The organism is Leclercia sp. EC_58 (genome assembly GCF_019584355.1).
Classification (GTDB): domain Bacteria; phylum Pseudomonadota; class Gammaproteobacteria; order Enterobacterales; family Enterobacteriaceae; genus Enterobacter.
On sequence record NZ_VDAM01000001.1, the window covers coordinates 2,475,325 to 2,519,779 of the forward strand.

The window sequence follows — 44,455 nt, forward strand, 5'->3', positions numbered from 1 at the left end:
GGCGCTTTCAACAGCACCAGCACCTCTTTGCCCTCATCCAGACCCAGCCGCTTGCCGCTCTGGGCCGTAATGGCGACTTTCAGGCGGGTGGTGCCGTCGGCGAGCAAAATATCGACATGCTGCTGCACCTGGTCATCATCGCGGGCGGTGACGGTGCCAAACCACTGGTTACGGGCGCTGGTTTGCAAAGAGAAACGCGAGATGGCGCCGAGCAGGCTGTCCAGCGGCAGGGCGTCATCATCGCTTAAGACATCGAAGGCCTTTTGCTGAATCTGCGCCAGCAGGTCATAGAGCTGGATCAGCCGCTGCCCGTAGCGCGTCAGGATGGCACCGCCGCCGCCTTTGCCGCCGGTGGCGCGATCGACCAGGGTCTGTTCGCTCAGCGTGTTCATCTCGTTGATGGCATCCCACGCGCTTTTATAGCTAATGCCGGCGTTTTTTGCCCCCTGGCTGATGGAGCCGGTTTGCTCAATTTGCTTGAGCAGGGCAATGCGGCGGGGATCGGCGAACAGTTTTTGCGAAAGACGTAGGGTGAGGAGAATTTCGGCCTGCATAACAATGTCCTGGCAAAAGGAGTATTGTGACGTAATTCGTTACCGGCGCAAACTGTACCGCACAAAAGGGGATGTAATTCTCGCTTTTCCGGTTAGAATAAGGCAATTCACATTGTCTGGAGAAAGCCATGTTAGAGTTGCTGAAAAGTCTGGTATTCGCCGTGATCATGGTACCAGTGGTGATGGCTATCATCCTCGGTGCCATCTACGGCCTGGGTGAGGTGTTCAACATCTTTTCCAATGTCGGCCACAGAAAACAGCCGAAAAAACAGCATTAATTTCCTTTAAAAACGCCCGGTTCCGCCGGGCGTTTTGCTCTCAAGTTTCCCCCTTCCTCGCCGATACTATTTTCAGTACAAAATTGATCTACTCCCCGATCGGTACGATTTAACGCTGGGCAAACCTGACGGTTATCGTTATATTTCGATTTATATAACGATCTCTGCAGGAGCTTTAAATGAAACGTACATGGTCAGGATTTGTTACCGGCGTGACGCTGACACTCACGCTGGCCGGCCAGGCGCTGGCAGACGAAGGCAAGATCACCGTCTTTGCCGCTGCATCACTGACGAACGCAATGCAGGATATTGCCGCGGTGTATAAAAAAGAGAAAAACGTCGACGTGGTGTCGTCATTTGCTTCTTCGTCCACCCTGGCGCGACAGATTGAAGCAGGCGCGCCTGCCGATCTCTTTATCTCGGCCGATCAAAAGTGGATGGATTACGCCGTCGATAAAAAAGCGGTTGATGCAGCGAGCCGTGTCACCCTGCTCGGCAACAGCCTGGTTGTGGTGGCGCCTAAAGCCAGCACTCAGGGCGAGGTGAGTATCAACAAGGAGACAAACTGGACCAGCCTGCTGAAAGGGGGGCGTCTGGCGGTGGGCGATCCGGAACACGTTCCGGCAGGCATTTACGCCAAAGAGGCGCTGCAAAAACTGGGTGCCTGGGAGACGCTGGCACCTGAACTGGCACCGGCAGAAGATGTGCGCGGCGCGCTGGCGCTGGTGGCGCGCAATGAAGCGCCGCTTGGGATCGTCTACGGTTCCGATGCGGTTGCTGAAAAAGGGGTGAAAGTGGTGGGTACGTTCCCTGAAGACTCGCATAAGAAAGTGGAATATCCTGTGGCCATCATTGATGGACATAAAAACGCAACCGTCAGCGCCTTTTACGATTATCTGAAGGGGCCGCAGGCGTCTGCCATCTTTAAACGTTACGGATTTACGACGCACGAATGATATTGACCGATCCCGAATGGCAGGCCGTGCTGCTGAGCCTGAAAGTCTCTTCCCTCGCGGTTGCATTGAGTTTGCCCTTTGGGGTCTTTTTCGCCTGGTTACTGGTTCGCTGTCAGTTTCCGGGCAAAGCGCTCCTCGACAGTATTTTGCACCTGCCTCTGGTGCTGCCGCCAGTGGTGGTGGGGTATCTGCTGCTGATTGCCATGGGGCGGCGCGGTTTTATCGGCGAACGCCTGTATGAGTGGTTTGGCATTAGCTTTGCCTTCAGCTGGCGCGGTGCCGTGCTGGCGGCGGCGGTGATGTCATTCCCGCTGATGGTACGGGCGATCCGCCTGGCGCTTGAAGGAGTCGATCTTAAACTTGAACAGGCGGCCCGTACCCTCGGTGCCGGGCGCTGGCGCGTCTTTTTCACCATTACGCTTCCCCTGACGCTGCCGGGCATTATTGTCGGCACGGTGCTGGCGTTTGCCCGCTCGCTGGGGGAGTTTGGCGCCACCATCACTTTTGTTTCCAACATTCCGGGCGAAACACGCACCATCCCGTCGGCCATGTATACCCTGATCCAGACCCCGGGTGGCGAGGGGGCTGCGGCACGGTTGTGCCTGATCTCCATTGTGCTGGCGCTGGTGTCGCTGCTGGTGTCGGAGTGGCTGGCGCGCATCAGCCGTGAACGGATGGGGAAATAATCATGCTGGAACTCAATTTTACCCAGACGCTGGGCGATCACTGCCTGACTCTCAACGAAACCCTGCCTGCCAGCGGCATTACCGCCATTTTTGGCGTCTCCGGCGCGGGCAAAACGTCGCTAATCAACGCGATAAGCGGGCTAACGCGACCTCAGACGGGGCGGATCGTACTCAACGATCGGGTGCTGAACGATGTCGAAAAGCGTATTTTTCTCGCGCCAGAAAAGCGCCGGATTGGTTATGTCTTCCAGGACGCCAGGCTGTTTCCCCATTACAAAGTGCTGGGCAACCTGCGTTACGGCATGGCGAAAAGCATGGCCGGGCAGTTCGATAAGCTGGTGGCTTTGCTGGGCATTGAGCACCTGCTTGACCGGCTGCCGTCGTCGCTTTCGGGCGGGGAAAAGCAACGCGTGGCGATAGGCCGGGCGCTGCTCACCGCCCCGGAACTGCTGCTGCTGGACGAACCCCTGGCCTCCCTCGATATCCCGCGCAAGCGCGAGCTGCTGCCTTATCTGCAGCGCCTGGCCCGCGAAATCAACATCCCAATGCTCTATGTGAGTCATTCGCTGGATGAGATCCTGCATCTGGCCGATAAGGTGCTGGTGCTGGAAAATGGCAGCGTGAAAGCGTTCGGTAATCTGGAAGAGGTGTGGGGGAGCAGCGTAATGCATCCCTGGCTGCCGCAGGAGCAGCAGAGCAGTATTCTGAAGGTGAGCGTGCTGGAACACCATCCGCACTATGCCATGACCGCCCTGGCTATCGGGGATCAGCATGTCTGGGTCAACAAGCTGGATAAACCGCTGCAAACCAACCTGCGCATTCGCATTCAGGCGTCCGATGTCTCGCTGGTACTCCAGCCGCCGCTACAGAGCAGCATCCGTAATATTCTGCGCGCCAAAGTCGCCCAGTGTTACGACGACAACGGCCAGGTGGAGGTGCAGCTGGAGATTGGCAGCCGCACGCTCTGGGCCCGCATCAGCCCGTGGGCCAGGGATGAACTGGGGATCAAACCTGGCCTCTGGCTTTACGCGCAGATCAAGAGCGTCTCCATCACCACCTGATCACAGCAGACGGGTATAGATAAATTCGGCGATGCTGTTGGTGGTGTTATCGCCGATCACCACGTTCGCGCGCGCTTTGACGGCATCGTCCGCATTCCCCATCGCCACCCCGGTGCCAGCCGCTTCCAGCATGCTGATGTCATTGTAGTTATCGCCAAAGGCAATGACGTCTTTCATAGAGCCGCCGATGGATTCCACATACTCCGTCAGGCGTTTCCCCTTGCTGTTGCCTTTACGGGCGATATCCACCTGATCGTGCCATGACCATTCGCACTCCAGCCCCAGCGTCTGCTCGACCTGTGAGGCAAAGTCGTTAAGTTTGCCTGTGTCCTCACCGGTCAGGGCAAATTTCCAGATCGCGTTGACCTCACGTGCGGCCTGGGCGAGGGACGGCACCTGCGTGAACACCGGGCGCTGCGCTTCCGGCAGCGCCTGCGCCCAGTTGCTGGTGCGAATCACGTGGCCGGTAGGACGCTCGTACAGCATCGCGTCGTCAACATACATCAGGCCGTGAATGGCATGTTCATCAAGCAGATCGATCAGCTGCAGCGCCTGCGGAACCGGTAAAGGATCGGCTTGCAGAACCTTTTTTGCTTGATAATCATACAAATAGGTTCCATTACAACAAATTGCAGGTGTATCTAACGCCAGTGCCTGATAAAAAGGATGAATAGCAACGTGATGCCGACCCGTAACGATGAGGAGTTGATATCCTACCTCCTGGGCACGCTTCAGTGCTTCAAGCGAAGAGGGGAGCAGGGTTTTTTGCGGCGTTAACAGCGTACCGTCTAAATCCAGTGCAATCACACGCGAGGTCATTTGATATTCCGGGTTAATGTTGAAAGGAGGGGATGCGCAGATGGTACACCGAGCAACTAACGCTGCAAAATTCCTGGTTAAAATTCAGCATTCACCGTTAAAAACGACTATCCTGGTACATTACTTTTACGCGCAGTGAGGAAAGGAGCATTCATGAAACAAACCGTTTATACCGCCAGTCCTGAAAGCCAGCAGATCCATGTCTGGCGTCTGAATCCCGAAGGTTCGCTCACCCTGGTTCAGGTTGTCGATGTTCCCGGCCAGGTTCAGCCGATGGTAATCAGCCCGGATAAACGTTTCCTGTATGTGGGTGTTCGCCCGGAGTTCCGCGTGCTCGCGTACCGTATCTCGCCTGAAGATGGCGCTCTGACATACACGGCCGAAGCCGCGCTGCCGGGCAGCCCGACGCATATCTCCACCGATCTGCAGGGACGCTTCATTTTTAGCGGCTCCTACAATGCCGGCTGCGTCAGCGTAACCCGTCTGGATGACGGTATTCCTGGTGAAACCGTTGAGGTGGTTGAAGGGCTGGAAGGGTGCCACTCGGCGAACATCTCCCCGGATAACCGCACCCTGTGGGTACCGGCGCTGAAGCAGGATCGTATCTGCCTGTTTACGCTGGGCGATGACGGCAAGCTGACCGCGCAGAACCCGGCGGAAGTGACTACCGTTGAAGGGGCCGGTCCGCGTCATATGGCCTTCCATCCGAATCAGCAGTACGCCTATGTGGTGAATGAGCTGAACTGCTCGGTAGACGTCTGGGCCCTGCGCGATCCGCACGGTAAGATTGAGTGTGTGCAAACCCTGGACATGATGCCGTCTGATTTCACCGATACCCGTTGGGGGGCAGATATCCATATCACGCCTGATGGCCGTCACCTCTATACCTGCGACCGTACCTCCAGCCTGATCACCGTGTTCAGTGTTTCGGAAGATGGTAGCGTGCTGGCTATCGAAGGCTTCCAGCCAACCGAAACGCAGCCGCGCGGCTTTAACGTCGATCACAGCGGTAAATTCCTGATTGCGGCGGGGCAAAAATCGCACCATATCGCGCTGTATGAGATTCAGGGCGAGCAGGGGCTGCTGGAAGAGAAGGGACGTTATGCCGTCGGCCAGGGGCCAATGTGGGTGGTGGTGAACGCGCACTAAAACGGATGAAACAAAAAAACCTCGCGAATGCGAGGTTTTTTTATGCCCGGTGGTAGCCGGGCGAGCACATCGGAAATACCAACCACGCTATATTAATCCCGACCTTGCCCTATGTAAAATCAAGTCACACCGGCAAGAGAGAGTGGTGCGACATAATTATTTTTATATTATTGAAATTAAATAACATTCCGTTAAACCTAAACGAATTCCTAAACGACATAAAACTGTTTTTATATCCAGTTGTCAGCGACTACAATGTTGCCGTTGGGCCGATATGGGCAGTTCCGCAACTCAGGTTTCTTTCAAGTCCTGGCTGGCGGGTGGTGCCGTCAGTGCCTTAACTGTGGAGCATATCGGAAATACCAACGCCCACTGGCGACAGGCAGCGGAAAGGTAAGTCAGTGGAAGTGCTCCTGACCCAAGGAGTGGCGTATGAGCATGATGGGATGGATAATTCTGTTCCTGCAACTCATGGTTGCAGTTCTGCAACTGCTGGATGCGTATCTTAAAACCGGTGCCTGATGCATTCAGCCGCAGCAAAAAGGGGGAGTTGCTCCCCCTTTTTGCTAAACGTTTACTGCTTCGGCTCTGCGATCACTTTACTTCCCACGCCGCGGTTGTTGTATTCCCACATGCGGTTGAAGTTAGCGTCGTTGAGGTTACGCTGCACGTTGCCTTTCTCATCTACTGCACCGGTGTTACCCGCATACGGACGCTGAGAGATGGCGGCGTTGCCCCACGGTTTAGCCATATTAAAGCCTTCGTTGATCACGCTGTCGCGGATCACCACCTGACCGTTAGTGGCGGAATCGACATCCAGGGAGCGGCCAAGCTGCGCCACGCCGTCGCCCATCGCGGTAAAGCGGCTGTTCACTGCCAGGAAGCCGTAGAACAGATTGGACTGCGTCGCAGGGGCGAAGACGTAGCCTTCCTGCTGGGTACGGGTGTTCATGACGCGGAAATCGGTGTTATCAAACACCACGGCACCGCGACCCGAAACCATATCCACATCCCCTTCAATGTAGCTGTTGGTCACCAGCGTACGGGTGATGCGGTTGTTTTTCAGGGTGTTGTCAACGCCGCTGTTAGTGACGAAGAAGGTGTTCTGGCGACCCAGAATGTTCACCTTGTCGATTTGGACCCGATCGCCATCGCTGCGCAGGGCCACCGCCTGGTGGTTACCGGCATCCACGCTGTCACCCAGATTGTTTTCAATGGTCAGGTTCTGCAGTTGCAGGCCGTTGTTCTGCGACCAGAAGACCGCGGAACACATCAGGCCAACGGTGGCGCTGTGCTTGCTCTGGCAACGGTCGAACATATACCAGGCCGGTTTGCCCGGCATGTATTTACCACCCGGGTTAACCAGACGACGCCAGGTTGCAGTGTCGATCTCGGAGTCGATCGCCAGACCAATTTTGACATCAATTGGTTTTTCACCCGTACCGTAGAGCGTCACGCTCCCCGGCGCAGCAGGCACATAGACGGTACCTTCGTATTCGCCCGGTAAAATGGCGATGTACTGACGGGAGCTGCTGTGCTTAGCGATGGCAGCATCGACTGCCGCCTGGATAGAGGTGTGCGTCACGCCCTGGGTTCCCGCCGGGCCAACCACAAAGTTCGGCTGCTCAGGCAGGCGGATGGCATAAGGACTCCACGGCGCCGCGTTCGGATCCATGGCCGTAAAGTAGCGAGCCTGCTGGAAGTTTTTCGCTTCGTCAGCGGAAAGGATCGGACGGGAAGCCGTGCCCGGCGCAGCCTGCTCTGATGGCAGTTGATCCGGCGGGGTAGAGCTGCACGCCGATAACGTCACGCCAAATGCGAGTGCCAGCGCCAGACGAGAAATCCTGGAAATGTTCAAGGGAAGCTCCTGCAAAACATATCAATAGGGGGACAACTGAAATAGCCTGCTTTTTTATACTAAGTTGAGCGAAACGGGAAGAATAAAAGGCAAAAAGTTGCTTTTTCTTCCCGTGGTTAGCGGGGAAGTTGTCACAAATAAATAACAATCTCGGTAAAGGCGATTGACAGGGCGACAGGAATGAAAATAAATGTCTATACAACCCATGACAAGCGGAAGCCCGATGCTGCAACTTCATCCTGATGATCTGATCTGGCGTAACCTGCGCCTCGCGACGCTGGATCCCGACCACAACACTCCCTATGGCCTGCTGGAAAACCGGGCATTGATTGTGCGCGGTGAGACCATCCTGGCCATCGTGCCGGAATCTGACCTGCCGGAGGAGCTGCCCAATACCATTGATTTACAGGGGCGGCTGGTGACGCCGGGCCTGATCGACTGCCATACGCATCTGGTGTTTGGCGGCGACCGCGCCGCCGAGTGGGAGCAGCGACTCAACGGGGTCTCTTATCAGACCATCAGCGCCCAGGGCGGCGGGATTAACGCCACGGTCACTGCCACCCGGGAGAGCACGCCTGAGCAGCTCGAACAGCTTGCGCAGCAGCGCTTGCAGCGCTTAATGCGCGAGGGTGTCACCACCCTTGAGATAAAGTCGGGTTACGGCCTGGATGACGAATCCGAAGAGAAGATGCTGCGCGTGGCCCGGCGTCTTGCGCAGACCAACCCGGTGGAGATCAGCCCGACGCTGCTGGCGGCGCACGCCGTGCCGAAGGCGTATCGCCACGATCCGGATGCCTACATCGACCATGTTTGTCAGCACATGTTACCTGCGCTGTGGGAAAAAGGGCTCTTCGAAGCTGTGGATGTGTTCTGCGAAAATGTCGGGTTTACGCCCGAACAGAGCGAGCGAGTGTTCAAGGCGGCGCAGACGCTGGGCATCCCCATTAAAGGCCACGTTGAGCAGCTCTCCAGTCTCGGCGGTACTGCGCTGGTCAGCCGCTATCGCGGGCTCTCCGCCGATCATATTGAATATCTCGACGAGGCTGGTGTCGACGCGATGGCGCAGAGTGGCACCGTGGCGGTCTTACTCCCCGGCGCATTTTACTTTTTACAGGAGCGACAGCGCCCGCCGGTTGCGCTGTTACGCCAGCGAGGGATACCGATGGCGGTCGCCACCGACTACAACCCGGGCACCAGTCCGTTCGCCAGCCTGCACCTGGCGATGAACATGGCCTGCGTCCAGTTTGGCTTAACCCCGGAAGAGGCGTGGGCAGGTGTCACCCGGCATGCCGCGAAGGCGCTGGGCCGCGGTGAGACCCACGGCCAGTTGAAGGCGGGGTTTGTCGCCGATCTGGCCATCTGGGATGCGAAAAACCCGGTGGAGATGGTCTATGAGCCGGGTCGTAACCCGCTTTATCGGCGCGTATTCAGAGGAAAAACAGTATGAGCCTGTGGCAGCCGGTTTCACCGGACGTCTGGCAAGGACGTGACGACAGCAGCGAGGCCAGCAACGCGCTGCGCCTGTTCCAGACCGTACAACTTAGCGATACGCCAACGCCGACCGGTGACGGTATCGCCCTGATTGGCTTCGCCTGCGACGAAGGGGTCAGACGCAATCAGGGACGCCCCGGCGCCGCACAGGCGCCGGATGTGTTACGCCGGGCGCTGGCGAACATGGCGAGCCACCAGGGGCATGATCGGCTGATGGATATGGGTAACATTGGCGTAGAGGGCAATGCGCTGGAGGCGGCCCAGCAGGCGCTGAGCGAGACGGTCACCGCCTGCCAGCAGACGGGCATGCGCACTTTAGTTTTTGGCGGCGGACACGAAACCGCCTGGGCCCATGGTCGCGGCGTGCTGGATGCCTTTCCCGGCGAGCGGGTGGCGATCGTCAACCTCGATGCCCATCTCGATCTACGAAACGCCAGTCAGGCGACATCCGGCACGCCGTTCCGCCAGCTGGCCCGGTACTGCGCCGCGCAGCAGCGTGAGTTTCACTATGCCTGTCTGGGCGTCAGCCGGGCGGCCAATACCCAGGCGCTGTGGGATGAGGCTGCGCGCCTGAACGTTACGCTGGTGGAGGATCTCGAGTTCCGGCAGCAGGCGCTGAACGCGCTCACAACGCTTCTTGAACAGGCAGACCGTGTCTACCTGACTATCGATCTCGACGTGATGCCTGCCGGGGAGATGCCCGCCGTGTCGGCCCCCGCCGCGCTGGGGGTTCCCGCCCGGGATCTGCTCCCGGTCATCGAGCGGATCTGTCGCAGCGGCAAACTGCAGGCGGCCGATCTGGTGGAACTGAGCCCCGGCTTCGATCGCGACGGTCAGGGGGCGAAGCTCGCCGCACGGCTGGCGTGGCAAATCGCTCACTGGTGGGCATAAAGCTTGTATATACTCGATTTTTTATGACGGCTTAAGGAATTGCTATGTTCTCTCGCGCCCCGCAGCAGCAGGCCAGTGCGCCAGCCCCTTTCTATGAAAAGGTCAAGCAGGCGATCAGCCATCAGATCGCCACCGGCGTCTGGCGTCCCCACGATCGTATCCCGTCCGAGGCGGAGCTGGTGGCCCAGTTCGGCTTTAGCCGGATGACCATCAACCGCGCGCTGCGGGAGCTGACCGATGAGGGGCTGCTGGTGCGTCTGCAAGGGGTCGGCACCTTTGTCGCCGAGCCAAAAGGGCAGTCGGCACTGTTTGAGATCCGCAGCATTGCCGATGAGATCGCCTCCCGCAACCATCAGCACCGGTGTGAAGTGCAGTTCCTCGAAGAGACGCAGGCCAGCGCTGCCCAGGCGGTGGCATTGAACGTCAAAGAGGGATCGCGCATCTTTCACTCCCTGATGTTGCACTATGAAAACGACGTGCCGGTGCAGATAGAGGATCGCTGCGTCAATGCCGCGCTGGTGCCGGACTACCTCCAGCAGGACTACACCACCACCACGCCCCATGCTTATCTGTCGCGGGTTGCGCCGCTGACGGAAGGGGAGCATATCGTCGAGGCGGTGCGGGCCACGCCGAAGGAGTGCGAGCTGCTGCGCATCAAAGAGCACGATCCCTGTCTGCTGATCCACCGCCGCACCTGGTCAGCCTCCCACATCGTCTCCCATGCCCGGCTGCTGTTCCCCGGCAACCGCTACCGGCTGCAGGGCCATTTCATGTCATAAGCGAAAAGCGTGATTGCTGACGCAATATGACAAAAATGTATCGTAATTGTTAAAACCGGTCTTGTGTGCACTTGTCTATACAAGTATATCTTACTGTATATTCTGTCCCCAATGAGGAGCACACAATGTCGTCAGGTAAGTTTCGCCAGCAAGAGATCCGCGCCCCACGTGGCACCCGGCTGACTGCCAAAAGCTGGCTCACCGAAGCCCCGCTGCGCATGTTAATGAATAACCTCGATCCCGACGTGGCGGAGAATCCTCACGAGCTGGTGGTCTATGGCGGGATTGGCCGCGCCGCGCGCAACTGGGCGTGCTATGACGCCATTGTCGCCGCGCTTACCGAACTGGAAAGCGACGAAACCCTGCTGGTGCAGTCCGGCAAACCGGTCGGGGTGTTCAAAACCCACAAAAACGCCCCTCGGGTGCTGATCGCCAACTCCAACCTGGTGCCGCACTGGGCCACCTGGGAACACTTCAACGAGCTGGATGCGAAAGGGCTGGCGATGTATGGCCAGATGACCGCCGGCAGCTGGATCTACATTGGCAGCCAGGGCATCGTCCAGGGCACTTACGAGACCTTTGTCGAAGCGGGCCGTCAGCACTATAACGGCTCCCTGAAAGGCCGCTGGGTGCTCACCGCGGGCTTAGGCGGCATGGGCGGCGCACAGCCGCTGGCGGCAACGCTGGCGGGGGCTTGCTCCCTGAATATTGAGTGCCAACAGAGCCGCATCGATTTCCGTCTGCGAACTCGCTACGTTGATGAGCAGGCCGAAACGCTTGACGACGCCCTGGCGCGCATCCAGAAATATACCGCCGAGGGACGGGCCGTCTCCATTGCCCTGTGCGGCAACGTCGCCGACATCGTACCGGAACTGGTGGCGCGCGGCGTGCGCCCGGACCTGGTCACCGACCAGACCAGCGCCCACGATCCGCTGCACGGCTACCTGCCAAAAGGCTGGAGCTGGGAAGAGTACCAGCAGAAAGCGCAGCAGGATCCAGAAAGCACCGTACTGGCGGCGAAGCGTTCCATGGCTGACCACGTTAACGCGATGCTGGCCTTCAGCCAGCAGGGCGTACCGACCTTCGACTACGGCAATAACATCCGCCAGATGGCAAAAGAGATGGGCGTGACCAACGCCTTCGACTTCCCGGGCTTTGTCCCGGCCTATATCCGTCCGCTGTTCTGCCGCGGGATTGGCCCGTTCCGCTGGGTAGCCCTCTCCGGCGATCCGGAAGACATCTACAAAACCGACGCCAAAGTGAAAGAGATTGTCGCCGATGATGAGCACCTCCATCACTGGCTGGACATGGCCCGCGAGCGCATCAACTTCCAGGGGCTGCCGGCGCGGATCTGCTGGGTTGGGCTGGAGTGGCGCCAGAAGCTGGGCCTGGCCTTCAACGAAATGGTGCGCAGCGGTGAAGTCTCCGCGCCCATCGTCATTGGTCGCGATCACCTCGACTCCGGCTCGGTAGCCAGCCCGAACCGCGAAACTGAAGCGATGCAGGACGGCTCCGACGCGGTCTCAGACTGGCCGCTACTGAACGCGCTGCTCAACACCGCCAGCGGCGCCACCTGGGTTTCGCTGCACCACGGCGGCGGGGTGGGCATGGGCTTCTCCCAGCATGCCGGGATGGTGATCGTCTGCGACGGCACCGATGAAGCCGCGGCCCGTATTGCCCGCGTCCTGCACAACGATCCGGCGACAGGCGTTATGCGCCATGCCGATGCCGGGTATGACATTGCCATTGACTGCGCGAAAGAGCAGGGGCTCAACCTGCCGATGATCGCGGCCACACAAGGAAAGCACTAATGAACGCCTTAACCCTGACGCCCGGCTCCCTGACCCTGGCCCAGCTGCGCCAGATCTGGCAGCAGCCGCACCAGTTGACGCTCGATGAGGCGGCCCATAAGGCGATTAACGACAGCGTCGCCTGCGTGGAAGCCATTGTCGCCGAAGGGCGCACCGCCTACGGCATCAACACCGGGTTTGGCCTGCTGGCGCAGACGCGCATCGCCACCCACGATCTGGAAAATCTGCAACGTTCGCTGGTGCTGTCCCACGCGGCGGGCGTGGGCGACCCGCTGGATGATGACATGGTGCGCCTGATGATGGTGCTGAAGATCAACAGCCTGGCGCGCGGTTTCTCCGGCATCCGCCTGAGCGTGATTGAAGCGCTGATTGCCATGGTCAATGCGGGCGTCTACCCGTGGATCCCGGCCAAAGGCTCGGTGGGGGCATCTGGCGATCTGGCGCCGCTGGCGCACATGTCTCTGACCCTGCTCGGCGAAGGCAAAGCCCGCTACCGTGGCGAATGGCTCCCGGCCGCCACCGCCCTGCAAAAAGCGGGGCTGGCCCCGGTGACGCTGGCGGCAAAAGAGGGGCTGGCCCTGCTGAACGGCACCCAGGCCTCCACCGCCTTTGCCCTGCGCGGCCTGTTTGAAGCCGAAGATCTCTTTGCCTCGGCGGTGGTCTGCGGGGCGCTGACCACCGAAGCGGTGCTCGGCTCCCGTCGTCCATTTGATGCCCGTATCCACGAGGTGCGCGGCCAGCGCGGGCAGATCGACGCCGCAGCGCTGTTCCGCTACGTTCTGACCGACACCAGCGCCATTGCCGAGTCGCATCACAACTGCGACAAGGTGCAGGATCCCTACTCCCTGCGCTGTCAGCCGCAGGTGATGGGCGCCTGCCTGACGCAGATGCGCCAGGTGGCAGAGGTCCTGCTGGTGGAATCTAATGCCGTCTCCGATAACCCGCTGGTCTTCGCGGCGGAAAGTGAGGTGGTCTCCGGCGGCAACTTCCACGCCGAACCGGTGGCGATGGCGGCGGATAATCTGGCCCTGGCGATTGCCGAGATCGGTGCGCTCTCTGAACGCCGTATTGCGCTGATGATGGATAAACATATGTCCCAGCTGCCGCCGTTCCTGGTACGCAACGGCGGGGTGAACTCCGGCTTTATGATTGCTCAGGTCACCGCCGCGGCGCTGGCGAGCGAGAACAAAGCGCTGTCGCACCCACACAGCGTGGACAGCCTGCCCACCTCTGCCAACCAGGAAGACCATGTCTCAATGGCTCCGGCGGCAGGTCGTCGTTTGTGGGAGATGGCGGGCAATACCCGTGGCGTGCTGGCGGTCGAGTGGCTGGCGGCAGCGCAGGGCTGCGATTTGCGTGATGGCCTCACCTCCAGCCCGCTGCTGGAGCAGGCGCGTCATATCCTGCGGGAGCAGGTGGCGCACTATGATGATGACCGCTTCTTCGCCCCGGATATTGATGCGGCGATGGAACTGCTGAAGAAAGGGAGTCTGGCGGGGATGTTACCGGCCTTCCTGTAAAACACGCCCGGTGGCGCTACGCTTACCGGGCCTACAAATGCCAACGTAGGCCGGGTAAGGCGAAGCCGCCACCCGGCAAATGCCCGGCGGCGCTGCGCTTGCACGGGCCTACGGTTTTGTGCGGTTTCCAGGCCTGCTTTTTTACGAATACATCGCCGTAATGGATGCACTCGCCAGGGTGTGGAAATGGACGTTAAAGCCCACCATCGCACCGCTCGCTTCTTCATCCACCTCGATTTTTTCCACGTCCAGGGCATGCACCGTAAAGATATAGCGATGGGTTTCGCCCTTAGGGGGCGCCGCGCCGCCATATCCCGCTTTGCCAAAATCGGTGCGGGTCTCTATGGCTCCCTCCGGCAGCGCTACCAGCGACGAGCCTGACCCCTGCGGCAGCACGCGGGTATCGGCTGGGATATTGGCGACAATCCAGTGCCACCAGCCGGAGCCGGTAGGCGCATCGGGATCGTAGCAGGTGACGACAAAACTTTTGGTGCCCGGCGGCACCTCGTCCCACGCCAGATGCGGAGAGATGTTATCACCCTCGTAACCCATACCGTTAAACACGTGGCGCAGCGGGAGTTTATCGCCGTCGCGCAGATCCTTACTGATGAGTTTCATACTGTTCCTCCGTAATAAGCTCAGCCAGAAGTGTAACGCATAAACTAGATCGCAAAGTGCGCAGGTTCCTGTACGGCATCCACCACCGCGGCGGTCAGCTTGCTGAGCTGGTCACGGCTGATCAGATACGGCGGCATCAGATAGATTAGCTTGCCGAACGGCCGCACCCAGACGCCGCGCGCCACAAAGAAGCGTTGCAGCGCCGCCATATTCACCGGATGGGTCGTTTCGACGACGCCGATGGCCCCCAGCACCCGCACGTCGGCGACACATTCTGCCTCCCGCGCCGCCGCCAGTTCATCCTTCAACTGGGCTTCGATGGCGGCCACCTGAGTCTGCCACTCGCCGCTCTCCAGCAATGCCAGACTTTCACTGGCGACGGCGCAGGCCAGCGGGTTACCCATAAAGGTCGGGCCGTGCATAAAGCAGCCCGCCTCGCCGTTGCTGATGGTCTCGGCCACCAGGCGGGTGGTGAGGGTGGCAGAGAGGGTCATGGTGCCGCCGGTCAGGGCTTTGCCGAGGCAGAGAATGTCCGGCGTAATCCCCGCGTGCTCGCAGGCAAACAGTTTGCCGGTGCGCCCGAAGCCGGTGGCAATCTCGTCGGCAATCAGCAGGATACCTTCCCGGTCGCACATCCGGCGGATGCGCTTCAGCCATTCCGGATGGTAGATGCGCATGCCGCCCGCCCCCTGCACGATGGGCTCGAGGATCACCGCGGCAATCTCGTGGCGATGGGCGGCCATCAGGCGGGCGAAACCGACCATGTCCATCTCATCCCACTCTCCGTCAAAGCGGCTCTGCGGCGCCGGGGCAAAGAGGTTTTCCGGCAGGTAGCCCTTCCACAGGCTGTGCATCGAGTTGTCGGGATCGCAGGCCGACATCGCCCCGAAGGTGTCGCCATGATAGCCGTTGCGGAAGGTGAGGAACCGCTGGCGGGATTCCCCTTTGGCGTGCCAGTACTGCAACGCCATTTTCATCGCCACCTCCACCGCCACCGAGCCGGAGTCGGCCAGGAATACGCACTCCAGCGCGTCGGGGGTCATCGCCACCAGCCGACGGCAGAGATCCACCGCGGGAGGATGGGTGATCCCGCCGAACATCACGTGCGACATGCGGTCAATCTGCGCTTTCATCGCGGCGTTCAGCCGGGGGTGATTGTAGCCGTGAATGGCCGCCCACCATGAGGACATGCCGTCTACCAGCTGTTCGCCGCTGGCCAGCGTCAGCTCGCAGCCGTGGGCTTCCGTCACCGGATAAACCGGCAGGGGCTGGGTCATGGAGGTGTAAGGGTGCCAGATATGTTGCCGATCGAAGGCGAGATCGTCCGTTGTCATAATCGACTTGTAAACCATTTTGAAAACATTTAGGTTTACAAGTATAAACCGAAACCACACTGAACTAAACCCCTTTGGAGATGCCCCATGGCTCACCAGACTCGCTGGACAATGTCGCAAGTCACTGCATTATTTGAAAAACCCCTCCTTGAACTGCTGTTTGAAGCGCAGCAGATTCACCGTCAGCACTTCGATCCGCAGCAGATTCAGGTCAGTACGCTGCTGTCGATCAAGACCGGCGCCTGCCCGGAAGACTGTAAATACTGCCCGCAAAGTGCGCGCTACAAAACCGGCCTCGAATCCGAGCGGCTGATGGAGGTGGAGCAGGTGCTGGAGTCGGCCCGCCAGGCGAAAAACGCCGGTTCGACCCGCTTCTGCATGGGCGCGGCGTGGAAAAACCCGCACGAGCGCGACATGCCTTACCTCGAACAGATGGTGCAGGGCGTTAAGGCGATGGGCCTCGAGGCCTGCATGACCCTCGGCACGCTGGATGACAGCCAGGCGCAGCGCCTGGCCTCGGCGGGGCTCGATTATTACAACCACAACCTCGATACCTCCCCGGAGTTCTACGGCAACATCATCACCACCCGTACCTACCAGGAGCGGCTGGACACGCTGGATAAAGTGCGTGAGGCGGGCATTAAGGTCTGCTCGGGCGGCATCGTGGGCTTAGGCGAAACAGTCACCGACCGCGCCGGTCTGCTGTTGCAGTTGGCGAACCTGCCCACGCCGCCGGAAAGCGTGCCGATCAACATGCTGGTGAAGGTGAAGGGCACCCCGCTGGCCGATAACGACGACGTCGACGCCTTTGACTTTATCCGCACCATTGCGGTGGCGCGGGTGATGATGCCAACCTCCTATGTGCGCCTCTCGGCGGGCCGCGAGCAGATGAACGAGCAGACCCAGGCGATGTGCTTTATGGCCGGGGCCAACTCCATCTTCTACGGCTGCAAACTGCTCACCACCCCGAACCCGGAAGAGGACAAAGATGTCCAGCTGTTCCGCAAGCTGGGGCTAAATCCGCAGCAGACCGCGGTTCTCACTGGCGATAACGAACAGCAGCACCAGCTGGAACAGCAGCTTTTCAACGCCGATACCGACCAGTTCTATAACGCGGCGATGCTATGACCTGGCAGCAACGTATTGATGCTGCCCTTGATGCCCATCGGGCGGCAGAGGCGCTGCGCGTGCGCACCCCGGTAGAAAACGGCGCAGGCCGTTTTCTCACCTGCGACCAGCGGCGCTACTCTAATTTTTCCAGCAACGACTATCTCGGCCTGAGCCAGCATCCGGCCCTTATCCGCGCCTGGCAACAGGGGGCGGAGCAGTATGGCGTGGGCAGCGGCGGCTCCGGCCACGTCAGCGGCTATACCCGCGCTCACCGGGCGCTGGAGGAGCAGCTTGCCGACTGGCTCGGTTACCCGCGGGCGCTGCTGTTTATCTCCGGCTTTGCTGCCAATCAGGCGCTGATTGCAGCCCTGACCGGCAAGGACGATCGCATCGTGGCCGACCGTTTAAGCCACGCCTCCCTGCTGGAAGCGGCCAGTCACAGCCCGGCCCAGCTCCGGCGCTTCGCCCATAACGATGCCGCTCAGCTCGCTTCGCTGCTGGATAAACCCTGCGAGGGCCAGCAGCTGGTGGTGACCGAGGGGATCTTCAGCATGGATGGCGACAGCGCCCCGCTGGGCGATATCCATGCGGCGGCCCGCCGTAAGGGGAGCTGGCTGCTGGTGGACGATGCCCACGGCATTGGCGTCACCGGCCCAGAAGGGCGCGGCAGTGCGGCCCATCTGGGCGTCAAACCCGAGCTGCTGGTGGTCACCTTTGGCAAAGGCGTGGGTATCAGCGGCGCGGCGGTACTGTGCAGCGACCCGGTGGCCGACTATCTGTTGCAGTTTGCCCGCCATCTCATCTACAGCACCAGCATGCCGCCTGCCCAGGCGGTGGCGCTACTGGCAGCCTTTAACCTTATTCGCAGCGACGAAGGCGATGCGCGGCGGCAGCGGCTCTCGGCGCTTATCAGCCAGTTCCGCGCAGGCGTGAGCGGCCTTCCGCTTGAGATCACCGCGTCGCAAAGCGCCATTCAGCCGCTGATTGTGGGCGAAAACGCGCGCGCCCTGCATCTGGCACAGACCCTCAGAGAGAAGGGGATCTGGGTGACGGCCATTCGTCCGCCCACCGTACCGGCAGGCACGGCGCGCTTACGCCTGACCCTGACGGCGGCCCATGAAGCGGCAGACATCACCGCGTTACTGGAGGCGCTGCATGTCGCAAGTGAATAAACAGGCCATTGCCGCCGCCTTTGGCCGGGCGGCGCAGAGCTATTCCCGTCACGACGCGCTCCAGCGGCAAAGTGCCGACGGGCTGCGGGCGCTGCTCGCAAAAAACACCTTCCCCAGCGTGCTGGACGCCGGCTGTGGCCCGGGCAGCAACAGCCTCGCCTGGCGCAGAAGTGGCAGCGTGGTGACGGCGATGGATCTCAGCGGCCCGATGCTGGAGGAAGCGCGCCGCAACCGGGCGGCCGACCACTATCTGCAGGCGGATATCGAAGCCATTCCGCTGGCGGATGCGCAGTTCAGCCTGGTCTGGAGCCATCTGGCGGTGCAGTGGTGCGCCAGCCTGCCGCAGGCGCTGGCGGAGCTCTGGCGCGTGGCGAAGCCCGGGGGCAGGGTGGCCTTTACCACGCTGCTGAACGGCTCCCTGCCGGAGCTGAAGCAGGCCTGGCAGGCGGTAGATACGCAGCCGCACACCAACCGCTTTCTGAGCCGGGAAGAGGTAAACAATGCCCTCGATGGCTGGCGGCACCGCTGTGCGGTCCAGACCGTCACGCTGCACTTTGACGATGCGCTTAGCGCCATGCACTCCCTGAAAGGGATCGGCGCTACCCATCTGCACGCCGGGCGGGCCGCCAGGCCCTTAACCCGGGGACAGCTGCAGAACCTGGCGCAGGCCTGGCCGCAGCGTGATGGCAAATACCCGCTCTCTTATCAACTTTTTCATGGGATTATCGAACGTGACTGAACGCTATTTTGTCACCGGCACCGACACCGAGGTCGGAAAAACCGTCGCCAGCACCGCCCTGCTACAGGCGGCGCGGACGCTGGGGCGCAACACCGCCGGGTATAAGCCCGTGGCCTCGGGCAGCGAAATGACCGCGGAAGGGCTGCGTAACAGCGATGCGCTGGCGTTACAGCGCAACAGCAGCGTGGCGCTGAGCTACCCGGCGGTGAACCCTTACACCTTCGCCGAGCCCACCTCGCCGCATATCGTCAGCGCGGAAGAGCAGCGTCCCATCGAGTTTAGCGTGCTTTCAGCCGGGCTACGCGCGCTGGAAAGCCAGGCCGACTGGGTGCTGGTGGAAGGGGCGGGCGGCTGGTTTACGCCGCTCTCCACGGAGCAGACCTTCGCCGACTGGGCGATCGCCGAGCGCCTGCCGGTGATCCTGGTTGTGGGGGTGAAGCTGGGCTGTATCAACCACGCCATGCTCACCGTCCAGGCGATCCGCCAGGCGGGGCTGAATTTTGCAGGCTGGGTGGCGAACGGGGTGGTGCCGCCCGGTAAGCGTCATGGCGAATACATGGCAACGCTGAAACGCGTACTGCCTGCACCGCTGCTGGGCGAAATCCCCTGGCTTGGCGAGCAGGCCGACACGGCGGATATCGGGCGTTATCTCTCTCTCAGCGCACTGGCGCCGTCGGCCCCATCCAGTGGACAATAAGCGGGTCATCCAGCTCGCTGACGCGGCCCTGGGCCACGTTTCGCCCACGGTATAGCAGGCAGAAGCGCTCCGCCACCCGGCGGATGAGCGACAGGTGCTGCTCGGCCAGCAGCACCGTTAGTCCCAGTTCGCGGTTAAACCTCAGCAGCAGCTGCGCCAGCCTGATGCTAAACAGCGGGCTGGCGCCACGGCTGGGCTCGTCGAGGATCAGCAGGCGAGGGCGAGTGACCAGCGCGTTCGCCAGTGCCAGCTGGTACTGCTGGTCGTCGTTCAGCCCTGACGCCCGCTGCTGGCGTAGCGGGTAAAGTTCCGGAAAGAACTCAAAAATTTCGCTACTCACCGGCCCGCCCACATTCCCTTTTGCCATCCGCGCGATATGCAGGTTCTCTTCTACCGTCAGCTGGGAAAAAATCCGCCTGTCCTGTGGGACAAAGCCAATTTCCGTGCCCGGAAGCCACTCACAAGGAGAAGCTCCGGCGTCATGCCAGACCATCGTACCGCTGGCGATAGGCAGCAGGCCGGCAATGCAGTTTACGAGGGTGGTTTTCCCCATTCCGGGCAGCCCGACCACCCCGGTACAGACGCCGGGCGGCAGATCGAGGTCAACGTTCCACAGGGTGTGGCGATCCCCGTAATACTGATTAACGGCACGCAGGCTCAACATGGTCTTACTCCTTTTCAGACATCAGTGTCCCCTGATACTCTGCAAGACTCTTGCCACAGGCCAAAAAATAGCGTTTAAACCGCCTTTTTTCAGATTAGGCGCAAAAATAAGCGCTGCGAGGAGAGAGTGATGCACTGCGCCGGTGCCCCGTATGATTCACCTGGTGCAGGTACTATTTTGGTTAAAATGTGAACAATGTCTCACTGATGGGTGAACGATTTATTGTCATAAGATCGCCAAAATTGGGTCATAAAAATTTTTTACCGTCTCGCTGTGGGTAAAAACCGGGAACGAGCCGAGTCACGTTCCGTATGGGCTGGAGGCAGTTATCCACTATTCCTGTGGATAACCATGTGCATTAGAGTTAGAAAACACAGGGTAAGCGAGAGAATACGCGGCCTGCGCCTGAATTGCTGCGAAACGCGTCTTTTTGAAAATAATAAATGGAATCAATCCGTTAAATAAAATCAATCTTTGTCATTAAACGGTCACGATAATGCGCTTAAGTTCGGCGTCTCGCCTTGACAAATGTTAAAAAATAAAAAGTTCTGGGGATAACCGTGCGTTGATGGAATTTTATCCCGTCGCAGGCGAAATTTTGTGCAGCTTCGTTTGATTCTTGCCCAGGGTGGCACAAAACGTCGCGGTTGCCACTGTGTTTATGTCCAGTATAATTTACTGGCAAAAATAGCCATCAAGAGTAAAATTACTCACCTGCCGTATCAACCATCATCAGGTCGCCGTTCATGAGTAAACCGTTCAAACTGAATTCCGCTTTTCGTCCTTCCGGCGATCAGCCTGAAGCGATTCGCCGTCTGAAAGAGGGGCTGGAGGATGGGCTTGCGCACCAGACGCTGCTGGGGGTGACCGGGTCGGGTAAAACCTTCACCGTCGCTAACGTGATCGCCGATCTCCAGCGCCCCACAATGGTGCTCGCCCCGAACAAAACCCTGGCGGCGCAGCTCTACGGCGAGATGAAAGAGTTCTTCCCCGAGAATGCGGTAGAGTACTTCGTGTCGTACTACGACTACTATCAGCCGGAAGCCTACGTTCCCAGCTCGGACACCTTTATCGAGAAAGATGCCTCGGTGAACGAGCATATCGAGCAGATGCGTCTCTCCGCGACCAAGGCGCTGCTTGAGCGCCGTGATGTGGTGGTGGTGGCCTCGGTATCGGCCATCTACGGCCTCGGCGACCCGGATCTCTACCTGAAGATGATGCTGCACCTGACCGTGGGGATGATTATCGATCAGCGCGCTATTTTGCGTCGCCTGGCCGAGCTGCAGTACACCCGTAACGATCAGGCGTTCCAGCGCGGTACGTTCCGCGTGCGCGGTGAAGTGATCGACATCTTCCCGGCGGAGTCGGACGACTTCGCGCTGCGCGTCGAGCTTTTCGATGAAGAGGTGGAGCGGCTGTCGCTGTTCGACCCGCTGACCGGCCATGTGGAATCGACCATTCAGCGCTTCACGGTCTACCCAAAAACCCACTACGTCACCCCGCGTGAGCGCATCGTGCAGGCGATGGAGGACATCAAGGTTGAACTGGCGGATCGCCGCAGGGTGCTGTTAGAAAATAACAAGCTGCTGGAAGAGCAGCGTATCAGCCAGCGTACCCAGTTCGATCTCGAGATGATGAACGAGCTGGGCTACTGCTCCGGTATCGAAAACTACTCGCGCTATCTCTCTGGCCGTGGGCCGGGCGAAGCGCCGCCCACCCTGTTTGACTACCTGCCGGCGGATGGCCTGCTGGTGGTGGATGAATCCCACGTCACCATTCCGCAGATCGGCGGGATGTATCGTGGCGACCGGGCGCGTAAAGAGACCCTGGTGGAGTACGGCTTCCGCCTGCCGTCGGCGCTGGATAACCGTCCAATGAAGTTTGAAGAGTTCGAGGCGCTGGCGCCGCAAACCATCTACGTCTCCGCAACGCCAGGCAACTACGAGCTGGAGAAATCGGGCGACGAAGTGGTGGATCAGGTGGTGCGTCCGACCGGCCTGCTGGACCCGATTATCGAAGTGCGTCCGGTAGCCACCCAGGTGGATGACCTGCTCTCGGAGATCCGCGCCCGGTCGGCCATTAACGAGCGTGTGCTGGTGACGACCCTGACCAAACGGATGGCGGAAGACCTGACCGAATACCTCGAAGAGCACGGCGAGAAGGTGCGCTATCTGCACTCGGATATCGACACCGTGGAGCGCATGGAGATTATACGCGATCTGCGTCTTGGCGAGTTCGACGTGCTGGTGGGGATCAACCTGCTGCGTGAGGGGCTGGATATGCCAGAAGTGTCGCTGGTTGCGATTCTGGACGCCGACAAAGAGGGCTTCCTGCGTTCCGAGCGCTCGCTGATCCAGACCATTGGCCGTGCGGCGCGAAACGTTAACGGTAAAGCGATTCTCTACGGGGATAAGATCACCCCGTCGATGGCGAAAGCGATCGGGGAAACCGAACGCCGTCGCGAGAAGCAGCAGCGCTATAACGAAGAGCACGGGATTGTTCCGCAGGGGCTCAACAAGAAGGTGGTGGATATCCTGCAGCTTGGCCAGAATATCGCGAAAACCAAAACCAAGGGACGCGGCAAGTCGCGCTCACCGGTTGAGGCCGATACCGTGGCACTGACGCCGAAAGCGCTGCAGCAGAAAATCCACGAGCTGGAAGGGCAGATGATGCAGCACGCACAGAACCTGGAGTTCGAAGAGGCCGCGCAGATCCGCGACCAGCTGCATCAGCTACGGGATTTATTCATCGCCGCGTCGTAGTTTGTACCCGGTGGCGCTTACCGGCTCAACAACGGCACTCTGTCTGTAGGCCCGGTAAGCGAAGCGCCACCGGGCATTACAGGCCGTACAAGCTAACCCAACGCCTGAATCGCTCTCTCCAGCGCCACGCGCAGCAGATGCCGATCGTGGCGGTACTTGATGTCGCTTGCTTCGAGCGGCTCCTGCACCACCACCCGGCCTTCCATACCTGAGATATCCTCTTTCGGCCCGACCACTACCGCATCGACGATCTTTTTACCGACATACTGCTCCATCAGCGCCAGCTTTGCGGCCAGCGAAAGCCCGGCGGCGGCCGGGCTGAGCTCGCGACCCAGATTGCCGATATAGACTACCGGGGCGGGCGTGCGCCGCAGCGCCTGGGCCAGCTCTTTAATCAGCAGGAGCGGCATCAGGCTGGTGTAAAAACTGCCGGGGCCGATGAGGATCAGATCCGCTTCACCAATCGCTTCTACCGCTTCGCGGGTGGCCGGGACAGTGGGGTAGAGCATCAGCTCTTTCGGCGGCAGGACAAGCTGATCGATATTCACCTCGCCATACACTTCATGGTCGTTGCAGTCGATTGCCATTAAATCAACCGGAAGTTCGGACATGGGGATGAGAAAGGCGTCCACTTTAAGCAGATTGCGAATTAAATTGATCGCCTCCAGAGGCCGGACGCTGAGGTGATCCAGCGCCTTTAACATCAGATTTCCAAGGTTATGCCCGGAAAGTTCGCCATTACCGGCAAAACGATATTCAAACATGGCCGAAGCCACGCTCGGTTCCGTGATAAGCTGATTTAAGCAGTTGCGCATGTCTCCCCAGGCGATACCGCCTTCGGAGCGGCGGATGCGTCCGGTTGAGCCGCCATTATCGGTGGTCGTGACGATCCCTGTCAGGCGGGAGCCGAGCGATGACAGGGAGGACATGACCCGGCCCAGTCCGTGGCCTCCGCCGAGAGCGACCACCCGGTCAAGATCCGCAAAAGTGCGATTGCGCATAAAAATTCCTTATTAAGACCAACATGTAAACAGTAACGCAACTACTCCTAAATGACGATGCTGCGACCCGCGCAAAATGACGTATATCAATGCAAAAATGTGATAATGACGTATTCTGAACCGAAATGGCACGATTAGCTCGTTATATACATATTTATATAGCGTCAGTCGACGATAGCGAAACTCGCTTTAACACGCTACTATCGACATAACCACGTTTTCATCATTGAAAACATACACTCTAGCCTTTGCGCCTGTGTCGACAGATATGGCGCTCTGGCCGTGGCGCTTTTGCCACCAGGGTACAGGAAGAAATGACTGTGCCTCCCGTATCAGGAAAGGTGTACATGGCTTCACAACTTACCGATGCATTCGCGCGTAAGTTTTTTTACCTGCGTTTGTCGATTACCGATGTGTGCAACTTCCGTTGCACCTACTGCCTGCCGGATGGCTATAAGCCTGGCAGCGTCACCAATAACGGCTTTCTCTCCGTGGATGAAGTGCGCCGCGTCACGCGCGCGTTTGCCGCCATGGGCACGGAAAAGGTCCGTCTTACCGGCGGTGAACCCTCGCTGCGCCGTGACTTCACCGACATCATCGCGGCGGTCCGTGAAAACGACGCCATCCGCCAGATCGCGGTCACGACCAATGGCTATCGCCTTGCGCGCGATGTCGCCGGTTGGCGCGATGCCGGGCTGACGGCCATTAACGTCAGCGTCGACAGCCTGGATGCCCGCCAGTTTCACGCCATCACTGGCCAGGATAAATTCCACCAGGTGATGGATGGTATCGACGCGGCCTTTGCGGCCGGCTTCGACAAGGTGAAGGTCAACACCGTGCTGATGCGCGATGTGAACCATCATCAGCTGGATACCTTCCTGGCGTGGATCAAACCCCGCCGCATTCAGCTGCGCTTCATTGAGCTGATGGAAACCGGCGAGGGCAGCGACCTCTTCTCCCGTCATCACATCTCCGGGATGGTATTGCGCGATGAGCTGCTCAAACGCGGCTGGATCTACCAGCTTCGCCAGCGCAGCGACGGCCCGGCGCAGGTCTTTTGTCACCCCGACTACGAAGGGGAGATTGGCCTTATCATGCCGTATGAAAAAGATTTCTGTGCCAGCTGTAACCGCCTGCGCGTCTCGTCGGTGGGCAAGCTGCACCTCTGCCTGTTTGGCGACGGCGGCGTCGACCTGCGCGATCTGCTGGTCGATGATGCGCAGCAGGCGGCGCTGGAAGCACGCATTTCTGAGGCGCTGATGCACAAAAAACAGACCCACTTCCTGCATCAGGGCAACACCGGGATCACCCAGAACCTGTCATACATTGGCGGGTAATCGCTACAAGGAACCAGAAGATGAGTCAGGTAAGCGCTGAATTTATCCCGACGCGTATTGCTATTCTTACCGTTTCTGAACGCCGCGGCGAAGAGGATGACACCTCCGGCCACTGGCTGCGCGATGCGGCCCACGAGGCGGGGCATCAGATCGTCGACAAGGCTATCGTCAAAGAGAACCGCTACGCCATTCGCGCGGAAGTGTCGCGCTGGATCGCCAGCGATAACGTCCAGGTGGTGCTGATCACCGGCGGCACCGGTTTTACCGCAGGCGATCAGGCCCCGGAAGCGCTGCTGCCGCTCTTCGATCGCGAGATCGAAGGCTTCGGCGAGGTGTTCCGCATGCTCTCGTTTGAAGAGATTGGCACCTCCACCCTGCAGTCGCGCGCTGTCGCAGGGATCGCCAACAACACGGTGATTTTCGCCATGCCAGGCTCCACCAAAGCGTGCCGCACCGCGTGGGAAAACATTATCGCCCCGCAGCTGGATGCCCGCACGCGTCCGTGTAATTTCCATCCTCACCTGAAGAAATAAGCTATGTCGCAACTGACCCACATTAACGCCGCGGGCGAAGCCCATATGGTGGATGTCTCCGCCAAGGCCGAAACCGTGCGTGAAGCCCGCGCGGAAGCGTTCGTCACCATGCTTCCCGAAACGCTGGCAATGATCCTTGACGGCAGCCACCACAAAGGGGACGTCTTCGCTACGGCGCGGATCGCCGGGATCCAGGCGGCGAAACGCACCTGGGATCTTATCCCGCTGTGCCATCCGCTGATGCTCAGCAAAGTGGAGGTCAACCTGCGGGCCGAGCCGGAGCACAACCGCGTGCGCATCGAATCATTGTGCCGCCTGACCGGGAAAACCGGCGTGGAGATGGAAGCCTTAACTGCCGCCTCCGTGGCGGCGTTAACCATCTATGACATGTGCAAAGCGGTGCAGAAAGACATGGTTATTGGCCCGGTTCGCCTGCTGGCGAAAAGCGGGGGAAAATCGGGTGATTTCAGAGCACAAGAGAATGATTAAAGTACTGTTTTTTGCGCAGGTGCGCGAGCTGGTGAATACCGACAGCCTGACGCTGGATATCGAGGTGGAAAACGTCGAAGCGCTGCGGGCGCATCTGGCGGCGCAAAGCGACCGCTGGGCGCTGGCGCTGGACGCGAGCAAACTGCTGGCGGCGGTGAACCAGACGCTGGTGGAGTTCACGCATCCGGTCAAACCGGGCGATGAGGTGGCCTTCTTCCCACCGGTGACCGGGGGCTGAGATGAGTGACACCAAAATCGTAGTCGAACAGGCGCGTTTTAACGTCGGCACGGAGTATATCTGGCTGGCGGAGCGTGACGAAGATGGCGCGGTGGTCACCTTCACCGGCAAGGTGCGTAACCATAATCTCGGCGACAGCGTGAAGGCGCTGACCCTTGAGCACTATCCTGGCATGACGGAAAAAGCGCTGGCGGAGATCGTTGAACAGGCGCGTCAGCGCTGGCCGCTCGGCCGCGTGACCGTGATCCACCGCATCGGCGAGATGTGGCCGGGGGAGGAGATCGTCTTCGTTGGCGTCACCAGCGCCCATCGCGGCAGCGCCTTTGCGGCCGGTGAGTTTATTATGGATTATCTCAAAACCCGCGCCCCGTTCTGGAAGCGCGAAGCGACCCCGGAGGGCGATCGCTGGGTCGAGTCCCGCGACAGCGACAAGGAAGCCGCCAACCGCTGGTAGCCGGATTGCCGGGATGTGTTAGGCTTTAACAGTGTGTCCACTTAAAAAGGAGTGTGTTATGGACAGATTTCCCCGTTCCGATTCCATCGTGCAGCAGAGCCGTACCGGGCTGCAAACCTATATGGCCCAGGTCTATGGCTGGATGACCTGCGGCCTGCTGCTTACCGCCTTTGTCGCCTGGTTCTCAGCAAACACGCCTGCGGTGATGATGTTTGTCTTTTCCAGCAAAATCACCTTCTTTGGCCTGATCATCGCCCAGCTGGCGCTGGTGTTTGTCCTCTCCGGGCTGGTGCATAAGCTCAGCGCAGGGATGGCTACCACGCTGTTTATGCTCTATTCGGCGCTGACCGGCCTGACGCTCTCCAGTATTTTCCTCGTCTACACCTACTCCTCCATCGCCAGCACCTTTGTGGTGGCCGGCGGGATGTTTGGTGCGATGAGCCTTTACGGCTACACCACCAAACGCGACCTGAGCGGCTTTGGCAACATGCTGTTTATGGCGCTGATTGGGATTGTGCTGGCATCGCTGGTGAACTTCTGGCTGAAGAGTGAAGCGCTGATGTGGGCGGTGACCTATATCGGGGTGATTGTCTTTGTCGGGCTGACGGCGTATGACACCCAGAAGCTGAAAAACATTGGCGAGCAGATTGACGTGCGCGACAGCTCAAATCTGCGTAAATACTCCATTCTCGGGGCGCTGACGCTCTATCTGGACTTCATCAACCTGTTCCTGATGCTGCTGCGCATCTTTGGCAACCGTCGTTGATTGCCTTGCCCGGCGGCGCTTCGCTTGCCGGGCCTACAACACCGTAGGCCGGGTAAGCGCAGCGCCACCCGGCCAATCCCGCCATTACTTCGCCATCTGTTGTTCGTTTTTGGCCCGCAACTTCTTCGCCCGGCTCTCCAGCACCAGGTAACAGACCGTCGCCAGCCCCAGAGGCAGGAAATAATAGAGCATACGATAGGCCAGCAGGGCGGCGATGATGGTGCCGTGAGAGACATGCTCCCCCGCTAACAGGGCGATAAACACCGCTTCCAGCACCCCAATCCCGGCAGGGATATGGACAATCACCCCGGCGATACTGCTCACCAGTAGCACACCCAGCACGAAGAAGTAGTTGATATCTTCACCCATCAGCAGCCAGATAATGGCCCCCATCGCCATCCAGTTGGCGGCGGAAATCCCCATCTGCGCCAGGGCAAAACGCCAGGAGGGAAGTACCAGCTTTTGCTTTTTGATGGTCACATGGCGCCGCTTAGCGAACGCGCAGGCCCACAGATAGAACCCAATCACCAGCAGCAGCACGATGCCAATAATGCGCAGCGTTGACTGGTCTATATACCAGTGAGCAGGCAACTGCACCACGCCCGCGGTGAAGATTACCCCGCCCAGCAGAACGTAACCCAGCCAGTTGGTGGTAATACTCAGAGAGAAGATGCGGGTGATGGTGCTGCTGGGTAGCCCCAGACGGGAGTAAAGGCGGTAACGCATCCCGATGCCGCCCACCCAGGTACTCAGGGTCAGGTTAAAGGCGTAGCAGATAAACGACACCAGCATAACCTGGCGCTTGGCCAGCTTATGCCCGCAGTAGACTCGCCCCAGCAGGTCGTAACAGCCATACAGCAGGAAGCTCAGTATCACCAGCGCCACGGCGCCCATCAGCGATACACGGTCGTAGTCGCGGATAACCTTCCACACCTCGCCCCAGTCGACCTTTTTGGCGTAAATCACCAGCAGCACTGCAACGGCTATAAAAAATACCCAGGTGAGGATCTTTTTTGCCAGACGCCAGCGAGAATGTTTTTTGCTCATCAGGGTTTTACCCCCGTGTTGCTCGCCTCAACGCGATCCTGAGTCTCCATCTCGGGTTGTACCGGCGGGGGGACCTGCGCCAGTTTAGGCGTATGTGCAGGCAACCAGCCGACCAGCGCCGGGAAATGGCGCAGGAAGTGGAACACCACCACGCTTTTGCCCAGATTCCACCAGGTCCGTTTCGGCACCATCGACTCATCCACCCGGACGCAATCCTCGGCGATGATGGCGGTGAGATTGTCACGCAGGGTCTGGTTAAACTCGCGATCGTGAATAATCAGGTTGGCCTCCAGATTCAGCGACAGGCTAAGGGGATCGAGGTTGCTGGAGCCGACAGTTACCCAGTGATCGTCCATCAGCGCGACCTTGCCGTGCAGCGGACGGCGGCGGTATTCGTAAATCTCGACGCCGCCTTTCACCAGATAGTTGTAGAGCAGGCGGGCGCCCACGGTCACAATGGGCATATCCGGCTCGCCCTGCACAATCAGCTTAACCCGCACGCCGCGCCGGGCTGCGTTACGCATGGCGTGCAGCAGGCGATAGCCCGGGAAGAAGTAGGCGTTGGCGATGATCACCTCCCGACGGGCGTTGGTCAGCATCTTGAGATAGTGCCGCTCAATATCGTCCCGGTGCTCTTCGTTATCGCGCCAGACAAACAGCGCCTGCGCTTCGCCCGGTTTGGTATTCTCTTCGGCGCGATGACGCCGCTTCCACCAGCGACGCACTGCGGCTTTGCCGGGGAGATTTTCCACGACAAACTGCAAAATATCCTGTACCACCGGGCCTTCGACCTGGACGGCATAATCCTGCTTGGCTTCAGGACCGTAGTCCGACATATGTTCCGCGGAGTAGTTAATGCCGCCCACAAAGGCCACCTGATCGTCCACCACCACAATTTTACGGTGCATGCGGCGGAAGACGTTGGTGCGCATACCCAGCAGAGGCGGGCGTGGATCGTAATAGCGGAATACCACGCCTGCTGAGGTGAGTTCCCCCACGAATTCATCGCTGAGGTCGGGGGAGCCGTAGCCGTCCAGCAGCACTTCGATATGCACCCCGCGCTGGGCCGCCCGCAGGATCACCGAATGCAGTTTTCGCCCCACGTTGTCTTCAAACCAGATAAAGGTTTCAAGCAGTACCCGGCTTTGCGCTTTCTCGATGGCGGCAAATACCGCCGGGTAATATTGATCGCCATTTTCCAGCAGCTTTATCCGGTTGCCGCTTTGCCATGAACATTTCATAGATGAATCTCCGCACTTAACGGCGCATGGTCGGAAAGGTGACGCCAGTTGCTCAGGGCCAGCGCGGTAGGGCTGCTGGCGTGAGCGTTTTTGACATAGATCCTGTCCAGACGCAGCAGCGGGAATCTCACCGGGAAGGTACGGGCGGGCCTGCCGTGGGCAAGGGTGAAGATCTCTTCTAACCCGGCCCCCGTTTTCAGCGGATGGTTGGCGCGCTGGCGCCAGTCGTTAAAATCACCGGCGACCACCACCGGTTCCCCTTCTGGCAGGCCGTTGACCCACTCGGTCATCATCTGCAGCTGCGCCTGGCGGTGAGCTTCGCGCAGGCCAAGGTGGACCGAGGCCACATGCAGCGATCTGCTCAGCTCCGGGATCGCGACACGGCAGTAAAGCAGCCCACGTTTTTCACTCTCGCCCACCGAGACATCGTGATTTTCATAGTGTTCGATAGGGTAGCGGGAGAGAATGGCATTGCCGTGATGCCCCTCGGGATAGACGGCATTACGCCCGTAAGCGTAGTCGCTCCACATGGTGTCGGCGAGAAATTCGTAGTGGCTGGTATCGGGCCAGTTTTCCACATGCAGCGGATGCACTTCATGCGCGCCCATCACCTCCTGCAGGCAGACGATATCCGCGCTGACGGTTCGTACAGCGTCACGCAGTTCGGGCAGAATGAAACGGCGGTTAAAAGCCGCGAATCCCTTGTGAATATTGATTGTTAACACTTTAAGCGAAAAATGCCGGGTTTGTTGGGCCATACACTCCTTCCCGCGTCACTATCCTGATGAAAATAAAGTGTAGTCGTCGTCACAAAAAGGTGCTGTGTTACGGAATTTTCCGTAAAGTGCGATAGTCTGAACAGGCAGAGTAAAATCCTTCAGGAGAGTGCCATGAAGTGGCAACAACGCATACGCGTCGCAACCGGCCTGAGTTGCTGGCAGATTATGTTGCATTTATTGGTGGTGGCCGTGCTGGTGATGGCCTGGATGAGCGGTACCCTGGTGCGGGTCGGCTTAGGATTATGCGTGCTGTACGGCGTGACTGTCCTGTTGATGCTCTTTTTACAGCGTCATCATGAAGCGCGCTGGCGCGAAGTGGCGGATGTGCTCGAAGAGCTCACCACCACCTGGTATTTTGGTGCGGCACTGATTGTGCTGTGGCTGTTGTCCCGCGTGCTGCAAAACAACTTTTTGCTGGCTGTCGCAGGGCTGGCTATCCTTGCTGGGCCCGCGATCGTTTCACTGTTAACCAAAGACAAAAAGCTACGCGATATTCCGCCTAAACATCGCGTACGCCACTGAACCCGTCACGGCCGCTATCACCAGTAGCGGCCACAAACTCCCCCAGACAATATCCAGACTCGCATCCTTGAGATAGATCTGCTTGGTGATATCGGTAAAGTGCCGAATCGGATTCACCCAGGTTAAGTTCTGCAGCCAGACCGGCATGTTCTCCACCGGCGAGACGTAGCCCGAGAGCAAAATGGCGGGCATCATAAAGACGAACACCCCGATAAACGCCTGCTGCTGGGTCGAGCAGAGCGCCGAGATCAGCAGACCAAACCCCACCAGCGACAGCCCGTAAATCACCATCGTGAAGTAAAAGAGCAGAAGCGATCCGGCAAACGGGATGTGATAGGCCCAGATGCCAATCGCCAGCACAATGCTGGCCTGGAAAGTGGCGACAATCAGCGCCGGGACCGCCTTGCCGACAAAGATTTGCCAGGTCGCCAGCGGGGAGACCACCAGCTGATCGAAGGTACCCTGTTCGCGCTCGCGGGCCACCGACAGGGAGGTGACGATCATCACCCCAATGGTGGTGATCATGGCGATCAGCGACGGCACCACAAACCATTTATAGTCGAGGTTCGGGTTGTACCAGTTGCGCACCACCAGCTCGCTGTTGTTCGGTTTCGGTTTACCCGCCATCAGCTCCTGCTGGTAATCCTTCACCACCTGTTGCAGGTAGTTGGCGGCGATTTGCGCGCTGTTGGAGTTACGCCCGTCGAGGATCAGCTGCATAGGGGCGGTTTGCAGGGTGTCGAGGTTACGGGAAAAATCGGCCGGGAAACGCACCAGCAGCAGCGCCTTTTGCGTGTCGATGGTGGGCTGGATCTCCTGTGGGCTGTTGAGGATCAGCACGTGGGTAAAGGCTTTGGCGCGGGCGAAGCGCTGGGTCAGCTCCACCGAATGTTTGCCGTTATCTTCGTTATAGACAGCGATCGTGGCGTTGGTCACCTCCAGCGTGGCTGCCCAGGGGAAGAGCAGCACCTGGATCAGTACCGGCAGAATCAATATCGCCCGGGTCTGCGGCTCGCGCAGCAGGGATTGCAGCTCTTTGCGAATCAATGTCCATAAACGGTGAAACATAGTCACTCCTCAAAACGCCGGGCGGCACTGTGTTTGCCCGGCCTACAAAACCCGTAGGCCCGGTAAGCGCAGCGCCACCGGGCGAAACCTAATCTAACCGCCGTTTGGTTTTCATCCACGTCAGGCCGATAAACATCACCGCCGAGGCAATCAAAAACAGCAGGTTCACCATCAGCACCACCGGAATATTGCCCGCCAGGAACAGGCTTTGCAGGGTGCTGACGAAATAACGTGCCGGGATGATATAGGTCACCGCGCGGATCACCGCCGGCATACTGTCGATCTGGAAAATAAACCCGGACAGCATAATCGACGGCAAAAACGCGGCATTCAGCGCCACCTGGGCGGCATTAAACTGGTTGCGGGTGATGGTGGAGATAAGCAGCCCCATCCCCAGCGTGCTGAGCAGGAACAGACTGGTGATGGCGAACAGCACCAGCAGCGAGCCGCGATAGGGCACGCCGAGAATAAATACGGATACCAGCATACAGAGCAGCATCGCCAGCATTCCGAGGAAGTAGTAGGGGATCAGCTTGCACAGCAGCAGTTCCGTGCGCGTCACTTCGGTGGAGAGCAGCGCCTCCATGGTGCCGCGCTCCCACTCGCGGGCAATCACCAGCGAGGTCAGAATGGCGCCGATCACCGTCATGATAATGGTCACCGCGCCAGGAATAATAAAGTGCTGGCTGATGGCCGCCGGGTTAAACCAGTAGCGGGTCTGGACGTCAATCAGCGGCTCAAACGTCTCGCCGCGATCGTCCGCCCGCTGCATCTGCCACAGCTGCCAGATCCCCTCTGAGTAGCCCTGCACAAAGTTGGCGGTATTGGGCTCGCTGCCATCGGTAATCACCTGGATCGGGGCGGTGTCGTTCGGGCGCGCCATGCGGGCGGCAAAATCCACCGGGATCACAATCATCCCGCGAATGCGCCCGGCCTGCATCATCTGGGTGAGCTTATGGCGATCGTCACTGATGGTGGCGTCGATGTAGGGCGAGCCGGTCAGGGTATGGGTGAAATCCAGCGCCTCTTCACTGTGCTGCTCCAGCAGGATCCCCACCCGCAGCTTGCTGGAGTCGAGGTTTATGCCGTAGCCGAAGATAAAGAGCAGCAGCAGGGGGATCACCACCGCAATCAGCCAGCTGCTCGGGTCGCGTACGATCTGCCGCGTCTCTTTGATGCACAGGGCGCGGACCCGACGCCAGGAGAGGGCTTTGTCAGACATGGCCATGCTCCTTATCCCAGTCGTTAATGAGCGTGATAAACGCCTGTTCCATGGTGGGATCGGGCTGCTGCGCGTCCGCCACCAGAGCTTTCAGATCGTCGGGTGTGCCGTGAGCAATCAGCTTGCCGCGATAGACCAGCCCAATCCGGTCGCAATACTCTGCTTCGTCCATAAAGTGAGTGGTCACCATCACCGTGACCCCTTTTTCCACCATGCTGTTGATATGCAGCCAGAACTCACGGCGGGTGAGGGGATCGACCCCGGAGGTCGGTTCATCGAGAAACAGAATGTCCGGCTCGTGCATCAGCGAGCAGGCCAGCGCCAGCCGCTGTTTGAACCCGAGCGGCAGCGCGTCGGTGGCCTGGCTGGCGATGCTGCTCAAACCAAAGGCCTCGCTCATGCGGGCAATCTTTTCACTCTGCGCCCGCCCGCGCAGGCCGTAGACGCCCGAGAAGAAGCGCAGGTTTTGCTCAACCGTCAGGTTGCCGTAGAGCGAGAACTTTTGCGCCATATAGCCCAGGTGCTGGCGCGCTTTGCCGGAGCTGACTTTCAGATCCATATCCAGCACCAGCGCTTTGCCGGCGGTGGGCACCAGCAGGCCGCACATCATTTTGAAGGTGGTGGATTTGCCTGCGCCGTTGGGGCCCAGCAGGCCGAAAATTTCGCCGCGTTTTACCGTAAAGTTCACATTGTCGGTAGCGGCAAAGTCACCGAACTTTTTGGTCAGGGATTTGGCCTCGATCACCGTCTCGCCGGGGGTGCCTTCCACAGTATGCAGGATCGCCCCCAGCGGCGATTCGGCGGTGCCTGCGCCGCCGAGCAGATCGATAAAGGCATCTTCAAACCGCGGCGCAGTCTCATCAATCGCCAGATCCGGCAGATCCGCGTTTTGGCGAAGATCGTCGGCGCTGGCCTCTTTTCTGAGGATCACCCGCACCGATTTCCCCTGGATCATGCCGTCGCTCACCTGGGGCAGCTTCAGCACCCGTTGCAGCAGGCGGCGGTTATTCTCATGAGGGGAGTGCAGCAGCACGCTGCGCCCGGTCATGCTCTGGGTCAGGGCAGTGGGATCGCCCTGATAGAGCAGCTCCCCTTCGTTCATCAGCAGCACGTCGCGGCACTGCTCCGCTTCGTCGAGATAGGAGGTGCTCCAGAGGATTAACATTCCGTCCCCCGCCAGCTCGTGCACCATCTGCCACAGCTCGCGGCGGGAGATGGGGTCGACGCCAACGCCGGGCTCGTCCAGCAGCAGCACCTTCGGCTGCCCCACCAGCGTACAGGCCAGCCCCAGCTTCTGCTTCATGCCGCCGGAGAGCTTGCCCGCCAGCCGGTCGGTGAAGGGGCCAAGCGACGTAAACTCAAGCAGGCGCTGAAAGGTTTTCTCCCGCGTCTCACCGGTGACGCTGCGCAGGTCGGCATACAGGGTCAGGTTCTCCATCACCGTCAGATCTTCATACAGACCAAACTTCTGCGGCATGTAGCCCAGCATTGCATGCAGGGCGCGATCGTCGCGAACCGGGTCCAGTCCCAGCACGCTGGCGCTGCCTTCGTCGGGCTTTAGCAGGCCGGCAAGCATCCGCATCAGGGTGGTTTTGCCCGCGCCGTCCGGGCCGACCAGCCCGGTAACGTAGCCTTTATGCACCGTGCAGTCGAGCGGCGCGACGGCGGGTTTGTCCATCCCGGCAAAGCGTTTGACCAGGCCGGAGAGCTGGATCACCGCATCACTCATGGGCTTGCCCATTGTCGAAGCTGACCGTTACCGGCATCCCCTGGCGCAGGGCATCGTCGGCATCGTTCACGATAATGCGCAGGCGATAGACCAGATCGGTACGCAGGTCCGGGGTTTCGACGGTTTTTGGCGTAAATTCCGCGGTCGGGGAGACAAAGCCGATTTTCCCGTGGTACGGCTTGTCGGGGCGACTGTCGGTATAGAGCAGTACTTCGCGCCCCGGTTTCGCCTCGCCGAGACTGGCTTCATTGACGTAAGCCCGCACCCACACCGGACGCGTCAGGGAGAGGGTCAGCACCGTACTGCCCGCGTTCAACATGCTGCCGGGCTCCACGGCGCGGGTCAGGAGGGTGCCGTTGGCCGGGGCCACCAGAGTGGTGTCGTGCAGATCCAGCTGCGCTTGCGCCAGCTGAGCCTGGGCCTGTTCGAGGCTGGCTTTTGCCTGGGCGATATCCTGCTCGCGGTTGCCGGAGCGGTACTGGCGCAACTTATCCTGGGAGGATTTCAGCGTCGCCAGAGCCTGATCCCGCGAGGAGCGGGCGTTCTCCAGATCGTTGGCCGACACGGTGCGGCTTTTCCACAGCCCTTGCTGACGGACAAAGAAGTTCTGCGCGTAGTCATAGGCGGCCTGCGCCTGTTTAACGGCGGCGGCGGCCTGGGCGACCTCTTCGTCACGGTAGCCCGCCTGCATTAAGTCGTATTGCGCCTGTGCCACGGCAACCCCCGCCTGGGCCTGCAACAGCGCGTTCTGGTAGGGGGCCTTGTCCAGCGTGCCCAGCGTCTGACCAGCGGTAATGGCATCGCCTTCATCCACGCTCAGTGAAGCCAGCCGTCCGCCGACGCGAAAGCTCATGTTCACGGTGCGGATATCGACGTTACCGTACAGGGTCAGCGTTTTATCCTGCTGGCTCTGATACCACAGCCAGCCGCCGATACCGGCTGCCAGCACAACCACCACAGCCACAATAATGGCGACAGGTTTTTTCATGACTCCAGGCTCCTTTGCGTTAAGCCCTGCAGGATCAAATCGACATGACAGGTGATGACCTGACTGATTTGCAGCGCTTTATCCTCATCGAATTCGGTCCAGCCGGTGCGTAACAGAATGGTTTCACGCCCCAGGCGAAAGGCGAGCACTTCGCCCAGCAGGGCATGGGTATGCAAAATGGTCTGCGTATCAAGAGGGTCACGCCCGGTATAGGCCGCCACCAGCCGGGTCAGGTGGGAGTGCATCGGGGCGATAACCTGATCGTGGACCAGCTGGTAAGCGGCAGAGGGCGAGAGTTGCTCGCGTGAAATAAACTTACTCAGGTTCAGCGTATCGTCATGGGTCAGCAGCTGAATCATGTTGTTGCAGGCGGTTAAGATCAGGCCACGAATGGCAGCGCGATCCGGCGACGGCTCGGCAAGCAGGGCGGTGGCTTCCTCCACGTGGGGGCGAAACTGGGTGCCAATGAAGTCGGCGATCCACTGGGCGCAGGCGAGGTAGAGATCCTCTTTCGAGCCAAAATAGTAGGTGATGGCGGCGATATTCTGCCCGGCTTGCGCAGCGATATCGCGGGTGGTGGCATGCAGCCCATATTCGCCAAACTGCGCCAGCGCGGCGGCGATTAACTGGCTTTTAGCCTGCTCACCTTTGGTGGTGGTCGGGATCGGATTCATAGCGGCACACAAAATTAATCAATCGATTGATTAAGAATATGACTGTTTTTTGAGCGTGTCCAGTTTTCTTGCCGGTATCCGGCTTGTTTAATAGCGTAAATGCCGCCCCCGACGGGATATTTATGCGCTGTATCACAAAAGCTGCTACACTCCGCTGCTTCGCGACACCGTGGTTTTTGTCCTTTCATTTGTTATATCTCCCTGAAAACTACACCTGAAAATGGTCGGGGCGGTTCGGAGTTGTTATGTCTTTTGATACCCTTGGCCTGAACCCGGAAATTCTGCGCGCTGTAGCGGAGCAGGGTTACCGCGAACCGACCCCTATTCAGCAGCAGGCCATTCCCGCTGTACTGGCAGGCCGCGATCTGATGGCCAGCGCCCAGACCGGGACCGGTAAAACCGCTGGCTTTACCCTGCCGCTGCTGCAACGCCTCATCTCAAGCGAACCGCATGCCAAAGGCCGTCGCCCGGTGCGCGCCCTGATCCTGACCCCAACCCGTGAACTGGCCGCCCAGGTGGGTGAGAACGTGCGTGAGTACAGCCGCTATCTCAACATCCGCTCGCTGGTGGTGTTTGGCGGGGTGAGCATCAACCCGCAGATGATGAAACTGCGCGGCGGCGTGGACGTGCTGATCGCCACCCCGGGCCGTCTGCTCGACCTGGAACACCAGAACGCCGTTAAGCTCGACAGCGTGGAGATCCTGGTGCTCGACGAAGCTGACCGCATGCTGGACATGGGCTTTATCCACGATATTCGTCGCGTGCTGGCAAAATTACCGGCCCGCCGTCAGAACCTGCTCTTCTCCGCCACCTTCTCCGACGAGATCAAAGGCCTGGCGGAAAAGCTGCTGCACAATCCGCTGGAAGTGGAAGTGGCGCGTCGCAACACCGCCTCCGAACAGGTGACCCAGCACGTTCACTTTGTTGATAAAAAGCGCAAGCGCGAACTGCTCTCCCAGATGATTGGCGAAGGGAACTGGCAGCAGGTGCTGGTCTTTACCCGAACCAAACATGGGGCGAACCACCTGGCGGAACAGCTGAACAAAGACGGCATCCGCAGCGCGGCTATCCACGGAAACAAGAGCCAGGGGGCACGTACCCGCGCGCTGGCCGATTTTAAATCCGGTGATATCCGCGTACTGGTGGCAACCGACATCGCCGCCCGCGGCCTGGATATCGAAGAGCTGCCGCACGTGGTGAACTACGAGCTGCCGAACGTTCCGGAAGATTATGTCCACCGTATCGGCCGTACCGGTCGCGCGGCGGCAACGGGCGAAGCGCTGTCTCTGGTCTGTGTGGATGAGCACAAGCTGCTGCGCGACATCGAACGCCTGCTGAAAAAAGAGATCCCGCGTATCGCCCTCGAAGGCTATGAGGTAGATCCGTCCATCAAAGCTGAGCCGATCCAGAACGGGCGTCAGGGCGGACGTGGTCAGGGTGGTGGACGCGGGCAGGGCGGCGGTGGACGTGGTCAGCAGCAGCCGCGCCGTAGCGAAGGCGGCGCGCCGAAAGCGGCCAGCAAGCCACCGCGTCGCGATGGCGAAGCGAAACCGGCAGGCGAAGGCCAGCGCCGACGCCGTCCGCGCAAACCTGCCAGCGCGCAGTAATCTGGAAGCCCGGTCGTAAAGCCGGGCTTTTCTTTTGCGGCCCGCTTAAGAAAGTGCCACAATAGTGGCTGTTTATACAGTATTTCAGGTTCATCATGGCTTTAACCGCCGCGCTGAAAGCGCAAATTGCCGCCTGGTATAAGGCGCTACAACAGCAGATCCCCGACTTCATTCCCCGCGCACCGCAACGGCAGATGATTGCCGATGTGGCAAAAACGCTGGCCGGTGACGAGGGGCGACATCTGGCAATTGAAGCCCCGACCGGCGTCGGTAAAACCCTCTCCTACCTGATCCCCGGCATCGCTATCGCCCGGGAAGAACAAAAGACGCTGGTGGTCAGTACCGCCAACGTCGCCCTGCAGGATCAGATCTACAGCAAAGACCTGCCCCTGCTGCGCAAAATCATTCCTGAGCTGCGCTTCACCGCCGCCTTTGGGCGTGGGCGCTATGTCTGCCCGCGCAACTTAACCGCCCTTGCCAGCACCGAACCCACCCAGCAGGATCTGCTGGCCTTTCTCGATGACGAACTGACCCCTAACAATAAAGCTGAGCAGGAGCAGTGCGCCCGGCTTAAGGCCGATCTCGATAGCTATAAATGGGATGGCCTGCGGGATCACACCGATCAGGCGCTCAGCGACGATCTGTGGCGCAGGCTCAGTACCGATAAGGCCAGCTGTCTGAACCGCAACTGCCATTACTATCGCGAATGCCCGTTCTTTGTCGCCCGCCGTGAAATTCAGGAGGCCGAAGTGGTGGTCGCCAACCACGCGCTGGTAATGGCGGCGATGGAGAGCGAAGCGGTTCTGCCGGATCCGAAAAATCTGCTGCTGGTGCTGGATGAAGGCCATCACCTGCCGGACGTCGCCCGCGACGCGCTGGAGATGAGCGCCGAGATAACTGCCCCCTGGTTCCGCCTGCAGCTCGATCTGTTCTGCAAGCTGGTGGCGACCTGCATGGATCAGTTCCGGCCGAAAACGATCCCGCCGCTGGCGGTTGCGGAGCGCCTCAGCGAGCACTGTGAAACGATCTATAGCCATATCGCCTCCCTGAACAACATCCTCAATCTCTATCTGCCACCCGGCCAGGAGGCAGAGCACCGGTTTGAGATGGGCGAGTTACCGGAGGAGATCATGGATCTTTGCCGCGAGCTGGCGCAGCTTATCGAGAAACTGCGCGGGCTGGCGGAGCTGTTTTTAAACGATCTCAGTGAGAAAACCGGCACCCATGACGTGGTGCGTGTCCACCGGGTGCTGCTGCAGATGAACCGCGCCCTGGGCATGTTCGAGGGGCAGAGCAAGCTGTGGCGGCTGGCGTCGATGGCCCAGGCCTCCGGCGCGCCGGTTACCAAGTGGGCGACGCGGGAAGTCAGGGAAGGGCAGGTGCATCTCTTCTTCCACTGCGCGGGCATTCGCGTCAGCGATCAGCTGGAAAAGCTGCTCTGGCGCAGCGTCCCGCATGTGGTGGTGACCTCCGCCACGCTGCGCTCGCTGAACAGTTTCTCCCGCCTGCAGGAGATGAGCGGTCTGAAGGAGAAGGCGGGCGATCGCTTTGTGGCCCTCGACTCGCCGTTCAACCACTGCGAGCAGGGCAAGCTGGTGATCCCGCGTATGCACTATGAGCCGCTGATCGACAACGAAGAGCAGCACCTGGCCGAAATGGCGGCCTACTTTCGCGAACAGCTGGAAAGCAAAAAGTATCCCGGCATGCTGGTGCTGTTCGCCAGCGCCCGGGCAATGAACCTCTTTTTAACCTTTGTCACCGACCTGCGCCTGTTGCTGCTGGTGCAGGGGGATCAGCCTCGTTACCGGCTGGTGGAGCTGCACCGTAAACGTATCGATGCCGGGGAGCGCAGCGTGCTGGTGGGGCTCCAGTCCTTTGCCGAAGGGCTGGATCTGAAGGGCGACTACCTGACCCAGGTCCATATTCACAAGATCGCCTTCCCGCCCATCGACAGCCCGGTGGTGCTCACCGAGGGCGAGTGGCTGAAAAGCCTGAACCGCTTCCCGTTTGAGGTGCAGAGTCTGCCCGCGGCGTCGTTCAACCTGATCCAGCAGGTCGGGCGCCTGATCCGCAGCCACAGCTGCTGGGGCGAGGTGGTGATCTACGATAAGCGGCTGCTGACCAAAAATTACGGTAAGCGGTTATTGAATGCCCTGCCGGTCTTTCCCATCGAACAACCTGAGGTTCCCGAAGTAAAAAAACGCCCGGCTAAGCTTGCCGCCGGGCGCAGGAAAAGCATCCGTGCTAAGGGGCGCGGTCCTACTGGTAAGTGAAGGTAAAGAGCACCGTGCTTGAAAACTCCCCCGCGTGGACCGGAACGTACGAGGCGTAATAGCGTGCCGCCATCGGGAAATCGGCGGTGTGGGTGATTGGGTCAATTACCGCATTGAAGCGCGCTTCCGGCGCCAGAATGATCGAGTCGGTGCGGTCGGCCAGCTCCAGCGCCAGCCCTCTCGCCGTACCGGTGTTGGCGAACTTGAACGGGTGGAGCGTGTCGCGCTTCCCCTCCAGGTTGATCGTCGCCAGAGTCAGGCTTTGCGGACAGTGCGAGAGGGTGATATCAAAATTCTTCCACACGCCGACATCCCCCGGCGCTTTAAAATCACTGGCCACCGCCTGGCCGAGATCGACCACCTTATTCTGGCTGGTGCTGTCCACTTCACAGGCAGTGTCATAAATATTGCCTTTGATGCTGAGGATCACGTCGGTGGCTGAGACGGGCAGGCTGGCCAGCAGCACGAGCAGGGCTACATATTTCATCGGGATCTCACTGGTATTCAATGTCGATTGTGGCAATGGTATTGGCTCTTCCGGCGGTCGCCTGAGCGCCAGTCTGGTAGTACTGCACCTGGAAAGGCAGGTCGAAAGGCTGGTTGGGAATGGTCTGGTCGCCAAAGGGGATCGGGTAGTCGTAGCGTAACACCACCCCGCCGAGGGTCATTCTTACGCCCACCCCGCTGGCACTGTCGGGGCCTGGCGTCAGGTTCAGAACATCATTGCCATCGCTGATCGTCGTCGCGCCATTTGGGCTGGTGATCCGGGCCGTCATGGTGACAGTATCAGAACAGATCGCCGTTAGATTGAACGCTTTCCAACTGCTGAAACTGCCGCGATGGGTAAAGCCGCTCAACGGAAAATCCCCCAGCGTAACGACCAGACTTTTCGGATCCACTGAACAGGTGGTGGCCTTCAGCGCCAGGTTGCCGCCATAGCGCACGGCGTTCAACTGACCCAGCTGTTGATCGGGATAGATGCCCAGTGACCAGATGCCGTTATGCACCGTTGTTGACGCCAGCTCTCCAGTTTTGCTTGCGGTTTTGATCAGCTGCATCGTCAGCGATACGTTGAAGCTGCCGGAGCCATCGCTGCTGACGTACCCCAGCGGCGTACTTCGGCTGTCACAGTGGACGGTGCGGCCCTGTACCGGCTGGCCGGCGCTGTTCAGCAGTTCAATGCCAACCCCCTCAATACCGCTGCGATAGACCCCCGGCATCCCCGGTATTTCATCGCCTTCACCCAGATGGCAGGCGGTGATTGGCTTACCGCTGTCGGCGGCGTCACAGTGGCCTTTTACCGTATGCGTACGGGCGGATCCCGGGATGGCATTGCCCACCCCGAGCGTAGCGGGCACCGTCAGCGTACCCGGCGTGGCCGTCCAGGGCAGATCTGCGGTAGAGCAGGCCGCTTTGGCCTGCGGCATAAACAGAAACAGGGTGGCAAACAGGGCCAGTACACAGCCGTAACGGAAGGGTTTCATCTTTTCCTCGATGCTGTCAGGTGCACTGCGCGGTGACGCTAATCACCGGGTCAGCGGATCGAGACGGCAGTTGATAGTGGGCGGAGCAGTGCGCGCCTGGGCCTTTGCCCCAGCTGACGTTGACACTGCCCCGGGCGTGCATCCCGGTCAGGTAGACCTGACCGCCATCACCAACGATAAATTCGCCGCTCTCATGGGCCGGCGCCGCCGTGGCACCAAAGGGCACCGGACGTCCATCGGCGCGGGTGAGGGTCAGCAGCACCCGGCTGCCGACGCGGGTATTAAAGTGGGTACGCACAACCGCCCCACGAGTTGGAGTAATAACTTTGGCTGCCTGGCCGACGTCGGCCCCCGCAGGCAGACTCTCGGTATCCAGCGCCACGGTGTTGTGATGGTACGGCGTGACGTAAGGCACAATGGCATAGCCGCGATAGTCGGTTTTCACCCCGGTCTGGTTTTCGATTCTGGTGCCGCTGGCCCCCGGCGCCTCCACCAACGCCACCGTATCCCCCATCGGCTGGCCGAGGGTCACGCCGTGGGCGTGAACAATCATGCTCCCCTGCACGCCGAGGTTGAGCTGGCGCTGCTGGTCATCCTGGGAATAGCCTGCCGTCATCTCGCCGTAGGTGGCTTTGTAATCGCTGTTCAGGCTGGTGCTGTAGCCGGAATCGTGGCTGTGGCCCTGCTGCACCCCCCAGCTGAGGTTATTGCCCGCCAGCGCAGTGCCGTTCAGTCCGACGCTCTGGCTGGTGTCATGCTTGCTGTTGTTAAAGGTGTAATTGACCCAGGTATTGCTCAGCCAGTGATCCAGCGGAACGGAGACGTTAAAGCCGAAGGTTTGCTCGTTCTCTCGCTGGTCATCGTCATTGTCATCTTCATCCTGGACGTTTTTGCTCAGGCCATAGTTGATACCGTAGCTGATGCCGTGCCAGCTGCCGTTATAGCCGATGCTCAGCGAGGTCATGCTCTGATCGCTGTGCCAGTAATTCTCTTTGACCAGGCTTAACGTCAACGAGCCCAGGGAGTCGCCCAGGGATTGATCGACAGTGGCCTCCTGGCGGTTACGGCGGCGATCCGCCGGGCTCCAGTCGTCGTCGTGGGTGTGGGAGTCAAACACATCCGCCATGGTCTCAAACCCGGCGCTGTTGTAGCGATACCCGGCCACCGTAAAGTGGGTGCCGGTGTTAGCGAAGTCTTTGCTGTAGCGCACCCGCCAGGCGCGGCCACGGGAGGTTTTTTGTCCCGCCATCTGCGATTTTGCCGCGGTCATATCCACAGAAAACGCTCCCCAGTTACCAATGTTTTTCCCGGTGCCAAGCGCCAGGGCATCGTAATATTCACTGGTCTGGATGCCGCCGTAAGCGGTGATATCGTACGGCAGGCCGTAGATCCCGGTGCCCTGCAGAAACGGCGTCTTCTCCACGCTGTGGTCATAGCTGCGGTAGCGCCCGCCGGTCAGGCTGTACTTGAACCGGCCCTCACGCTGCAAAACCGGCACCGAGGCGTAAGGCACCACGAAGTGCTGCTCGCTGCCGTCGGTCTCTTTGACGGTAACGTTCAGATCGCCGCTGCCGCCGGTAGGGTAGAGATCGTTAATTTCGAACGCGCCAGGCGCGACGTAGTTCTGATAGATCACGTAGCCGTTCTGGCGCACCACCACCTGGGCGTTGCTGTGCGCCACGCCGCGAATGCGCGGGGCAAAGCCCTTCAGGCTGTCCGGCAGCATGTCATCGTCGGAGGCAATCTGCGCCCCGGTGAACGACAGGCTATCAAACACGTCGGAAGGGGTGGAGCTTTCTCCAAGGGTGACGACGCTGCCCAGCGACAGGATATTGCGCTGGGCATAGCTGTAGACCGGGGAGAAGTCGTGCTGCGTGGTGCGATCGTCCCGGGTCCGGCTCCAGGTGGAGTAATTGCGAAGACGCCAGGCGCCGAGGTTTAGGTTTTGTACGAAAAGTCGTTGTGGCTAAAATTGCCGCCATGACCGGTTGGAGGCCCGTATGGCAAGGCGTTACGAACTTTCTGATGCGTCATGGGAGCTGATCAAGGATTTG

42 protein-coding genes, 1 pseudogene and 1 riboswitch (1 of these 44 cut by a window edge) are annotated in these 44,455 nt (G+C 59.7%); of the genes and pseudogenes, 25 read left to right on the plus strand and 18 right to left on the minus strand.

Annotation, left to right across the window (positions count from 1 at the left end; genetic code table 11):
• Nucleotides 1-554, minus strand: the 5' portion of a protein-coding gene (gene modE, locus FHC51_RS12135; RefSeq protein ID WP_114315590.1) for a molybdenum-dependent transcriptional regulator. It extends 235 nt beyond the left edge of the window; the window shows 554 of its 789 coding nt (coding positions 1-554); it begins with the start codon at nucleotides 552-554; the stop codon falls past the left edge of the window.
• A 128-nt stretch (nucleotides 555-682) separates the two neighbouring features.
• Between modE and FHC51_RS12140 the strand changes: the two genes are divergently transcribed.
• The 4 genes from FHC51_RS12140 (at nucleotide 683) to modC (ending at nucleotide 3,535) form a co-directional block, all read left to right on the plus strand.
• Complete coding sequence (locus FHC51_RS12140) at nucleotides 683-832, plus strand: AcrZ family multidrug efflux pump-associated protein (RefSeq protein ID WP_103178743.1); 150 nt, start codon at nucleotides 683-685, stop codon at nucleotides 830-832.
• 179 nt (nucleotides 833-1,011) lie between these two features.
• Nucleotides 1,012-1,788: a molybdate ABC transporter substrate-binding protein gene (gene modA, locus FHC51_RS12145; RefSeq protein WP_220435632.1), complete on the plus strand. Its 777-nt coding sequence runs from the start codon at nucleotides 1,012-1,014 to the stop codon at nucleotides 1,786-1,788.
• Nucleotides 1,785-2,474, plus strand: a complete 690-nt coding sequence (modB, locus tag FHC51_RS12150; protein WP_114315587.1) for a molybdate ABC transporter permease subunit — start codon at nucleotides 1,785-1,787, stop codon at nucleotides 2,472-2,474. The genes modA and modB overlap by 4 nt, the downstream gene beginning before the upstream one ends.
• Before the next feature lie 2 nt (nucleotides 2,475-2,476).
• Nucleotides 2,477-3,535, plus strand: coding sequence for a molybdenum ABC transporter ATP-binding protein ModC (gene modC / locus FHC51_RS12155; protein WP_103823539.1), 1,059 nt, complete (start codon nucleotides 2,477-2,479; stop codon nucleotides 3,533-3,535).
• On the opposite strand, the gene FHC51_RS12160 is transcribed toward modC, so the two are convergent.
• Complete coding sequence (locus FHC51_RS12160; RefSeq protein ID WP_220435633.1) at nucleotides 3,536-4,354, minus strand: pyridoxal phosphatase; 819 nt, start codon at nucleotides 4,352-4,354, stop codon at nucleotides 3,536-3,538.
• A gap of 153 nt (nucleotides 4,355-4,507) precedes the next feature.
• Here FHC51_RS12160 and pgl point away from each other — a divergent pair, with 153 nt between their 5' ends.
• The gene (gene pgl / locus FHC51_RS12165; protein WP_220435634.1) at nucleotides 4,508-5,503 is read left to right on the plus strand and encodes a 6-phosphogluconolactonase; all 996 of its coding nucleotides are present in this window, start codon (nucleotides 4,508-4,510) and stop codon (nucleotides 5,501-5,503) included.
• Nucleotides 5,504-5,935: 432 nt separating this feature from the next.
• Entirely contained in the window at nucleotides 5,936-6,025 is a 90-nt protein-coding gene (tisB, locus tag FHC51_RS12170; RefSeq protein ID WP_103178749.1) for a type I toxin-antitoxin system toxin TisB, read from the plus strand.
• Nucleotides 6,026-6,077: 52 nt separating this feature from the next.
• Here the strand turns inward: tisB and FHC51_RS12175 are convergent, their stop codons facing one another.
• Nucleotides 6,078-7,361 carry a putative acyl-CoA thioester hydrolase gene (locus FHC51_RS12175; protein WP_220435635.1) on the minus strand — a complete coding sequence of 428 codons (1,284 nt, stop codon included), beginning with the start codon at nucleotides 7,359-7,361 and terminating at the stop codon, nucleotides 6,078-6,080.
• A gap of 223 nt (nucleotides 7,362-7,584) precedes the next feature.
• On the opposite strand from FHC51_RS12175, the gene hutI reads away from it, so the two are divergent.
• The 5 genes from hutI (at nucleotide 7,585) to hutH (ending at nucleotide 13,853) form a co-directional block, all read left to right on the plus strand.
• The gene (hutI, locus tag FHC51_RS12180) at nucleotides 7,585-8,808 is read left to right on the plus strand and encodes an imidazolonepropionase (RefSeq protein WP_220436686.1); all 1,224 of its coding nucleotides are present in this window, start codon (nucleotides 7,585-7,587) and stop codon (nucleotides 8,806-8,808) included.
• On the plus strand, nucleotides 8,805-9,743 hold the full coding sequence (gene hutG / locus FHC51_RS12185; RefSeq protein WP_220435636.1) for a formimidoylglutamase: 939 nt from the start codon (nucleotides 8,805-8,807) through the stop codon (nucleotides 9,741-9,743). Before hutI ends, hutG begins: the two co-directional genes overlap by 4 nt.
• Nucleotides 9,744-9,787: 44 nt before the next feature.
• Nucleotides 9,788-10,522 carry a histidine utilization repressor gene (locus FHC51_RS12190; RefSeq protein ID WP_103178753.1) on the plus strand — a complete coding sequence of 245 codons (735 nt, stop codon included), beginning with the start codon at nucleotides 9,788-9,790 and terminating at the stop codon, nucleotides 10,520-10,522.
• Nucleotides 10,523-10,647: 125 nt separating this feature from the next.
• A complete protein-coding gene (hutU, locus tag FHC51_RS12195) occupies nucleotides 10,648-12,333 on the plus strand; it encodes a urocanate hydratase (protein ID WP_220435637.1) in 1,686 nt (561 codons plus the stop codon).
• Complete coding sequence (gene hutH / locus FHC51_RS12200) at nucleotides 12,333-13,853, plus strand: histidine ammonia-lyase (protein ID WP_220435638.1); 1,521 nt, start codon at nucleotides 12,333-12,335, stop codon at nucleotides 13,851-13,853. The genes hutU and hutH overlap by 1 nt, the downstream gene beginning before the upstream one ends.
• 141 nt (nucleotides 13,854-13,994) lie before the next feature.
• Here the strand turns inward: hutH and FHC51_RS12205 are convergent, their stop codons facing one another.
• On the minus strand, nucleotides 13,995-14,471 hold the full coding sequence (locus tag FHC51_RS12205; protein WP_220435639.1) for a kinase inhibitor: 477 nt from the start codon (nucleotides 14,469-14,471) through the stop codon (nucleotides 13,995-13,997).
• Between the two features lie 44 nt (nucleotides 14,472-14,515).
• A complete protein-coding gene (bioA, locus tag FHC51_RS12210; RefSeq protein WP_220435640.1) occupies nucleotides 14,516-15,823 on the minus strand; it encodes an adenosylmethionine--8-amino-7-oxononanoate transaminase in 1,308 nt (435 codons plus the stop codon).
• A gap of 69 nt (nucleotides 15,824-15,892) precedes the next feature.
• Between bioA and bioB the strand changes: the two genes are divergently transcribed.
• Genes bioB through bioD form a run of 4 tightly spaced genes read left to right on the plus strand, consistent with a single transcriptional unit; the run spans nucleotide 15,893 to nucleotide 19,523 of the window.
• Complete coding sequence (gene bioB / locus FHC51_RS12215) at nucleotides 15,893-16,933, plus strand: biotin synthase BioB (protein WP_220435641.1); 1,041 nt, start codon at nucleotides 15,893-15,895, stop codon at nucleotides 16,931-16,933.
• Entirely contained in the window at nucleotides 16,930-18,087 is a 1,158-nt protein-coding gene (gene bioF / locus FHC51_RS12220; protein WP_220435642.1) for an 8-amino-7-oxononanoate synthase, read from the plus strand. The genes bioB and bioF overlap by 4 nt, the downstream gene beginning before the upstream one ends.
• Nucleotides 18,071-18,826 (plus strand): malonyl-ACP O-methyltransferase BioC, encoded by a 756-nt coding sequence (gene bioC / locus FHC51_RS12225; RefSeq protein WP_220435643.1) that lies wholly within the window; start codon nucleotides 18,071-18,073, stop codon nucleotides 18,824-18,826. The genes bioF and bioC overlap by 17 nt, the downstream gene beginning before the upstream one ends.
• Nucleotides 18,819-19,523 carry a dethiobiotin synthase gene (gene bioD / locus FHC51_RS12230; RefSeq protein WP_220435644.1) on the plus strand — a complete coding sequence of 235 codons (705 nt, stop codon included), beginning with the start codon at nucleotides 18,819-18,821 and terminating at the stop codon, nucleotides 19,521-19,523. Before bioC ends, bioD begins: the two co-directional genes overlap by 8 nt.
• Here bioD and FHC51_RS12235 read toward each other — a convergent pair.
• Entirely contained in the window at nucleotides 19,483-20,187 is a 705-nt protein-coding gene (locus tag FHC51_RS12235; protein WP_220435645.1) for an ABC transporter ATP-binding protein, read from the minus strand. The genes bioD and FHC51_RS12235 overlap by 41 nt on opposite strands.
• A 746-nt stretch (nucleotides 20,188-20,933) precedes the next feature.
• Between FHC51_RS12235 and uvrB the strand changes: the two genes are divergently transcribed.
• Nucleotides 20,934-22,949 (plus strand): excinuclease ABC subunit UvrB, encoded by a 2,016-nt coding sequence (gene uvrB / locus FHC51_RS12240; protein ID WP_103178762.1) that lies wholly within the window; start codon nucleotides 20,934-20,936, stop codon nucleotides 22,947-22,949.
• A gap of 92 nt (nucleotides 22,950-23,041) precedes the next feature.
• On the opposite strand, the gene yvcK is transcribed toward uvrB, so the two are convergent.
• Nucleotides 23,042-23,950, minus strand: a complete 909-nt coding sequence (yvcK, locus tag FHC51_RS12245; RefSeq protein ID WP_220435646.1) for a uridine diphosphate-N-acetylglucosamine-binding protein YvcK — start codon at nucleotides 23,948-23,950, stop codon at nucleotides 23,042-23,044.
• 225 nt (nucleotides 23,951-24,175) lie between these two features.
• Nucleotides 24,176-24,310: riboswitch (molybdenum cofactor riboswitch) on the plus strand.
• Here yvcK and moaA point away from each other — a divergent pair.
• The 6 genes from moaA (at nucleotide 24,298) to FHC51_RS12275 (ending at nucleotide 27,767) form a co-directional block, all read left to right on the plus strand.
• A complete protein-coding gene (gene moaA / locus FHC51_RS12250; RefSeq protein WP_220435647.1) occupies nucleotides 24,298-25,287 on the plus strand; it encodes a GTP 3',8-cyclase MoaA in 990 nt (329 codons plus the stop codon). Its footprint overlaps the riboswitch before it by 13 nt.
• 20 nt (nucleotides 25,288-25,307) lie before the next feature.
• Nucleotides 25,308-25,820, plus strand: a complete 513-nt coding sequence (gene moaB, locus FHC51_RS12255) for a molybdenum cofactor biosynthesis protein B (RefSeq protein ID WP_103178765.1) — start codon at nucleotides 25,308-25,310, stop codon at nucleotides 25,818-25,820.
• A 3-nt stretch (nucleotides 25,821-25,823) separates the two neighbouring features.
• Nucleotides 25,824-26,309, plus strand: a complete 486-nt coding sequence (gene moaC, locus FHC51_RS12260) for a cyclic pyranopterin monophosphate synthase MoaC (protein WP_103823522.1) — start codon at nucleotides 25,824-25,826, stop codon at nucleotides 26,307-26,309.
• Complete coding sequence (moaD, locus tag FHC51_RS12265; protein WP_103178767.1) at nucleotides 26,302-26,547, plus strand: molybdopterin synthase sulfur carrier subunit; 246 nt, start codon at nucleotides 26,302-26,304, stop codon at nucleotides 26,545-26,547. The genes moaC and moaD overlap by 8 nt, the downstream gene beginning before the upstream one ends.
• A gap of 1 nt (nucleotide 26,548) precedes the next feature.
• Nucleotides 26,549-27,001, plus strand: coding sequence for a molybdopterin synthase catalytic subunit MoaE (gene moaE / locus FHC51_RS12270; RefSeq protein WP_220435648.1), 453 nt, complete (start codon nucleotides 26,549-26,551; stop codon nucleotides 26,999-27,001).
• 58 nt (nucleotides 27,002-27,059) lie between these two features.
• Entirely contained in the window at nucleotides 27,060-27,767 is a 708-nt protein-coding gene (locus FHC51_RS12275) for a Bax inhibitor-1/YccA family protein (RefSeq protein ID WP_103178769.1), read from the plus strand.
• An 84-nt stretch (nucleotides 27,768-27,851) separates the two neighbouring features.
• On the opposite strand, the gene FHC51_RS12280 is transcribed toward FHC51_RS12275, so the two are convergent.
• The 3 genes from FHC51_RS12280 to FHC51_RS12290 are packed head-to-tail and all read right to left on the minus strand — an operon-like array spanning nucleotide 27,852 to nucleotide 30,813.
• Entirely contained in the window at nucleotides 27,852-28,814 is a 963-nt protein-coding gene (locus tag FHC51_RS12280) for a YbhN family protein (RefSeq protein WP_103178770.1), read from the minus strand.
• A complete protein-coding gene (clsB, locus tag FHC51_RS12285; RefSeq protein ID WP_103178771.1) occupies nucleotides 28,814-30,055 on the minus strand; it encodes a cardiolipin synthase ClsB in 1,242 nt (413 codons plus the stop codon). The genes FHC51_RS12280 and clsB overlap by 1 nt, the downstream gene beginning before the upstream one ends.
• The gene (locus tag FHC51_RS12290) at nucleotides 30,052-30,813 is read right to left on the minus strand and encodes an endonuclease/exonuclease/phosphatase family protein (protein ID WP_103178772.1); all 762 of its coding nucleotides are present in this window, start codon (nucleotides 30,811-30,813) and stop codon (nucleotides 30,052-30,054) included. Before FHC51_RS12290 ends, clsB begins: the two co-directional genes overlap by 4 nt.
• 132 nt (nucleotides 30,814-30,945) lie before the next feature.
• Between FHC51_RS12290 and FHC51_RS12295 the strand changes: the two genes are divergently transcribed.
• On the plus strand, nucleotides 30,946-31,356 hold the full coding sequence (locus FHC51_RS12295; RefSeq protein WP_103823518.1) for a YbhQ family protein: 411 nt from the start codon (nucleotides 30,946-30,948) through the stop codon (nucleotides 31,354-31,356).
• On the opposite strand, the gene FHC51_RS12300 is transcribed toward FHC51_RS12295, so the two are convergent.
• The 5 genes from FHC51_RS12300 to cecR form a co-directional block, all read right to left on the minus strand.
• Nucleotides 31,318-32,424: an ABC transporter permease gene (locus FHC51_RS12300; RefSeq protein WP_114315571.1), complete on the minus strand. Its 1,107-nt coding sequence runs from the start codon at nucleotides 32,422-32,424 to the stop codon at nucleotides 31,318-31,320. The genes FHC51_RS12295 and FHC51_RS12300 overlap by 39 nt on opposite strands.
• A gap of 88 nt (nucleotides 32,425-32,512) precedes the next feature.
• Nucleotides 32,513-33,646, minus strand: a complete 1,134-nt coding sequence (locus FHC51_RS12305) for an ABC transporter permease (RefSeq protein WP_114315570.1) — start codon at nucleotides 33,644-33,646, stop codon at nucleotides 32,513-32,515.
• On the minus strand, nucleotides 33,639-35,375 hold the full coding sequence (locus tag FHC51_RS12310) for an ATP-binding cassette domain-containing protein (protein ID WP_220435649.1): 1,737 nt from the start codon (nucleotides 35,373-35,375) through the stop codon (nucleotides 33,639-33,641). The genes FHC51_RS12305 and FHC51_RS12310 overlap by 8 nt, the downstream gene beginning before the upstream one ends.
• The gene (gene hlyD, locus FHC51_RS12315; protein WP_103823515.1) at nucleotides 35,368-36,363 is read right to left on the minus strand and encodes a secretion protein HlyD; all 996 of its coding nucleotides are present in this window, start codon (nucleotides 36,361-36,363) and stop codon (nucleotides 35,368-35,370) included. Before hlyD ends, FHC51_RS12310 begins: the two co-directional genes overlap by 8 nt.
• Complete coding sequence (cecR, locus tag FHC51_RS12320) at nucleotides 36,360-37,037, minus strand: transcriptional regulator CecR (RefSeq protein ID WP_114315569.1); 678 nt, start codon at nucleotides 37,035-37,037, stop codon at nucleotides 36,360-36,362. Before cecR ends, hlyD begins: the two co-directional genes overlap by 4 nt.
• A 245-nt stretch (nucleotides 37,038-37,282) precedes the next feature.
• Here cecR and rhlE point away from each other — a divergent pair, with 245 nt between their 5' ends.
• Together rhlE and dinG are read left to right on the plus strand one after the other, a co-directional pair.
• A complete protein-coding gene (gene rhlE, locus FHC51_RS12325) occupies nucleotides 37,283-38,644 on the plus strand; it encodes an ATP-dependent RNA helicase RhlE (RefSeq protein WP_220435650.1) in 1,362 nt (453 codons plus the stop codon).
• Between the two features lie 95 nt (nucleotides 38,645-38,739).
• Nucleotides 38,740-40,917 (plus strand): ATP-dependent DNA helicase DinG, encoded by a 2,178-nt coding sequence (dinG, locus tag FHC51_RS12330; RefSeq protein WP_220435651.1) that lies wholly within the window; start codon nucleotides 38,740-38,742, stop codon nucleotides 40,915-40,917.
• On the opposite strand, the gene FHC51_RS12335 is transcribed toward dinG, so the two are convergent.
• The 3 genes and pseudogenes from FHC51_RS12335 to FHC51_RS12345 form a co-directional block, all read right to left on the minus strand.
• Complete coding sequence (locus FHC51_RS12335; protein ID WP_220435652.1) at nucleotides 40,904-41,404, minus strand: fimbrial protein; 501 nt, start codon at nucleotides 41,402-41,404, stop codon at nucleotides 40,904-40,906. The two genes, dinG and FHC51_RS12335, sit on opposite strands and share 14 nt — an antisense overlap.
• 7 nt (nucleotides 41,405-41,411) lie before the next feature.
• Nucleotides 41,412-42,401, minus strand: a complete 990-nt coding sequence (locus tag FHC51_RS12340) for a fimbrial protein (protein WP_220435653.1) — start codon at nucleotides 42,399-42,401, stop codon at nucleotides 41,412-41,414.
• 16 nt (nucleotides 42,402-42,417) lie between these two features.
• Nucleotides 42,418-44,343 (minus strand): annotated as a pseudogene (locus FHC51_RS12345) (fimbria/pilus outer membrane usher protein); the annotation flags it as partial.
• Nucleotides 44,344-44,455: the final 112 nt, after the last annotated feature.

Bases quoted from the DNA above. Each gene is read 5' to 3' on its own strand.
- hutI (WP_220436686.1), top strand. From the start codon at position 7,585: ATGCTGCAACTTCATCCTGATGATCTGATCTGGCGTAACCTGCGCCTC.
- pgl (WP_220435634.1), top strand. From the start codon at position 4,508: ATGAAACAAACCGTTTATACCGCCAGTCCTGAAAGCCAGCAGATCCAT.
- tisB (WP_103178749.1), top strand. From the start codon at position 5,936: ATGAGCATGATGGGATGGATAATTCTGTTCCTGCAACTCATGGTTGCA.
- hlyD (WP_103823515.1), bottom strand. From the start codon at position 36,363: ATGAAAAAACCTGTCGCCATTATTGTGGCTGTGGTGGTTGTGCTGGCA.
- moaA (WP_220435647.1), top strand. From the start codon at position 24,298: ATGGCTTCACAACTTACCGATGCATTCGCGCGTAAGTTTTTTTACCTG.
- dinG (WP_220435651.1), top strand. From the start codon at position 38,740: ATGGCTTTAACCGCCGCGCTGAAAGCGCAAATTGCCGCCTGGTATAAG.
- FHC51_RS12190 (WP_103178753.1), top strand. From the start codon at position 9,788: ATGTTCTCTCGCGCCCCGCAGCAGCAGGCCAGTGCGCCAGCCCCTTTC.
- FHC51_RS12280 (WP_103178770.1), bottom strand. From the start codon at position 28,814: ATGAGCAAAAAACATTCTCGCTGGCGTCTGGCAAAAAAGATCCTCACC.
- FHC51_RS12275 (WP_103178769.1), top strand. From the start codon at position 27,060: ATGGACAGATTTCCCCGTTCCGATTCCATCGTGCAGCAGAGCCGTACC.
- FHC51_RS12335 (WP_220435652.1), bottom strand. From the start codon at position 41,404: ATGAAATATGTAGCCCTGCTCGTGCTGCTGGCCAGCCTGCCCGTCTCA.
- bioB (WP_220435641.1), top strand. From the start codon at position 15,893: ATGGCTCACCAGACTCGCTGGACAATGTCGCAAGTCACTGCATTATTT.
- modC (WP_103823539.1), top strand. From the start codon at position 2,477: ATGCTGGAACTCAATTTTACCCAGACGCTGGGCGATCACTGCCTGACT.
- FHC51_RS12290 (WP_103178772.1), bottom strand. From the start codon at position 30,813: ATGGCCCAACAAACCCGGCATTTTTCGCTTAAAGTGTTAACAATCAAT.
- FHC51_RS12300 (WP_114315571.1), bottom strand. From the start codon at position 32,424: ATGTTTCACCGTTTATGGACATTGATTCGCAAAGAGCTGCAATCCCTG.
- hutH (WP_220435638.1), top strand. From the start codon at position 12,333: ATGAACGCCTTAACCCTGACGCCCGGCTCCCTGACCCTGGCCCAGCTG.
- uvrB (WP_103178762.1), top strand. From the start codon at position 20,934: ATGAGTAAACCGTTCAAACTGAATTCCGCTTTTCGTCCTTCCGGCGAT.
- hutG (WP_220435636.1), top strand. From the start codon at position 8,805: ATGAGCCTGTGGCAGCCGGTTTCACCGGACGTCTGGCAAGGACGTGAC.
- FHC51_RS12340 (WP_220435653.1), bottom strand. From the start codon at position 42,401: ATGAAACCCTTCCGTTACGGCTGTGTACTGGCCCTGTTTGCCACCCTG.
- FHC51_RS12235 (WP_220435645.1), bottom strand. From the start codon at position 20,187: ATGTTGAGCCTGCGTGCCGTTAATCAGTATTACGGGGATCGCCACACC.
- bioC (WP_220435643.1), top strand. From the start codon at position 18,071: ATGTCGCAAGTGAATAAACAGGCCATTGCCGCCGCCTTTGGCCGGGCG.
- modB (WP_114315587.1), top strand. From the start codon at position 1,785: ATGATATTGACCGATCCCGAATGGCAGGCCGTGCTGCTGAGCCTGAAA.
- bioA (WP_220435640.1), bottom strand. From the start codon at position 15,823: ATGGTTTACAAGTCGATTATGACAACGGACGATCTCGCCTTCGATCGG.
- bioF (WP_220435642.1), top strand. From the start codon at position 16,930: ATGACCTGGCAGCAACGTATTGATGCTGCCCTTGATGCCCATCGGGCG.
- modA (WP_220435632.1), top strand. From the start codon at position 1,012: ATGAAACGTACATGGTCAGGATTTGTTACCGGCGTGACGCTGACACTC.
- moaC (WP_103823522.1), top strand. From the start codon at position 25,824: ATGTCGCAACTGACCCACATTAACGCCGCGGGCGAAGCCCATATGGTG.
- rhlE (WP_220435650.1), top strand. From the start codon at position 37,283: ATGTCTTTTGATACCCTTGGCCTGAACCCGGAAATTCTGCGCGCTGTA.
- yvcK (WP_220435646.1), bottom strand. From the start codon at position 23,950: ATGCGCAATCGCACTTTTGCGGATCTTGACCGGGTGGTCGCTCTCGGC.
- FHC51_RS12205 (WP_220435639.1), bottom strand. From the start codon at position 14,471: ATGAAACTCATCAGTAAGGATCTGCGCGACGGCGATAAACTCCCGCTG.
- FHC51_RS12305 (WP_114315570.1), bottom strand. From the start codon at position 33,646: ATGTCTGACAAAGCCCTCTCCTGGCGTCGGGTCCGCGCCCTGTGCATC.
- FHC51_RS12295 (WP_103823518.1), top strand. From the start codon at position 30,946: ATGAAGTGGCAACAACGCATACGCGTCGCAACCGGCCTGAGTTGCTGG.
- FHC51_RS12140 (WP_103178743.1), top strand. From the start codon at position 683: ATGTTAGAGTTGCTGAAAAGTCTGGTATTCGCCGTGATCATGGTACCA.
- hutU (WP_220435637.1), top strand. From the start codon at position 10,648: ATGTCGTCAGGTAAGTTTCGCCAGCAAGAGATCCGCGCCCCACGTGGC.
- clsB (WP_103178771.1), bottom strand. From the start codon at position 30,055: ATGAAATGTTCATGGCAAAGCGGCAACCGGATAAAGCTGCTGGAAAAT.
- moaD (WP_103178767.1), top strand. From the start codon at position 26,302: ATGATTAAAGTACTGTTTTTTGCGCAGGTGCGCGAGCTGGTGAATACC.
- moaB (WP_103178765.1), top strand. From the start codon at position 25,308: ATGAGTCAGGTAAGCGCTGAATTTATCCCGACGCGTATTGCTATTCTT.
- moaE (WP_220435648.1), top strand. From the start codon at position 26,549: ATGAGTGACACCAAAATCGTAGTCGAACAGGCGCGTTTTAACGTCGGC.
- cecR (WP_114315569.1), bottom strand. From the start codon at position 37,037: ATGAATCCGATCCCGACCACCACCAAAGGTGAGCAGGCTAAAAGCCAG.
- FHC51_RS12310 (WP_220435649.1), bottom strand. From the start codon at position 35,375: ATGAGTGATGCGGTGATCCAGCTCTCCGGCCTGGTCAAACGCTTTGCC.
- FHC51_RS12160 (WP_220435633.1), bottom strand. From the start codon at position 4,354: ATGACCTCGCGTGTGATTGCACTGGATTTAGACGGTACGCTGTTAACG.